Origin of the sequence: Georgenia phoenicis (assembly GCF_047302425.1) — a bacterium.
Classification (GTDB): Bacteria; Actinomycetota; Actinomycetes; order Actinomycetales; family Actinomycetaceae; genus Oceanitalea.
In genome coordinates this window covers 1-54891 of record NZ_CP154855.1, presented here as the reverse complement: position 1 = coordinate 54891, position 54891 = coordinate 1, and the positions used below count along the sequence as shown (strand labels likewise).

Sequence of the window (54891 nt, the reverse complement as noted above, 5' to 3'; positions counted from 1 at the left end):
TCTCCACGGCGCGGTAGCCGTTGGCGATCGAGCTCGCGAGCGAGGCCGCGTTGCCGAGCAGCACGGACTTCGCGGCGGCGTCGTCGGGACGGTTGCCGACGTCCTCCCACGAGGTGAAGAAGGTGTCGAGGCTCGAGGCGAGGCCGTTCTCGCCGGGTTCCTTGAGGGTGGTCTCGATGAGCTTCCAGCTGCCGGCGACCGCCTCGAGGCGGGAGCCGGACGCGGTCTGGGTGCGCAGCTGGTTCTCGAGGAAGATGTCACCGAGCCGGTCGATCGAGGTGACCCGGACGCCGGACGCGGGGGCGCTGTCGGTCGCGAACATCGTCAGGCGCGTCCCGGCGATGGCCTCCATGCCCACGCGCTGGCGGGTGTAGCCGAGCGTGTTGACGTTGGAGATGTTCTGGCCGGTCACCTCGAGCGCCATGCGCTGGGCGGTGAGGGCGGTGAAGGCGCCGTTGAGCGCGGAGAAGGAGCTCATGAGTGACCTCTCACAGGGACTTGTCGACGAGGTGGGCAGCGGCCATTCCGCGCGTGGTGCCACCGCGCTCGTTGTAGACGTCCACGCTCTCGTGCAGGGACATGAGGGTCTCCTGGGTCGCGTGGTGGGTGGCCATGAGGAAGTCGCGGTTGGTCTCGGTGACCGTGGCGATCTCGGTGGTGAGGGTGAGGAAGGCGCGTCGGTGCTCGTGGAGCATTCCGTCCCACGGCGCCGGGGCGGCGGTGGCGATGTCGAGCAGGCTCGCCCCGTCGTCGAGGCCGAGTGCCTCCGTGACAAGGGCGATCTCGGCCGCGCGGGCCAGCTCGGCGGTGCGGACGCGGCCCAGCACCTCGTCGACCTCGCGGACGGCGACGGGCAGGAGCTCGGTGCGCCCGGCGGAGAGCAGGAGGTGCTCGACCTCGAGCCGGTAGTGCAGCAGCTCGAGGAGGTCGCGCTCCCGCCACAGGAGGTCGGAGAGGGCACGGAGCATCGTCACTTCTCCGTTCGGGGCCATTGCGTTCACCATCACGGCTCAGTTCATCGGCAGCCCGCCCGGGACTATGAGGAGTGCACGTCGAGATCGTCCTTCGGTGCGCACCTCCTTCCTTCGGATGAGTCTTGAGCAAGCGTTGCCCGCACCACGCACGCGAGACCTCTGACCCACCCCTGCGTCGATGAAGCAGTTCACTAACGATTCAAGCAAGCCGATGTGAACCACATCACACATCGGACGCCTTGTACTTTCGGAGGAGGGCCCGCCATGCTGGCCGTGGTCGTCACCTGTCGGGGCAATCTCTCACCGAGATCGGCAGGGTCAACCACTTCAATCGATCACATCTGAGGGTGCTCTCGCGTTTGACGCGGGGTCCCCACCTGGGGGTACGACCATGGCGCTGGAGCGTCGCGAGCAGGACGAACTCATCGAGCAGCACCTCTCGCTCGTGGGTTACCACGTAAGTGAGATGATTCGCCGGGTGCCCACGCACGTGCAGCGGGATGAGCTCGCTGCCGCCGGGTCGCTGGCACTGGTGCAGGCCGCCCGAGGCTTCAACGCCGAGCTCGGGGTGCCCTTCGCGCGCTACGCCTCGACCCGCATCCGCGGCGCCATCCTCGACGAGCTGCGCGGCATGGACTGGGCCTCCCGCGGCATCCGGCAGCGCGCCCGCCGTCTGGCGGAGCTGACCGAGCGGCTGACCGCCGACCTCGGCCGCGCCCCGCGGCCCGACGAGCTCGCCCAGGCGATGGGCGTCGGCGTGGAGGAGCTGCGGTCCATCCGCGACGACGCGCAGCGCCGGGTCGTCTCCCTGGACGCGGACGCCACGGACGTCTCGGGTGCCATCAGCGACAAGGCTCCGACTCCCGAGGAGCGCATCGTCGTCGACGAGCGCCTCCGTTACCTTCTTGCGGGCGTCGACGAGCTGCCCGAGAACCTTCGCGTCGTCGTGCGCGCGATCTTCTTCGAGGAGCGCCCCGTCGTCGAGGTCGCCGCCGAGCTCGGTGTCACCCAGTCCCGCATCAGCCAGCTGCGCACGCAGGCGCTGGGGATGCTGCGGGACGCGATGAACTCCGCGCTGGAGCCCGAACTCGCACCGGTCGCCTCCGCCACCCCGGGCGTCGCGGAGAAGCGCCGCCAGGCGTACTACGCCGCCGTGGCCGAGCGGGCCAGCGCGACGACGCTGAAGACGGTCGTCGACGTCACCGCGCCGGCGGTCCGCGAAGCCGTCTGACGGCTCAGAACCACGCGGGCCTGGTCGATAGGTCGGGGGAGACCTCCACCCGACCCGAGGAGACCCGCGTGGCTCGCCTGCCCGAACCGACCATCTCCGCCGTCCTCATCGTCAAGGACGAGGAGGACTACCTCGCGCGCTGCCTCGAGTCGGTGCGGTGGGTGGACGAGATCGTCGTCTACGACACCGGCTCCACCGACCGGACCGTCGAGATTGCCCGCGAGTTCACCGACGCGGTCATCGAGGGCTACTGGAACGACGACTTCGGTGACGCCCGGAACCGGGCCATCGCCCACGCGACGAGTGACTGGGTGCTCATCGTCGACGCCGACGAGACCTTCGAGGCGAACGCGCAGACCGTCCGCCGCCACCTCCGTGAGGCGCAGGCCAACTTCCTCACCGTGACGGTCGCGGCGAGGGTCGTCGCGCCCGGCGCCGCCGACACGCCGGTCGCCTCGATCCGGGTGTTCCGCCGCGCCGACGGGGCGTACGCCGGTGCTCTCCACGAGCAGGTGGTCAACCGTCCGGGCCGTCCGATGGTGATCCGCCCCCTTCCCGGCGCGTCCATCCGGCACGCCGGCTACTCGGAGGGGCCAGAGGCGATGGCCGAGCGTGCCCATCGCAACCTCGAGCTCGCCGAGCAGGAGGTCGCTGCTGCGCGAGCGAGCCGTGACGAGAGTCCGGCCGAGTACGCGGTCAAGCAGGCCAACCTGGCGCGCTCGCTGAGTGCCGTCGGCCGGGCCGACGAGGCGCTCGAGCTCGCCGAGGAGATCTACGACGGCGGGGCGCTCGCCGACATCGCCATGGAGCTCCTCGCTGGGTCGATGGCCCTGACGGCGGCACGCAAGAGCGGCCGGCCCGAGCTCGCCCGGACCTGGGTCGACCGGCTCGCGGCCGTGACGGGCAACCGGGTGTGGGCCGACGTCGTCCTCGTGCAGGTCGCTGCGACCGAGGGGTCACCCGAGCGCACCCTCGACGCCCTCGAGTGCATCCCGGCCACGATGGTCGACGCGCTCGGCCGCCGGGTGCGACGGGCCGACTACGCCCAGTACGAGGTGTGGGCGCTGTGGAAGCTGGGCCGCACCGCGGAGGCCCGAAGCGCGGCGGAACGTGCCGTTCGGGCGGGGGTGCTGCCCGGCGGCCCGCAGGAGCTCCTCACGTGGCTCGGGGACGAGGGTGTGCGTACCGTCGTCGGCGCCCTGCCGGACGACCTGTGGCGGGTGCTCGCCGTCGTGTGCACGCAGGAGCCCGGCCGGGACGGGCGCGCCGTCCTCGACGTGATGGCCCAGGTGCGGCCCGCCGACCTGGCCACTCTGCTGTGTGGCAGCAGGCTGACCTTTCCGCACGACCTCGCCGGCCTGGAGGAGGCGGCGACGTGGTCCGCCCGCCTGCGCGGCGCCGGCCTGGAGGAGTACTGCCCGCTCGTCGTCGCCGCGACGAACGCGGACGCGCCGGCGACCCAGCGGGCGCGCGCAGCAGCCCTCGCGCTCTACGCCTACGACGACTCCCGCGCGCTCCCGGCACTGGAGGCGGCCCTCGCGGGGGTCACTCCGGAGGAGGAGGCCGAGCTCGCGGCCGAGCTCGATGTGCTCGCTCCCGGGCTCGTCTCCCACGCCTGAGAATTTCCTCCTCGAAACTTCTCATCACCACGACGGGGCGACCGATGAGCACGGGTGAACGCCCATGGAAGGGCGATCTGAACACCACACTTCAGGAAGAAGAGGAACACCATGGCACTCTCCGTGCAGAACAACGTCTCTGCGATGAACGCGTACCGCAACCTGTCGAACACGCAGAACGACCTCAGCTCCTCCCTCGAGAAGCTGAGCAGCGGCTTCCGCATCAACCGCGCGGCCGACGACGCCGCGGGCCTGGCGATCTCGGAGGGCCTGCGCTCCCAGATCGGTGGCCTCAACGTCGCCGTCCGCAACGCCCAGGACGGCATCTCCGTCGTCCAGACCGCTGAGGGTGCGCTCACCGAGACGCACGCCATCCTCCAGCGGATGCGTGACCTGTCCGTCCAGGCCTCCAACACCGGCGCGCTCAGCGACACCGCCAAGACCAACATCCAGGCGGAGATCACCGAGCTCGCCGCTGGTCTCGACGACATCGCCGCGCAGACCCAGTTCAACGGCCGCGCCCTGCTCGACGGCACCTACACCGGCCAGACCTTCCAGGTCGGCGCCAACGCCGGCGAGGTCATCACGGTCAACATCGGCACCGCGATGAGCTCCACGGGCCTGGGCGTCAACGCCCTCGACGTCGTGACCAACGCCAGCACCGCCATCACGACGCTCGACACCGCGATCGACACGGTCTCCAAGGTCCGTGCCGAGCTCGGTGCGAAGCAGAACCGCCTCGACCACACCATCAACAACCTGCAGGTCTCGGTCGAGAACCTCACCGCGTCGGAGTCCCGCATCCGCGACACCGACATGGCCAACGAGATGGTCAGCTACACCAGCGCGAACATCCTCCAGCAGGCCGGCACCTCCATGCTGGCCCAGGCCAACCAGATGCCGCAGTCGATCCTCTCGCTGCTGCGCTGACCGCCGCCGGGCCTCGCCCGGTAGCACTGCACCACCGACCGGCGGCCCGCTCACTCCTGGGCGGGCCGCCGGCCGCATGTCCACCACACACGTACGGGAGGTCGCCGGATGACGATCGGTATCGACGGCATGGTCAGCGGTCTGGACACGAAGGCCGTCGTCGACAGCCTCGTGCGGATCCAGGTGAACCAGCAGGTCCTGCTCAAGAACAAGTCGACGGTCGCGTCCGCACTCGTCTCGGCGCTCCAGGGGCTCAACAGCAGGGTCGCCTCCCTCGCCACCGCGGCCACGAAGGTCGCCGACCCGGCGTCCTGGTCGGTCACCAAGGCCTCGTCCTCCTCCGACACCGTCACCGTCGCGGGCTCCGCGTCGGCCAAGGCCGGCACCGTCTCGCTCGAGGTCACCCAGCTCGCCTCCGGGCAGGTCTCGCTCCTCGACCCCACGGCGCTCGCGGGCACCTTCACGCTGAGCACCGGCGGACAGACCTACGACCTCACGCCGTCGTCCGCCAACCCCGAGGACGTCGCCGCCGCCATCAACAAGCTGAGCGACGAGACCGGCGTCAGCGCCACGCGCGTGCGCACCGGCGGCACCGACGCCAGCCCCACCTACAGCCTCCAGCTCACCGGGAAGACCGGTGCCGCCAACGGCTTCACCGTGCACGCCGGTACCGACACGTCCGTGCCCGCCCTCGCCTCCGCCGACAACGCCATCGCGACGGCGAAGGACGCGACCATCTCGATGTGGCCCGGCTCGGCCGGCAGCTACGAGCTGAGCAGCGCGACCAACGCTTTCACCGACGTCATCGAGGGCGTCGACGTCACCGTCAGCAAGGTCTCCACGGACCCCGTGACCGTCACCGTCACCACTGACGCCGAGGCCCAGCGCAAGCTCGCCGACGAGCTCGTGGCCAACGTGTCCGTCGTGCTGTCAGAGATCGCCTCCCGCACGCGGACGACGACGGAGACCGACGACTCCGGCAACACCGTCGTCACCGGTGGCATGTTCTCCGGCGACTCCGCCATCCGCTTCCTCACGAGCGACATCCAGGCGGCGATGACCAACCCGGTGAACGGGCGCTCCCCGGCCGCGGTCGGCATCAGCATGGACCGCTACGGCGCGATCACCCTCGACAAGGCCGCCTTCGACAAGGCGATGGCCGAGGACCCCAAGGCAGCGATGGAGATGATCCAGACCGTCGCGACGCGGGTCGGCGAGGTCGCGGAGCGAGCATCGGACAAGAACGAGGGCTCCCTCACCGGGAAGATCACCTCGCAGGAGTCGCTCGTCCGGGACCTCGGCACCCAGATCGCCAAGTGGGACGAGCGGCTCAGCACCCGCCGCGCCCAGCTCGTCGCGCAGTTCAGCGCGATGGAGGTGCGGCTCTCGCAGTTGAACTCCACGCAGAGCTGGCTGACCAACCAGATCGCCGGCCTCAACGCCAGCAAGCAGTAGGAGACGTCGATGAACCAGGCTGCCCTCCTCGCCAAGTTCCGCCGCGAGTCGCTGGCGACCGCCTCCCCGGCGCAGCTGCTCACCATGCTCTACGACCGGCTGCTCCTCGACCTCGACCGGGCGGTCGCCGCCCTCGAGTCCGGTGACCGCGCCGCCGCCAACGAGCAGCTCGGGCACGCCCAGCAGATCATCCACGAGCTGCGGTGCAGCCTCGACGTCACGGCCTGGGACGGCGCGCCCAAGCTCCTCGAGCTGTACAACTACCTCTACACCGAGCTCGTCGGCGCCAACGTCAACCGGGACGCCGCCCGAGTCGCCGCGTGCCGCGAGCTCGTGGCCCCGCTGCGCGACGCCTGGCACCAGGCCGCCGCGATGCCCGGCACCGGCGTCACCTCGACCGCGGCCGTCGGCTGATGGGCACGCCTGACGCCTTTCACGCCCGCTGGGAGGCCGCGCTCACCGAGCTGGAGCTCGACGTCGCCGAGACCGAGGCGATGCTCGCCGGTGACCACGTCACCCCGGCGCAGAGCCCGTGGGCCCCGCCCGCCGACCTCGGGCCGCTGCCCGAGCCGCTGCTCGAGCGGGCCCAGCAGCTCGCCACCCGGCAGGCCGAGGTGGCGCAGCGACTCAGCGAGGCGCTGGTCCTCAGCCGCCGCCAGGCGCGGCTGACGGAGGTCCTCAAAGCCGGTGGGCCGCGCCGGCCCGTCTACCTCGACGCCGCCGGCTGAGCGGACGTCGCACAAGGCACACGCCGCACACGACTGATACCGCACAAGACACCGTGTGTCCTCGGGCTCCTCGCGGAGGTCAAGGGCACACGGTGTCTCGTGCTTCGATCAGAATCACCGGCGGCTGGGTCCCGGGGGCAGCGGGCGTGCCGGCTGCCGGTGTCTGGGGGTGCTCCTAGTTACTCAGACATTCGCGAAAGCCTCAATGGGGAGAACTCCCCATCAACCCCTCACACGTCGGCAACTGGTGCCGATGAGGACAGGGTGAGCATGGACAGCTCGCCACCAGGCCACGGATTCGGCCGCACGTACCGCAGTTCTCGTGAGGGGTTAGACCCAACGTGTTCGATTCAGTGACCTCCGTGGCGATGAAGAGCGCGCTCGACGCGCTCTCCCTGCGCCAGCGCGTCATCGCCGACAACATCGCCAACGTCAACACCCCCGGCTTCCTCGCCGGGCGGGTGCAGTTCGAGGACGCGCTCGCCAACGCCGTCCGCACGGGCCGCGCCGACGGCTTCGAGGCGACGGTCGAGCGCTCCCTCGAGCCGACCCGGGAGAACGGCAACAACGTCAACCTCGACACGGAGACGCTGTCCAACATCGACGCGAACCTGCGCTACCAGGTGGCGACCCGCTCCGTCGACGGCGCCTTCAGCGCCATCCGTACGGCGATCAGGAGCGCGTGATGGGCACCTTCGACGCCATCGGCATCGCCTCGACCGGCATGACCGTTCACCGCAAGTGGCTGGACGCCGTCAGCGACAACCTCGCGAACGTCAACAACGCGTCCTCGACCGACGGCGCCGCCTTCCAGGCGCGCTACGTCGTCGCCACCGCGATGAGCTACGGCGAGCCCGCCGGCGCGCAGGTGGCCGGCATCGAGCTCGGCGACGCCGAGGGGCGCATGGTCCACGAGCCGAACCACCCCCTCGCCGACGAGGACGGGTACGTGCGCTACCCCGACATCGACATGTCCAGCCAGATGACCCAGCTCATCATGGCCCAGCGCGGCTACCAGGCCAGCGCAGCGGTCGTGGACCGAGCCCGGGAGAGCTACCAGTCCGCACTCCAGATCGGGAGAAGCTGATGCCCGCGATCGACGCCATCACCAGCGTGGCACCCACCGGCTACCTCGACGGCCTCGAGGCCGTGGACCCGGCCGCGAGCGACGGCAGCGCCTTCGGCGCCGCGCTCGCCTCGGCCGTCGACGGCGTCGCCCAGAAGCAGGAGGTCTCCTCCGACCTCGCGCTCAAGGCCGTCACCGGCGACCTCGACGACGTCCACGACTACACGATCGCCGCCACCGAGGCGGCCGTCGCCCTGGAGCTCACCGTGGCCCTGCGCAACAAGGCGGTTGACGCCTTCAACGAGATCATGCGGATGCAGGCCTGATGCCCGCGGCCGTCACCGGCGCCTTCGCGCGCCTGAAGAACTGGGTCGGGGAGTTCAGCCTCCCGCAGAAGACCCTCGCCCTCATCGGCATCGCCGCGGTCGTCCTCGGCATCGTCCTCGCCGCGTCCTGGGCCAACCGGCCCACGATGAGCCCGCTGTTCAGCGGCCTGTCCGGCGAGGACGCCGCCGCCGTCGTCGACCAGCTCACGGCCGCCGGCGTCACCTACGAGCTCACCGACGGCGGCAGCACGGTCCTCGTGCCCGCCGAGTCGGTCTACGACCAGCGGATCGCGCTCGCCGCCGAGGGCCTGCCCACCGAGGAGGGCGGCTACAGCCTGCTCGACGACATGGGCATGACGAGCTCGGACTTCCAGCAGCAGGTCAGCTACCAGCGCGCCCTCGAGGGTGAGCTCGCCAAGACAGTGCGCGCCCTCGACGGCGTCTCGAACGCCACCGTGCACCTCGCGCTGCCCGAGGAGAGCGTCTTCGCGGAGACCGCCGCCGAGCCCACCGCCTCCGTCTTCGTCCAGGCCGAGACCGGCAAGACCCTCGACTCCGCTGGCGTTCAGGCGGTCGTCAACCTCGTCTCCTCGGCCGTCGCGGGCATGGACCCGGCCAACGTCTCCGTCGTCGACGCCGAGGGCGCGGTCCTCACGACCGAGCCCGGAAGCGGCCCCGACGGCGCCACCGAGTACGAGGAGCGCGTCGCCGGCCAGGTGCAGGCGATGCTCAACCGCGTCGTCGGTGCCGGCAACGCCGTCGTCTCGGTCAGCGCCGAGCTCGGCCGCGACGCCACCCAGCGCACCTCCGAGACCTTCACCCCCGCCGAGGGTGCCCCGCCGCTGAGCGAGACGCGCAGCACCGAGGAGTACCAGGGCGGCGGCCAGGCCGTCGGCGGCGTGCTCGGCCCGGACAACATCGCCGTGCCCAACGGTGGCGAGGCGGGCCACTACACCCGCGAGGACGCGACCTCGAACAACGCGGTCAACAAGGTCACCGAGCACACGACCGTCAACCCCGGCGGGGTCACCCGCCAGTCCGTGTCCGTCGTCGTCGACTCCGTCGCCGCGGCCGGTGTGACCGTCGAGGAGCTCGAGGACATCGTCGCGGTCGCGGCCGGTGTCGACCTCGAGCGCGGCGACCAGGTCGCCGTCGCCCAGATGGCCTTCGACACCTCCACGGCGGACGCCGCCCAGCAGGCGCTGGAGGCCCAGGCCGAGGCGGAGGCCGAGGCCGCCGCCGCGGCCCAGCGGGACGCCCTCATCCGCTGGGGTCTCGTCGCCGTCGTCCTCCTCGCCGTCGTCATCGCCCTCGTGCGCCGCGCCCGCCGCAACCGCGAGCGGGAGGACATCGACCTCGGCGAGCTCGAGGTCATGCAGCTGCCGGAGCCCGAGCCGCTCGAGCCTGACACGAGCATGCTCGAGCCCGTCCCCGAGGTCCGCGCGATCGAGCCGGACGCCACGGAGACCGCCCGCATGGGCGTCGTCGCCATGGTCGACGAGGACCCCGCCGCGGTCGCGGACCGCCTGCGCCAGTGGATGGCGGTCAAGCAGTGAAGCTCACCAGCCCCCAGAAGGCCGCCGTCGTGCTCCTGCAGCTCGGCCACGAGCGCGCCACCCGCGTCATGTCCCTGCTCGACGAGCACGAGGTCGAGGAGATCTCCGCGGAGATCGCCCGCATGGAGACGGTCCCCTCCGACATCGCCGACCGGGTCCTCATCGAGTTCTACGACGAGGCCAACGGCGGCGCGCCGCCTGCCGGCCACGGCGGGCTCGACTACGCCCAGCGCCTCCTCGAGGACTCCCTCGGGGCCGAGCGGGCCGCCCTCGTCATGGGCCGGCTCACCACGCTGCTGGCCGGCCAGCCCTTCGACTTCCTCCAGCAGGCCGAGGCCCGGCAGGTGCTCTCGCTCATCAACGGCGAGCACCCGCAGACCATGGCCGTCGTCCTGGCCCACCTGCGCCCCGAGCGTGCCTCGGCGATCATGGCCGGCCTCCCGCCGGCCGAGCGCGCCGACGTCGCCATGCGCATCGCGACGATGGAGCAGGCCAGCCCCGAGGCCGTGATCATCATCGCCGAGGCCCTCCAGCGGCGAGCCGGCACCGTCCTCACCTCCGGTGAGACGACGACGGCGGTCGGTGGCGTCCAGCCCCTCGTCGAGATCCTCAACCGCGCCGACCCGAGCACCGAGAAGCAGATCCTCGAGGAGCTGGGCCAGCGCGACGAGGCCCTCGCCGAGCAGGTCCGCAGCCTCATGTTCACCTTTGAGGACGTCGTCCACCTCGACGACCGTGCCGTGCAGCTGGTCCTGCGCCAGACCGACACGGCCGCCCTCGCCCTCGCCCTCAAGGGTGCGACGGCGGACCTCACGGAGAAGATCAAGGCCAACCTCTCCGAGCGTGCCCGCGAGAACCTCCTCGAGGAGATGGACGTCGCCGGCGCGGTGCGCCTGTCCGAGGTCCACGACGCCCGCGGCGCGATCGTCAAGACGATCCGCACGCTCGAGGAGTCCGGCCAGATCGTCGTGCGCCGCGACGGGGAGGACGAGTATGTCTCGTGAGCCCAGCCCCGCAGGGCCCGTCTTCACCCCGCTCACCACGGTCCGCCCGGAGGCGGCGTCGGTCGCGGCCGGCTACTCCAGCGGTTACACCGCCGGCTGGTCGGCCGGCACCCGGGCCGCCGCCCAGGAGGCCGAGGCGCAGCGCCGCCTGGCCGCCGAGCAGCTCGCCGCCCGCGCCCAGCGTGCCGCGACCGCGGCCCAGGAGGCGCTCAACACCCTCGCCCGTGCCGCGGAGGCCGCCCGGCACCGCGCCGCGCCGGTCCTCGACGAGGCGGAGAGCGCGCTGACCCGCGCCGCTGTCGACCTCGCGGAGACCGTGCTCGGTACCGAGCTGCGCGACGGGGACGCCTCGGCCCACGCCGCCCTGCGCCGCGCGCTGTCGGTGCGCGACGAGGGCCTGGTCCGCATCCGGCTCCACCCGGCGGACCTCGTCCACCTCACCGAGACCCTCTCCGCGCTCCCGGCCGAGCTCCGTGTCCCCGAGGGCGTCGAGCTCGTCGCGGACCCGGAGCTGGGCCCCGGCGACGCCGTGAGCGAGCTGGAGGAGGGCTACCTCGACGCACGCATCGGCGCGGCAGTCGCGCGCGTCCGCGACGCCCTCGGGGTCGAGCAGTGACGGTCACGCTCGCGCCGCAGGCGCCCGTGCGGTCGACCGGCCGCTGGCAGAACGCACTCACCGTCGCCCAGCCGCAGCGCGTGGGCGTCGTGCGCTCCGTCGTCGGCCTGACGGTCGAGGTCACGGGCCTGCCCGTGGCCGTCGGCGACCTCGTCGACATCGACGCCGGCGGCTGGACCGTGGGCGCGGAGGTCGTCGGCCTGGGCCGCGACTCGAGCCGCTGCATGCCGCTCGGCCCCGTCGACGGCCTGCGCATCGGCGCCCCCGCGCGCTCCACCGGCCACCCGCTGACCATCGGTGTCGGCCAGGGGCTGCTCGGCCGCGTGGTCGACGGCCTCGGCCGGCCGATCGACGGCAAGGGCCCGCTCCTCGTCGACGACGCCGTCCCCGTGACCGCCCAGGCTCCCTCCGCCCTCGAGCGCGCGCGGGTCGACCAGCCGCTGTCGCTCGGCGTGCGTGTCCTCGACACGCTCGTCACCGTGGGCCGCGGCCAGCGCATGGGCCTGTTCGCCGGCTCGGGCGTGGGCAAGTCCTCGCTGCTGTCGATGGTCGCTCGCGGCACCGACGCGGCCGTCAACGTCATCGGACTCGTGGGGGAGCGTGGCCGCGAGGTGCGCGAGTTCCTCGAGGACGACCTCGGCCCCGAGGGGCTGGCGCGCTCCGTCGTCGTCGTCGCGACGTCCGATGAGCCGCCCGTGGTCCGCCTGCGCGCGGCCTTCACCGCCACCCGCATCGCCGAGTACTTCCGCGACCAGGGCACCGACGTCGTCCTCATGATGGACTCCCTCACCCGCGCGGCCATGGCCCAGCGTGAGATCGGCCTGTCCGTCGGCGAGCCGCCCGCCACCCGCGGCTACCCGCCCTCGACCTTCTCGATGCTCGCCCAGCTCCTCGAGCGGGCCGGCACCGGATCCACCGGTTCCGTCACGGGCATCTACACGGTCCTCGTCGACGGCGACGACCACAACGAGCCGATCGCCGACGCCGCCCGCTCGATCCTCGACGGCCACGTCGTCCTCGACCGCAAGCTCGCCGTCACCGGCCACTTCCCCAGCGTGGACGCCATCGCCTCCATCTCCCGTGTCGCCTCCCGGGTGACGACGGCGGAGCAGCGTGCGGCGGCTACCACCCTGCGCTCCGTGCTGGCCGCCCGCCGGCAGGCGCAGGACCTCATCGACGTCGGCGCCTACGTCGCCGGCTCCAACCCCAAGGTCGACGCGGCCGTCACGCACGCCGACGCCATCGACGCCTTCCTGCGCCAGGACGTCGCCGAGACGGTCGACACCGAGCAGTCCTGGGCCCACCTCAACGCGCTCGTCGCGGGAATGGGAGTGACGTCATGAAGCCGTTCCGGCTGCAGAACGTGGCGCGCCTGCGCCAGATGGAGGAGGACCGTGCCGCGGCCGCGCTCCTCCAGCGCCGCCAGTTCCGGCGCAACGCCGACAGCCGCACCGCGCAGGCCCTCGCCGCGCTCGACAGCTCCACGCTGCCCACCCAGACCGACGTGCTCAGCTGGCAGGCCGCCGTCGCGGCCCGCGCCGCGGCCAGCGCCGCGGCGGCCGAGGCCGCCACCATCGCCGAGCTCGCGCGCGCCGACGAGCAGGCCGCGCAGGGCGAGTGGTCCGCCGCCCGCCGCCGCACGACGACGATCGCCAAGCTCGCCGAGCGGCACCTCGTCGCCCAGCGCGCCGAGGAGAACCACGCCGAGCAGGTCGCGCTCGACGAGGTCGCCTCCCAGCGCGCCCGCTCGCAGGAGGCCGCCCGATGAGCATCGCCGCCGTCCAGGCCCGGATGGTCGAGCTGCAGAGCGCGATCACCGCCGTCAGCCAGCCCCCCACGCCCGCGCCCGCGAGCACTGCCACGTCCGCCACCGACTTCAGCGGTGTGCTGGCCACCGCGCTCGCCGGCGAGGCCACCACCGGCACCTCCTCCATCGCCTCCTCCGTCGCCGCTGCCCTCGGCGGGACGACGCCGGCGACGGCGACCCCGGCGGTGACTGCGGACACGCAGGGCACGGCGACCCCGGGTACCGGGGCCGCGCTCGTGGAGTCGGCCACGAAGTACCTCGGCGTGCCGTACGTCTGGGGCGGGGAGAGCCTGTCCGAGGGCGGCCTGGACTGCTCCGGGCTCGTCCAGCTCGCGATGAAGGACATCGGCGTGGACGTCCCGCGCGTGGCCCGTGACCAGATGAAGATCGGCACCGAGGTGCCCTCCCTCGACCAGGCCCAGCCCGGCGACCTCATCGTCACCCGCGGCGGCGGGCACATCGGCATCTACGCCGGTGGCAACAAGTGGATCCACGCCCCGTACCCCGGTGAGCAGGTCAAGCTCGCCGAGATGACGACGCCGCCCACGACCATCCGCCGCGTCCTTCCGACGGGAGCCTGATGAGCATCGTCATCCCCACCGCGCCCACGCCGGCCCCGGCGGCGACCTCGCGTCTCGCGGGCGGCCGCAGCGGCAGCGGGGACGCCTTCGCCGCCAGTCTCGCGGCTGCCACGGAGCCCGCGGAGGCCACCACGGACCCCGCGGCCGAGGGCACCGGCGAGAGCGCCGGCGAGAACGCCACCGAGACGGCTCCCGAGTCGGCCCTCGAGGCGCCCGCGCTGCCCGGCTGGCTGGTCGGTGCCGACCAGGACGCCCAGGCCACCGCGCAGCCTGCCGCCACCACCACGCCGCTGCCGGGAGCCGTCCCGGCACAGGGCGAGGCCGCTCCGGCCCTCACTGCCGCTGTTCCCGCTGCCGCCCCGGCGGCCGCGCCGGCGCCCGCCGCCGTGGCGCCCGGCGCCTCCGCTCCGGTCGCGCCGGCGGCCCCGCTGGGGACCACCCCGGCGGAGCTGCCGGTGGCCGGCACCTCCACGACGCCCATGGTTCCCACGGGGACCGGCGCGGGTGTGGAGACCACGGGTACCCCCGCCGGGGACGGCGCACCCGCGGGGACGGCTGTCCCCGCGGCCGCCGCCCCGTTGCCGACGAGGACCGCCGGTGTCCCGGCGGTGCCGGACGCCGGGCGGGTCCCGGCCGCGGGAACGGCACCGGCCGCCGTCCCCGAGGGCGCCACCCCGCCGAGCGCGGCACCTGCCGTGCCGGCCGCCCCGCCCGTCGACGCCGTCCGCCCCGCGCCCGAGAGCCCGACGCTCGCCGTCGAGGCGGCCGTCCGCGTGGACACCGCCCGCACGGAGAGCACCGGCCGCACCGAGCAGCCCGCTGCCCCGGCCCCCGCCGCACCCCAGCAGCCCCAGCCGCTCGGTACCCAGCTGGCCACCGCGCTGTCCCGACTGAAGACCGCGCCCGAGGGCCACCACGTGCTGCACGTGCGGGTGGACCCCGAGGACCTCGGCCCCGTCCGCGTGTCGGCGCACATCGGCACCGACGGCGTGCGCATCGAGCTCCACGGCATGACCGACGCCTCCCGGGACGCCCTCCGCGGCGCCTTGCAGGAGCTGCGCCGCGAGCTGGCCGCCACCGGGCTGCAGGCCGACCTCGACCTCGCGTCCGAGGGCCGGCGCGAGGGCAGGGCCGAGCGGCCGGTCCCCGTCCACAACGTCGAGCCGCGGGCGGCCGCCGCCCCGGCCACCCCCGAGACCACCCCGACCGCCTCCGTCCACCCCGGTGGACTCGACCTCCTCGCCTAGGGAGCCCGCATGCCCATCGATCCCGTCTCCGCGGGCTACGCCGCCGCCTCACCCCTCAGCCCCGCGCCCTCCGCGCCGCCGGCCGGCGGGCTGAAGAAGGACGACTTCCTCCAGCTGCTCGTCACCTCCCTGCGCTACCAGGACCCCTCCGAGCCCCTCTCGACGAGCGAGCTCATGGCGCAGACCACCCAGCTGTCGACGATGGAGCAGCTGACCGAGCTCACCACACTCACCCAGGAGGCCTTCCACCTCCAGATGCGTACCTCCGCGACCGAGCTCGTCGGCAAGGAGGTCAGCTACCTCGACGGTGACGGCGTGCGCCACAGCGGTGTCGTCACGGCCGTCGACTTCTCCGTGACACCTCCGGGCGCCGTCGTCGGCAACGCCGTCGTCCCGATGAACCTGCTCTCCACGGTCGGTGCGCTGCCGTCCGCGACCGATCCCAAGCCGGCCCCGGCCGACCCGACCACCCCCGCCGCCTGACCGAAGGACACAGACATGCTCCGCTCCCTCTTCTCCGGCATCTCGAGCCTGCGCTCCCACCAGACGATGCTCGACGTCACCGGCAACAACATCGCCAACGCCAACACGACCGGCTTCAAGGCGTCCCAGACCCGCTTCGAGGACACCCTGTCGCAGATGCTCATGGCGCCCGGCGCCCCCCAGGGGCAGGCCGGCGGTACCAACCCGGCACAGGTCGGCCTCGGCGTCCGGGTCGCCGGCATCAGCACGAACTTCACCCCCGGTGCGGCGCAGCAGACCGGTCGCAGCCTCGACATGATGATCGACGGCGACGGCTTCTTCGTCGTCAACGTCGCCGGTGAGCAGCTCTACACCCGCGCCGGCGCCTTCACCCTCGACGCGCTGGGCCGCCTCGTCACCTCCTCCGGCGCCCAGGTCATGGGCTGGGCCGCGGACGAGAACGGCGTGGTCAACCCGAACGGGCCGCTGACCAACCTCTCCGTCCCGGTGACCACGACGATGGGGGCCCGCGCCACCGGCAACGTCACCTTCACCGGGAACCTCCCCTCCGACGGCAAGGTCGCCAACCCGACGGCGACGCCGCCCGTGGAGGCCACCACCCTCCTGCGCAGCATCGACGTCTTCTCCGCCAACGGCACCGCCACGTCCCTCGACGTGCGCTTCACCCTCGCCTCCAACACGCCGGGCGCGACCTGGGACGTGGAGATCTCCGACGGCGCCACCGTGCTCGGCACGGGGAGCGTCGCCTTCACCGCCACCGGGGCCCTGCAGAACGCCACCCTGCCGAACATCACCGTCGAGGGCGCGCCGATCACGCTCGACATGGACGGGCTCACCGGCTACGCCGCGCTCACCACCGTCGAGGCCGCCAGCCAGGACGGTCAGGGCGCGGGCGTCCTGCAGACCTTCTCGATGAACTCCGACGGCACGCTCATGGGCTCCTTCTCCAACGGCCTCAAGCGCGCCATCGGCATGGTCGCCGTGGGCAACTTCGCCAACGCCGAGGGCCTGGAGAAGGTCGGCGGCTCGATGCTCCGGGCCACCGTCAACTCCGGCGACGCGCAGATCGGTGCGGCCGGCGACGGCGGCCGTGGCGGCCTGACGGGCGGGGCCCTGGAGATGTCGAACGTCGACCTCTCCCAGGAGTTCACCAACCTCATCATCGCCCAGCGCGGCTTCCAGGCCGGCTCCCGCATCATCACCACCTCCGACGAGCTCCTCCAGGAGCTCGTCAACCTCAAGCGCTGACGCCTCGCGGCTGCCGGGTTCGCCCGGCAGCCCGGGTGAGCTCGTCCGGCCCGGACCCCTCACAGATGTGGCCCACCGGCCGATAGAACGAGTGCAGGGCTCATGGAAGGGCCCGACGCAACCAGGATGGAACCGACCGTGATTACCGTGACCCGTCTGACCGGACAACCGTTCGCGATCAACCCTGATCTGATCGAACGGATCGAGTGCACGCCCGACACGATTCTCGTGCTCATGGACGGCACCCGCTACCTCGTGAGCGAGACGATGCCCGAGGTCGTCGCCATGGTCCAGGACTACCGGGCAGGAGTCATCTCCCGGGCGCTGCAGGCACCCGACCCGGTGGAGACCCGGCCGGAGCTGCGGTCCGTCGTTCCCCTGCCGACTCGTCCCCAGGGAGAATGATGGATCCCGCAACGCTCGTCGGTCTCGCCGTCGCCTTCGGTGGCGTGTTCGTCCTCATGAACGCCGAGGGTGTCCACCTCTCGGCCATCCTGCTGCCCGGTCCGCTCGCGATCGTCTTCATCGGCAGCCTCGGCGCGGGTATCGCGGGCGGTACGCTGCGCGACGCGATCCACGCCTTCAAGACGCTGCCGAGCGCCTTCACGGCCAAGGCGCCCAAGCGGGGCGCCTCGATCGCGACGATCGTCAGCCTCTCCGACCGGGCGCGCCGCGAGGGCCTGCTGGCTCTCGAGGACGCCTCCGGCGACGTCGAGGACGAGTTCCTCCGCGACGGCCTCATGGCCGCGATCGACGGCGCCGACCCCGAGGACCTGCGCACGATGCTCGAGGACCGCATCGACACCAAGCGCGCCCAGGACCGTGTCGCCTCAGGCTTCTTCAACTCCCTCGGCGGCTACGCCCCGACGATCGGCATCATCGGCACGGTCATCTCCCTGGTCCACGTACTGGAGAACCTCTCCGACCCGAGCACCCTGGGCCCGATGATCGCCGCCGCGTTCGTCGCGACCCTGTGGGGCATCCTCTCCGCCAACCTCATCTTCCTGCCGATCGGCAGCCGCCTCAAGCGGATCTCCGACCTCCAGTGCGCGCAGATGGAGATCAGCCTCGAGGGCCTGCTCGCCCTCCAGGCCGGGGCCAGCCCCCGCACGGTCGGGGAGCGCCTGCGCAGCATGGTCCCCGCCGGTGAGCTGGTCGAGGACGCCGACGACGCCGCCGGGCGGGCCGCATGAGCTCGCGCCGACGCCGTGGCGGGCACGAGGAGGAGGAAGAGGAGAACGCCGAGCGCTGGACCGTGAGCTACATGGACATGGTCACGGTCATGATGTGCCTGTTCATCGTCCTCTTCGCGATCAGCCAGGTGGACCAGGCCAAGTTCTCCGAGCTGCGCCAGTCCCTCGCCGCCGGCTTCGGGGACGCCGCCCCGTCCGTCACCGTCGTCGACGGTTCGGACGGTGTGCTCGACGGCGGCAACGCCCAGCCGGCCGACATCGCACCCGTCGAGGGTGCCGAGGACCTCGACTCCCTGCCGGGCAACCGCCAGGCCGCGGTCGAGGAGGCCGAGTCGCTCATCGAGGTCCGGGAGAGCATCCGCTCCGACCTCGCCGAGGCCGGACTGCAGGACGCCGTGCGCTTCAGCATCACCGAGCGCGGGCTCGTCGTCGGCCTCGTCAGCGAGCACACCTTCTTCTCCCCGGCGAGCGCGCAGATGCCGCCGGCCTCCCTCGCGGTCGTCGACACGATCGCCACGACGCTGCGCCCCCTGGACAACGACATCCTCCTCGAGGGCCACGCCAACCCCCTGCCCCACACCGATCCCTACGAGACGAACTGGGAGCTCTCCGCCGACCGCGCCACCAAGGTGCTGCGGCGCATGGTCGAGCACGGCGACATCCCCCCGACCCGCGTCCGCGCGATCGGGTACGGCGACGCCTACCCGGCGGCCGAGGGGCCCGACGCCCTCGACCTCAACCGACGTGTCGACGTCGTCGTCATGAGCAACGAGCCCGAGGCGGTCCGCACCCTGCTGCCCGAGATCGCCAACGAGCTGGAAGGAGTCTGAGATGGCCGAGAAACGAGTGATCGGCGCACAGGGCCGCAAGATCGGCGGCGGGAACGCCGCCGCGGCCGCGCCCGTGCCCGCCCCGGCTGCCCCCGCCCCGCGCAAGCGCCGCGGCCCGCTCCTCATCATCGTGGCGGCCTTGCTCGCCGTCGTTGCCGCTGGTGCCTTCGTGTTCCTGCGCCCCACCGAGCCTGAGGAGCCGCCGGCTCCCGAGCCCGGCGTGACCGTGACGATCGAGCCGCGCAACATCAACCTCGCCGACGGGCACTACCTGCGGCTCGGCTTCGCCGTCGAGCTCGTCGCCGAGGTCGAGGAGATCGCGACGGCGGAGGCCACCGACATCGCGATCGCCCTGTTCTCCGGGCGCACCGTCGCCGAGGTCAACGACCCGGTGCGGCGCGACGAGCTCAAGGGCCTGCTCGCCGACCAGCTCGTCGACGCCTACGACGGGCAGGTGCTCGAGGTCTACTTCACCGACTTCGTCACCCAGTGACGCCCGGCGCCTGACAAGTCGGGCGCACCTCGACGTCTCAACATCGGCACCTGTCGGCCGATGGGTGCCTGTGTGACGGTTTCCCACGGTTCCCCCGGTGCTGACGGCACGGTCGTCTACGACTTCCGTCGGCCGATGACCCTGGCGCGCGAGCACGCGCGCACCCTCGAGGTCGCACTGGGCACGTTCTCGCGCCAGTGGTCCAACCAGCTGCTGGCGCGCCTGGGCGTGCCCACGCAGGTGACCTTCGAGCGCGTGTCGATGGGCACGTACGACGAGTACATCAGCACGCTGCCCTCGCCCACGACGATGATCCTGTGCACCGTCGGAGCCAACCGGCGCCCGGCGATCGTCCAGCTCCCGCTCGAGGCCGCGCTCAGCTGGGTCGACCAGATGCTCGGCGGCCCCGGCACGCCCGGCGCGGTGCCCGACCGGGAGCTGACGGAGATCGAGCAGCAGCTCGTCGGCGACCTCATGTCCCGCGTGCTCGCCGACCTCAACTACGCCTTCGCCGGCATCATCGCCGTCGACGCCGAGCTGCGGCGCATCCAGCACTCCCCGCAGGTCGTCCAGGCGATGAACGCCACGACCTCGGTGATCTCGGCGACCTTCGCCATCACCTCCGGCGACCACAGCGTCACCGCCTCCCTCATGCTGCCCGCCGAGGGCCTCATGACGGCGATGCGCGAGAGCCACGCCGGTGACCGCAAGACCGCCGCCGAGGAGGCCGCCGAGCACGAGCAGCGCGAGCTCCTCGACCAGGCCGTCCAGCGCGCACCCGTCGAGGTCGCCGTCCGGCTCAACCCCGTCCCCATCCACCCACGCGAGGTCGTGCGCCTCGCCGTCGGCGACGTCCTTCCGCTTCGCCACCCCAGCTCCCAGCCCATGGACGTCGTGGTCGGTGACCGCGTCCTCGCCCAGGCAGTCGCCGGGACCAACGGGTCCCGTCTCGCCGGGCTGGTCGTCAACGTCAAGGAGAACTCATGAGCACGACCACCGTCGACACCCACGCCGTCGCCGAGGAGATGGCGCGGTTGCTGCCCTCCTCGCAGCCCCTCGTCGCCCGCCCGGCAGCGCCGGGTGAGCGCCCCGACCCGGCGGCCGTCGCCGTCGTTGCGAGCTTCGTCGGCCAGGGGAGCGCCGAGCTCGTCGTCGTCGCGGAGGAGGCCGTCGCCGAGGCGATGGCCGGTGCCGCGTCGCTGACGCTCGCCGAGGCCCTGCGCCCCGCCCTCGAGGCCGCCTCCCAGCGCCTCGGCACCGGCGTGCTCGGTGCCGCCGAGGAGCGCACCGCCGGTGACGCACTCTCGGGCCAGGACGTCGACCTGTACGCGCTGGCCTCCGACGAGGGCGTGCGCGCCTGGTTCGGCATCCGCACCGTGGCACCCGCCGTGCCGGTGAGCAGCGCACCGCTCGCCCCCGGCAGCATGCGGGTGCTGTACGACGTCGAGCTCACCCTCACCACCGAGATCGGCCGCACCCGGATGCCGCTGCGCGACGTCCTCGCGCTCACCCCGGGCACCGTCCTCGAGCTCGACCGTGCCGCCGGCAGTCCTGCCGACGTCATGGTCAACGGCCGGCTCGTCGCCCGCGGCGACATCGTCGTCGTCGACGAGGACTACGCCGTGCGCATCACCGAGATCGTGTCGGAGAACGCAGGCCAGTGAGCGACACGCTCGAGCTCGCGCTGCGGGTCGCCCTCTCCCTGGGCCTCGTCCTCGCGCTGCTGTGGTTCCTCGCCCGCCGGCTCGGTGCCGGCAACGGTACCACCCGGCGGCTGCCGATCACGGTCCTCGGCCGCCAGGGCCTGGGCCGCCGCACCGGCATCACCGTCGTCGACGTCGCGGGACGGACCCTCGTCCTCGGCGTCAGCGACACCGAGGTCCGCCTCCTCACCGAGCTCGAGTCCGCTCCCTTCGTCCTCCCCGAGGAGGGCGAGGTCACCGCCGAGCCGGAGTCGGTCGTCCCCGCACCGGTCCCGCCGGCCTCCCCGCTCGGCGGCTCCGTCCTGTCCCCGACGACGTGGCGCACGTCGTGGGAGGTCCTGCGGAACCGGGTGCGCCGATGACCGCGGCCCACGGCCGCGCCGCGTGGCTGCCCCGCGTTCTCGCCGTTCTCCTGCTCACCGCCGCCGTCCTCACCCTGGGCGCGACGCTCGCCCACGGCGCCCCGATGCCCCCGGACGAGCCGACCCCGCCCACGGAGCCGACAGAGCCCGGTCTGGGCATCGACCTCGACGTCGCCGGTGACTCGCCCTCCACGTCGATCATCGCGCTGCTCGCGCTCACCCTCCTGGGAGTGGCGCCCTCGCTGCTCCTCATGATGACGAGCTTCACCAAGATCTTCGTCGTCCTCGCCCTCACGCGGAACGCGCTGGGCCTCCAGGGCGTGCCGCCCAACCAGGTGCTCGCCGGCCTCGCGCTCTTCCTCTCGATCTTCATCATGGCCCCGGTCCTCGGGGACGTGAACGGGGCGGCCGTCCAGCCCTACCTCGACGGGCAGATGGACTTCGCCGCCGCCCTCGAGGCGGCCCAGGTACCGCTGCGGGAGTGGATGGTCGGGCTCACCCGGGAGGAGGACCTCGCGCTCCTCACGCGCGCCGCCGGGATGCCCAACCCCGAGAGCCCGGAGAGCGTCCCGATGCAGACCCTCATCCCGGCGTTCATGCTCTCCGAGCTGCGCGCGGCCTTCATCATCGGCTTCGTCGTCTTCGTGCCGTTCCTCGTCATCGACCTCGTCGTCGCCTCGGCCCTCATGGCCATGGGCATGATGATGCTGCCGCCGTCGATGATCTCGCTGCCCTTCAAGATCCTGCTCTTCGTCCTCGTCGACGGCTGGGGCCTCATCATCACCCAGCTGGTGGGGAGCTACTGATGGACACCGCCAACGTCATCGACATCGCCACGCTGGCGCTGGGGCTGGCCGGCAAGCTCGCTGCCCCCCTGCTCATCACCGCGCTCGTCGTCGGGTTCGCCGTCTCGCTGCTCCAGTCGGTCACGCAGATCCAGGAGATCACCCTGAGCTTCGTGCCCAAGGCCCTCGGGGTCGCCGTCGCGATCGTCCTGTGCGGCAACTGGATGATCTCCGAGCTGGTCGTCACGACGCACGAGCTCTTCGACCGGATCCCCGGTCTCCTGGGCGGCTGACATGGACCTCACCACGGCCGTGCTGCCGGTCGTGCTCGCCGCCGTGCGCGTGACCGTCTTCCTCGTCGTCGCCCCGCCCTTCAACCACCGGGCGATCCCGGGCACCGTCAAGGCGATGCTCGGCGTCGGGCTGGCGCTGGCGCTGTCGGCCACCCTCACGGTGCCGGCCGACCTCAGCGCTGCGGAGCTCATCGGGATGGCGCTGTCGGAGGCCGTCGTCGGCGGCGGCCTCGGCGCCCTCGTCGCGCTCATCTTCTCCGCGGTGCAGTCGGCCGGGCGCCTCATCGACATGCTCGGCGGCTTCGAGCTCGGCCAGGCGCTGGACCCGATGACGATGACCAGCAGCGGTCCCTTCGGCCGCTTCTACCAGCTCATCGCCGTCGTCCTCCTCTTCGTCTCCGACGGCTACCAGCTCGTCGTCGGCGGCCTCGCCCGCAGCTTCGAGGCGCTCCCGCTCGGCGCGGTCCTCGACCTGGGCGCCCTCGCCGGGCAGCTCGCCGAGGGCGTCAGCCAGCTCTTCCTCGCCGCCATCCAGGTCGCCGGCCCGCTCATCGCCGTCCTCTTCCTCGCCGACGTCGGGCTGGGCCTGCTCACCCGCGTCGCCCCCGCCCTCAACGCCTTCGCCCTCGGCTTCCCACTCAAGATCCTCATCACTCTCACCCTCGGCTCCATCACCGTCGCGGCCCTGCCCGGGGTCGTCGACTGGCTCGCGGACGAGGCCCTCAGCGGCATCGGTGAGGTCGTCCGATGAGCCAGAGCGCCGGTGAGAAGAGCGAGAAGGCCACCCCGGAACGGATGAAGAAGGCCCGCCGTGACGGGAGCCTGGGCAGGTCCCAGGACCTCACGGCGTGGGTGGTCGTCGGTGCCGGCGCGGTCACGCTGCCGATGGTCCTCGACCGCGGCTCGGACGCGGCGTCCACCCACGTCCTGGGTGTGCGGGAGGTCATCGCCTCCCCGGAGCCCGCCCTGGCCCTCCAGGCCCTGGGCGACGGGCTGCTCAGCGCGGCCGTCGCCGTCGCCCCGCTCCTCGCGGTCGCCGCTCTCGCGGCGATCGTCGCCGGGGTGTCCCAGGGCGGAGTCCACATCTCCACGAAGAAGCTCAAGCCGCGCTTCGAGCAGTTCAACCTCGCCAAGGGCGCCAAGCGTCTCTTCGGGCCGCAGGCCTGGTGGCAGGGGGCCAAGGCCTTCCTCAAGACCGCCGTGGTCGGTGCCGTCCTGTACTCGACGATCGCGGGGCTCGTCCCGCTCATCATGCAGTCCGGGGCGCTGTCGGTCATGCAGATCCTCGGGGAGGTCGGCTCACGGATCCAGACCCTCCTCACCTGGGGTGTGGTCGCCGGGCTGGTCCTCGCCGCCGCCGACGTCCTCGTCGTCATGCGCCGCAACCGCAAGACGACGCGCATGTCGAAGCAGGAGATCAAGGACGAGCACAAGCGCTCCGAGGGCGACCCGATGATCAAGGGCCAGCGCCTGGCCCGGGCCCGCGCGATGAGCCGCAACCGCATGCTCGCCGCCGTCGCGGACGCCGACGTCGTCATCGTCAACCCCACCCACGTGGCCGTCGCGCTCCGCTACCAGCCCGGCAAGGGCGCCCCCCGCGTCGTCGCCAAGGGCCAGGGCCACGTGGCGAAGCGGATCCGTGAGCGGGCCACCGAGCACCGCGTCGCCGTCGTCCAGGACATCACCCTGGCCCGCACCATCCACGCCATGTGCGAGGTGGGCCACGAGGTCCCCGACTACCTCTACGAGGCCGTCGCGCGCGTCCTCGCCTTCGTCATGTCCCTGCGCCGCCGCGGCGCCGCAGCCGGGACCCACCGCATGCCCCAGCCCAGGAAGGACAGCCGATGAAGAACGGCAAGGTCACCCAGTTCGTCGCCCCGGCCGCCGTCGTCGGGATCATCCTGCTGCTCGTCATCCCGCTGCCCGCGCCGCTGCTCGACGTGCTCATCGCCGTCAACATCGTCGGCGCCATGCTCGTCCTGCTGACGACGATGTACATGAAGAAGCCGCTCGACTTCTCGATCTTCCCGGCGCTCGTGCTCGTCATGACGCTGTTCCGGCTCGGGCTCAACGTCGCCTCCACCCGCCTGGTGCTGCGCGACGGCTACGCCGGTGAGGTCATCAACGCCTTCGGGCACTTCATCGTCGGCGGCTCGATCGTCATCGGCCTCGTCATCTTCCTCATCCTCGTCGTCATCCAGTTCGTCGTCATCACCAACGGTGCGGGCCGCGCCGCCGAGGTCGGGGCGCGCTTCACCCTCGACGCGATGCCCGGCAAGCAGATGGCCATCGACGCCGACCTCAACGCCGGGGCCATCGACGACGCCGAGGCCCGCCGCCGACGCGCGGAGGTCGCCGCGGAGGCGGACTTCTACGGTGCGATGGACGGCTCGGCGAAGTTCGTCAAGGGCGACGCGATCGCCGGCATCATCACGACTGTCGTCAACCTCATCGGCGGCTTCGTCATCGGCATGATGCAGCTGGGCATGAGCGCGGGCGAGGCCATCGAGACCTACTCGCTGCTCACCGTCGGTGACGGCCTGGTCACGCAGATCCCCGCGCTCCTCATGTCCGTGGCCACCGGTCTCGTCGTCACGCGCGCGACGGCGGACGCCGACATGGGCACCCAGGCCAGCTCCCAGCTCACGCAGTCCCGTACGGCGATGATGATCGCCGGCGCGGCTGCCATCGTCCTGGCAATCGTGCCCGGGATTCCCAAGCTCCCCTTCATCCTCGTCGGCGCGGTCCTGCTCGGGTTCGCGCAGCGGCTCAAGGTCAAGGAGGCGGAGGCCGCCGTGGCGGAGGCCGCCAACGAGGTCGCGACGACGCTCCAGCCGGCGGCCGACACCCCGGAGATGCTCATCGAGCAGATGCGCGTGCACGCCCTCGAGGTGCTGCTCGCCCCCGACCTCGTCGACATGGTCGGCGGGTCGGCGGACCTCGACCTGCTCGGGCGTGTCAAGGCGCTGCGCCGCAAGACGGCGCTCGAGATGGGCTACGTCCTGCCGCCCGTCCGCACCCGGGACTCGGTGGACCTGCCCGCCGGCACCTACGCCATCCGCCTCTCGGGGGTGGAGGTCGCCCGCGGCAGTGCGCCGCGCGGCCGGGTGCTCGCGCTCGGCGAGGGGCTGGATGCGCTCGCGGGCGCCACGGTCGTGGAGCCGGTCTTCGGCCTGCCCGGCAAGTGGATCCCCGTCGAGCTGCGGCACAGTGCGGAGATGGCCGGCGCCACCGTCGTCGACCGCGTCTCCGTGCTCATCACCCACCTGTCCTCGGTGGCTTCCTCCCACGCCGACCGGCTGCTCGGCCGTGAGGACGTCCGCGTGCTCGTCGAGGGGCTCAAGCAGACCAACCCCTCGGTCGTCGAGGAGCTGGTGCCGGCCGTGCTCAGCCTCGGCGAGGTGCAGCGGGTGCTTCAGGGGCTGCTTGCCGAGCAGGTCCCGATCCTCGACCTCGGGCGGATCCTCGAGGCCCTCACCCTCCGTGCCAAGGTCTCCACCGACCCGGAGGGACTCATCGAGGCGGCTCGCCAGGCCGTGGCCGACGTCATCGTCGACCGCCACCGGGAGGACGGGGTCCTGCGGGTGCTCACCCTCGAGCCGGCCACCGAGCAGCTGCTCCTCGAGTCGCTGCGGCCGGGGGAGCAGGGCACCCAGATCTCCCTGCCGCCCGAGCGCGTGGAGGGCCTGCTCGCCTCCCTGCGCACCCAGCTGGAGAACCTCGAGGCGACCGGCCGCCAGGCGGTGCTCGTGTGCTCCCCGGCGATCCGCCCGGCCCTGCGGCGCGTCGCAGGACTGGCGGTGCCCCGCCTGCCCGTAGTGTCCTACACGGAGGTGACGGGCACGTCCCTGACCATCGAGACTGTGGGAGCCGTGGGTGTCGGACAGGCGATTACTGCTTGACGGGCCGGACCTGCCCGAGCTCCTCGCCCGTGCGGAGGAGCTCGGCGGGACGGTCGTGCGTGCCCAGCGGCTACGCAAGGGGATCCTCTCGAGGCAGTGGTACGAGGTCACCGTGGCGGTGCCCGACCCGAGCCCCGCACCGGTGCCCGTGACGCGGCTCCAGACCCGTCCGCCCGGCGCGCCCGCGCAGCCGCAGCCCCGTCCCGCGGGCATCAGCGCGCTGCTCGGCGCCGCCGAGGCGGCCGAGCGGATGGAGTCCGAGGCCACCCGGGCCGCGCGCGCGGCGAACGCCAAATCGGCCAAGAGGCAGGGCGGACGGTAGGCTCGGGCCCGTGTTGGTACTGAGCCGCAAGGTCGGGGAGCAGATCGTCATCGGGGAGGACATCGTCCTCACCGTGGTCGATGTGCGCGGCGACACCGTCCGGCTCGGCATCGCCGCGCCCCGGCACGTCACGGTCAACCGTGCCGAGGTGCTCCGCGCCGTCGAGGAGGCCAACCGCGACGCCGCCCGCGCCGACGACGCCGACCTCGACGCGCTGCGGGCGCTGCGCCCGCCCGCCCAGGAGTCGTAACCCAGCCGAGTCGGATCCGCCGACAGGTCCGGCCGACATGCTTCGCTCCGAGCCGCCGTGCACGTGGAGTGACGGGCGCCTCAGGTGGTACGAACCACTCAGCGCGCGCGCGCGGCGGCCGATAGACGGGGTGTGCGCAGGACGCGCACGGCTGGACCCGCGCACCGTGGCGAGCTGCCCGGCGAGCGCGGACCCCGTGCCGCCGGAGGCAGCTTCGTGCCGGGCACGCCACCGACCCACGAGGAAGAAACGATGTCGGCACAAGCCCCTGTTCCCGCCACCTCCCGTCGCTCCCTGCGCGACCTCTCCGTCCGCGTGAAGATCGCCGCTGCTGTCGGCGTGGTCGCGATCGTCGCGGCGGTCATCGGCATCCTCGGCATCTCGCAGGTGCGTGCTCTGGCCGCCGGGCAGAGCGAGATGTACGCGCAGCGGGTCGAACCGCTCAATGATCTCGCCGACGCCCGCGCAACCTTCCAGGGCACGCGCGTGCGCGCCAATGCGCTGCCTCTTCGGGAGGCAGCGGAGCTCGAGGAGCAGCTCGCGGAGATCGCCGATCGCGAGGCCGAAGCGATCGGTATGCTCGAGGAGTACGCGCAGTTCGACGACGACCGCACCGAGCTGGACGCGATGATCGCGGGAGTGCAGTCCTTCCACGACGAGATCAGTGGGCCGTGGGCCGAGGTTGTGCGTTCGGGCGACCAGGACGCTATGAACGCCTACTACAACGAGACGCTCGCACCTGTCGGTGCCGAGGCCGCCGACCTCATGGGCAGCATCACCGGCGTCGAGGTGGAGCGCGCCAACGCTGACAACGAGGCCGCCGCCGACAAGGCAGCGAGCACCGAGGTGCTGCTCATCGTCGTGCTGCTCGTCGGACTCGCCGTCGGCGTCGCGGTGGCGGTCTTCGTCATCCGCCAGATCATGCGTACGGTCGAGACCGTGCGGGTCGCGGTCGAGGCGCTCGGAAACGGTGACCTCACCGCGGAGCCCGAGGTCCAGACCCGGGACGAGCTCGGTCAGATGGCCGAGCACCTGGGCCGCTCGATGCGACAGCTGCGCGGCACCGTCGGCGCGGTCAACGAGGCCGCCGTGACCATCGCCTCCGGTGCGGAGGAGCTGGCGGCGTCGACCACGCAGGTGGTCGCAGCGTCCGAGGAGACCTCCGCCCAGTCCGGCGTCGTCGCGTCCGCGGCCGAGCAGGTCAGCCAGAACGTCCACACGGTGGCAGCCGGTGCGGAGCAGATGGGTGCCTCCATCCGGGAGATCGCGCAGAGCTCGAGCGAGGCCGCCGCGGTAGCGGCCCGGGCCACGACCCAGGCCGCCGTGACGAACGAGACGGTGCAGAAGCTCGGCACCTCGTCCGTCGAGATCGGCAACGTCATCAAGGTCATCACGACGATCGCCGAGCAGACCAACCTGCTCGCGCTCAACGCGACCATCGAGGCCGCGCGCGCCGGGGAGGCGGGCAAGGGCTTCGCCGTCGTCGCCTCGGAGGTCAAGGACCTGGCCCAGGAGACCGCCAAGGCCACCGACGACATCGCCCGCCGGATCGAGGCGATCCAGCACGACACCGAGGGCGCCGTGGGTGCGATCGGGGAGATCACCGAGATCATCGGTCAGATCAACGACTACCAGATGACGATCGCCTCGGCCGTCGAGGAGCAGACAGCGACGACCAACGAGATGTCCCGCAGCGTCACCGAGGCCGCGACCGGATCCACCGAGATCGCCGGCAACATCACCGGCATCGCCTCCGCCGCCGCGGACAACAGCGCCACGATGACGCAGATGAGCACCGCTGTCGCGGAGCTCGCGACCATCTCGGAGGGACTGCGCGCCCAGGTGGCACAGTTCCGCGTCTGACCACCTCTCCACGCACGGCGGGCCCGCGACTGCGGGCCCGCCGTGCGTTGTTCCTACCGACACCTCAAAACTCGCGAGAAGTCGCCGATGAAGAGGGAGTGCGCAGGAAGCGCACAGACCGATACGGATTCATGGAGGTCCGCCGGTGGATGGCATGGATGAGATCGTCCACGAGTTCCTCGTCGAGAGCTACGAGAACCTCGACCAGCTCGACCAGGACCTGGTCGCGCTGGAAGGCGCGCCGACCTCACGGGAGCTGCTGAGCAGCATCTTCCGCACGGTCCACACGATCAAGGGCACGAGCGGGTTCCTCGGGTACACCAACCTCGAGAGGGTCTCGCACACGGGTGAGAGCCTGCTCGCCGAGCTCCGCGACGGCGCGCGCCAGATGGACCAGGCGACCACCGACGTCCTCCTCGCCCTCGTCGACACGCTCCGCGCCATCCTCACCTCCATCGAGGATGGACGGGGCGACGACCTCGACGTCGAGCCCACGATCGCCCGGATCGTCGCCGTCCAGGAGGGCACCGCCACACCGGAGCCCGCCGCCGCGCCCGAGGCGCCCGCGCAGGAGGCAGAGGTGGCAGGGCCGGAGGCAGCCACGCCCGCGGCGGAGGCTCCCGAGCCCGAGCCCGTCGCGCCCCCGGCCGCACCGGTCAGGAAGGTCATCGGCAAGCGCCGCACGGGCGAGCAGCCGGCCGCCCCCGCGTCGGTCCCCGCCGCGGCGGAGGTCACCGAGGGCGGGCGCGAGCCCGAGCACCACCGCAACGCCGCCGAGAGCTCCATCCGCGTGGACATCGAGCTCCTCGACTCCCTCATGCGCCAGGTCGGCGAGCTCGTGCTCGTGCGCAACCAGTTCGACCGGCTCTCTGACCGCGGTGAGGACGTCGAGCTGGCCCGCTCGGCGCAGCGGCTCAGCCTCATCGCCACCGAGCTGCAGGAGGGCGTCATGAAGACGCGCATGCAGCCCATCGAGCACGTGTGGAACAAGATGCCGCGCGTCGTGCGCGACCTCGCCGCCATGCTCGGCCGCAAGGTGTCCCTCTCCATGCTCGGCGGCGAGACCGAGCTCGACCGCTCCCTCCTCGAGGCCGTCAAGGACCCGCTGACGCACCTCGTGCGCAACGCCGTCGACCACGGCATCGAGGCCCCCGAGGAGCGTGTCGCGTCCGGCAAGCCCGAGCAGGGCCACGTCACGCTGCGCGCTTACCACGCCGGCGGCCAGGTCATCGTCGAGATCGCCGACGACGGCCACGGCATCGACCCCGACGCCGTCGCCGCCAGCGCCGTCTCCAAGGGCCTGCGCACCGAGGAGCAGGTGCGGATGATGTCCGCGCAGGAGATCTACGAGCTCCTCTTCCTCCCCGGCTTCTCCACCGCCAAGACGGTGACCAACGTGTCCGGCCGCGGTGTCGGCATGGACGTGGTCCGCACGAAGATCGAGGCCATCGGTGGCTCGGTGGACGTCGAGTCCCAGCCCGGTGAGGGCACCACGTGGCGCCTGCGCATCCCGCTGACCCTGGCGATCATGCCGGCGCTCACCGTCCAGTGCGGCGTGCGCACCTACGCGATCGCCCAGACAAACCTCCTCGAGCTCGTGGCCGTCGAGTCCACCCAGCTCGAGTACGTCGGCACCGCGCCGGTCTACCGGCTGCGTGGCGCGCTGCTGCCGCTGGTCTCCCTCGCCGAGGTCCTCGGCCTGGAGCCGGAGGAGCGGGCCTCGTGCACCATCGCCGTCCTCCAGGCGGACGAGCAGCGCTTCGGCCTCATCGTCGACCGGGTCCTCAACAACGAGGAGATCGTCGTCAAGGCCATCTCCTCGCGGATCAAGCAGATCGGCCTCTACTCCGGCGCCACGGTGCTCGGGGACGGGGACGTCGCGCTCATCCTCGACGTCCAGGCCATCGCCCGGCGCGCCCTCGTCGGGGAGCTGGGCCAGCTCACGCGCTCCAGCGCGGGCCGCGAGACGCGGGCGAGCAGCACCGAGCAGCAGCTGCTCGTCGTCGCGATCGGCGAGGGCCGCCGCGTGGCGATCCCGCTCGCCGACGTCACCCGCCTCGAGCGCATGCCCGCCGACCGCCTCGAGCGGGTCGGCAGCCGCGAGGTCGTCCAGTACCGCGGCGACCTCCTGCCCGTCGCCCGCCTCGACCGGGTGCTCGGTGCGATGAGCTACGAGGAGCCCGAGGAGCTCCTTGTCATCGTCCTCACCTCCGGTGGCGTGACGGTCGCCGTCGTCGTCGGCGAGATCGTCGACATCGTCACCGACGACCCGGGCAACCGCAGCGGGCTCGAGGACACCGGCCTGACCGGCTCCACCGTCATCAAGGAGCGCGTCACCGAGCTCCTCGACGTCAGCGAGCTGCTCCACGCCGTCGGCATCGCCCCCTTCGACACCTCCGCTCTCGACGAGGACCTGGTGAGGATCTGATGAGCACCCAGTACGTCACCTTCACCCTTGGTGAGAACCTCTACGGCATCGGCGTCGGCCAGGTGCAGGAGGTGCTGCCCTTCCGCGCGACGGCCGGTGTGCCGCTCGCACCGGCCGAGGTGGCTGGCCTCGTCAACCTCCGCGGCCAGGTCGTCCTCGCGCTCGACCTGCGGACCCGTCTCGGCCTGCCCATCCGTGAGGCGAGCGAGCCGATGATGGTCGTCGTCAAGCTCGGCGGCGAGCCCGTCTCGCTCCTCGTCGACGCCATCGGTGACGTCGCGGAGGTCGACGACGAGCAGTTCGAGACCCCGCCGCAGACGCTGAGCCCCGAGCTGCGCGAGGTGATCCGTGGCGCCTACAAGCTCGACGGCCGCCTCCTCCTCGCCCTCGACGTCGACGCCGTCACCGCGGCCTGACGGCGCACTACAGAGATCGAAGGAACCATGGCTACTACGCTCGCCCCTCCCGCACCAGCGACCGCTCGCCCAGCGACCGACCTCTCAGCACCGACGCCGGCTTCTCCCAGGAAGCAGCGCGCCGGCTCCCTCAAGGGACTGTCCCTCGCCGGCAAGCTCGGCGGCCTGGTGGCGGTGCTCGCCGTCATCATCCTGGGCACGAACTCCTTCGCGATCACGACCATGCGCGACCTGCAGAGCGGCTCGGCCGAGCTCGCCGGCATCAACGAGCTGAGCGACGTGCGCGGACAGATCGTCGAGGGTGCCGTGCGGGCGCAGCTGCTCTTCGAGCAGATCCGCGGAACGCAGGACCCCGCGGCCCAGCAGGCGCTGCTGGACCAGCAGGCGACGAACGACGCGGCCACGGCAGAGCTGATCGACGCCTACACGGACAGCCCCGCCGGGGTCTCGCCCCACTGGCACGCGTTTGTGGAGAGTTACGACGAGGCCTTTCGTCTGCGTGACGAGCTGCTGTCGTCCATCCTCTCCGGCGACGGTGCAGGCATCGACCCGGCTCTCGTCGTCGAGATCAGGTCGCGGATCGCCGAGTATGAGGCCGCGCTCCAGCAGGCGGATGCGGAAGAGCTCGAGATCAGAACGGCAGCGACGGAGCAGCTGGACGCGCAGGCAGCCCAGAACATCACCGTGATGTCCGTTCTCGGTATTGCCGGCCTGGCGTTCGGCGCCTTCATCGCCGTCATCATCGTGCGCTCCGTGCGCCGCTCGGTCAACGAGATCCGGCGTGCGACCGAGGCGATGGCCCAGGGCGACCTCACCGCCGAGCCGGTGGTGACCTCCCGGGACGAGATCGGTCAGGTGGCCGAGTCCCTGGCCACCGCCCAGACGCGCCTGCGGGCGCTCATCGCGGAGGTGGCGGCGACGTCGCAGCAGGTCGCCTCCTCGGCCGGCGAGGTCTCCGCCGACAGCGGCCGGCTCGCTGCTGCGTCTGAGGACACGGCGGCACAGTCCGGCGTGGTCGCCGCCGCCGCGGAGCAGGTGTCCAACAACATCCAGGCCGTAGCGAGCGGCGCAGAGCAGATGGGCGCTTCCATCCGGGAGATCGCCCACAGCGCCAACGAGGCCGCCAACGTCGCCGCCCGGGCCACCGAAGTCGCAGCGGCGACCAACGCCACGGTGACCAAGCTGGGGACCTCCTCCCAGGAGATCGGTGAGGTTGTCAAGGTGATCACCACGATCGCCGAGCAGACCAACCTGCTGGCACTCAACGCGACGATCGAGGCTGCCCGGGCCGGCGAGGCGGGTAAGGGCTTCGCCGTCGTCGCCGGGGAGGTCAAGGAGCTGGCACAGGAGACGGCCAAGGCGACCGAGGACATCGCCCGCCGGGTCGAGACCATCCAGGTCGACGCCACCGGCGCGGTCGACGCGATCGGGGAGATCTCCCGAATCATTGAGTCGATCAACGACCTGCAGCTGACCATTGCTTCGGCGGTGGAGGAGCAGACGGCCACGACCAACGAGATGTCGCGCTCCGTCGGCGAGGCCGCGACCGGCTCCGGCGAGATCGCCGGGAGCATCACCGCTGTGGCCGACTCCAGCGCCGAGGCCAAGGACACCCTGACCCAGCTCACCGAGTCGGCTGACGGCCTGGCCGGCATGTCCGCCGACCTCCGCACCCGCGTCGAGCAGTTCCGTTACTGAGAAGGCGACTGATGACCACCATGCTCGCAGCGGCGCCCCAGGCGCGGGCACCGCTGACCGCGACGGCTCCCGTTCGCCCCGGTACTGCCGGCGGGAGCACCCGACGCGCTCGCCGCATCGGCGTCGGCCGCCGGCTGTACCTGACCTTCGGCGTCGTCGCGCTGTTTGCCGTCGTTGCGGCTGGTATCGGTGTCGCCGGCAACGTCGAGCAGCGTGAGCTGAGCGAGGAGCTGCGCCGCGCCCAGGGCGTCGCCCAGCTCGCCGAGGAGGCGCGCTTCCAGATCGCCGACGCCACCGGGTGGCAGGCGCTCTACCTCTCCGACGTCGCCATCCTCGGCACCGAGGCAGGCCTGGCTCCCGACTCCTACAACATGCAGGGCATGGCCGACTCGCGTGAAGCCATCGAGACGTGGCTCGACGAGCTCGACGCCGTCGAGCTGGACCCCGCCGAGGCCGCCATCTTCGACCGGCTGCGGCCGGCCTGGGAGGACTTCTTCAGCTGGGACGCCCAGGTGGTCGAGTGGCTCGCCCTCGACACCCCCGAGGGGCGGCAGACGGCCCTCGAGTCCATCAACGACGGGGAGGCCGGCGCCGCCTACTCCACCGTCCTCGCGATCGTCGACGAGGCGCAGACGCTCGCCGCCGAGGAGCTCGCCAGGATCCAGGCGGCCCAGGCCGACTCCCAGCAGTCCACCATCGTCGGGCTGACGGCCACCGGTGTCATGGGACTCGCCCTCGCGCTGCTCTTCGCCTCCCGTACCACGCGGCTCCTCCTGCGCCGGATCGCCCGCCTGCACCACGTCGCCCAGCGCCTGCGCGCCGGTGACCTCACCGCCCGCTCCGAGCTCAGCGTCACCGATGAGCTCGGTGACGTGGGCGCCGCCCTCGACGACGGCGTGGGCTCGGTCCGCGAGCTCGTCGGCGCCGTCGGTGAGTCCGCGCAGCGCGTGTCGGGCGCCTCGCAGAGCCTGGAGTCCCGCACTAGTCGCGTCGCCCAGGAGGTCGCCCAGACCTCCGTGCAGAGCTCTGCCGCCGCAGCCGCTGCCGAGCAGGTCTCCGCCAGTGTCCAGACCGTCGCGGCCGGCGCCGAGGAGATGGGTGCCTCCATCCGCGAGATCGCCCGCACCGCCGGCGAGGCCGCGGCCGTGGCGACCCGTGCGACGACCGTCGCGGAGTCGACGAACGTCACGGTCGCCCAGCTCGGGACCTCCTCCCAGGAGATCGGTGACGTCATCAAGGTCATCACGACCATCGCCGAGCAGACCAACCTCCTCGCCCTCAACGCGACCATCGAGGCCGCCCGCGCCGGCGAGTCCGGCAAGGGCTTCGCCGTCGTCGCCGGTGAGGTCAAGGAGCTGGCCCAGGAGACCGCCCGGGCCACCGAGGACATTGCCCGACGGATCGAGTCGATCCAGGGTGACGCAGGCGCCGCCGTGAAGGCGATCGACGAGATCTCCCGCATCGTCGGCTCGATCAACGACCTGCAGATGACCATCGCCTCGGCGGTGGAGGAGCAGACGGCCACGACCAACGAGATGAGCCGCGGGCTGTCCGAGGCCGCCGCGGGCTCCGGTGAGATCGCCCAGAACGTCACCGTGCTCGCCACTGCTGCCAGCACCCTCGACTCGGTCCTCGCAGAGATGAGCACCGAGGGCACCGAGCTGTCCGACCTGTCCACAGAGCTGCGTGACCGCGTCGCGCGATTCGCCTTCTGAGACGCCCGAGGACTGACGATGACCACCACGTACGCGCCGCCGCGCCCGCAACCGTCCACCGCGCCCGCAGCGCCTGCGCAGCACCCGCACACCTCCGTGCTCGGCCGCATGAGCCTCGCGCGCAAGTTCCTCCTCGTCGGCGGTGTCTACGGGCTTGCGCTCGTCGTCATCAACTCGATCGCCTACAGCGGCATGGGCGTCATCGCGGCGGAGGTCACCGAGGTCGTGGCGCTCGCCGCGCAGGACGGTGTCGACCTCAGCGGCGTCGCGGAGCAGGCGAGCGCGACGGCCGGGCGGTACTCCACCCTCATCACCGTGCTCGGCCTGATCGCGCTCGCCGCCGGCACCACCCTGCTGCGGCTCACCGGCCGCAGCATCCGGTCCACCATCCGGGGCGTGCACCACTCCCTCGAGGCCCTGGCCCAGGGCGACCTCACCGTGACGGCCCCCGTGACGAGCCGCGACGAGATCGGCCAGATGGCCCAGGCGCTGGGCACCGCGCAGGGCAGCCTGCGCACGCTCCTCGCCGAGGTAGGCGGGGCCACCCGCACCGTCGCCGCGGCCGCCGAGCAGCTCGCCGCCGGCAGCGAGCAGATGAACGCCGGCCTCTCCCACACCGCCAGCCTCAGCGGCACGGTGGCCGCCGCGGCCGAGCAGGTCTCGACGAACGTCCGCACCGCCGCCGCGGGCTCCGAGCAGATGGGCTCCTCCATCCGCGAGATCGCCCAGAACGCCGAGGAGGCCGCGCGGGTCGCCGCCCGCGCCGCCGAGGTGGCCGAGGGCACGACCACCGCCGTCGTCCGTCTCGGTGGCTCCTCCCAGGAGATCGGCGAGGTCGTCAAGGTCATCACCTCGATCGCCGACCAGACCGACCTGCTCGCCCTCAACGCGACCATCGAGGCCGCGCGCGCCGGTGAGGCCGGCAAGGGCTTCGCCGTCGTCGCCGGTGAGGTCAAGGAGCTCGCGCAGCAGACCGCGCGGGCGACCGAGGACATCGCCCGCCGGGTCGAGGCCATCCAGGGCGACACCGGCAGCGCGGCCGACGCGATGCGGGAGATCGCCGACATCGTCGGCGCCATCAACCAGCGCCAGCTCACCATCGCCTCGGCCGTGGAGGAGCAGACCGCCACCACCCAGGAGATCACCCGGTCCATCTCGGAGGCCGCGGCCGGCACCGGCGAGATCGCCGTCAACATCACCGCCGTCGCCGGCGACGCCCGCGAGGCCGTCGGCACCGTGAGCGAGATCGGCCAGTCCGTCACCGAGCTCGCGCGGATGTCCGCCGAGCTGCAGCGCCGCGTCGACCAGTTCCGCTACTGACGAGCGTCACCACCACCACCAACACCACCGCCGCCCGCCGGGCGGCAGAGCACCTCGAGAGGAGGAGCCTGTCATGAGCGTTCGCGTGCTCGTCGTCGACGACTCCGTCGTCATCCGCCGACTCGTCACCCAGGCACTGGCGGCCGACCCCGGCATCGAGGTCGTGGGTGTCGCGGCCAACGGGCGCCTCGCCCTCGGCAAGGTCGAGCAGCTCGCCCCCGACCTCGTGACCATGGACATCGAGATGCCCGAGCTCGACGGCATCTCCACCGTCCGCGCGCTGCGGACCTCCGGTCACCGCATGCCGATCATCATGTTCTCCACGCTCACCGAGCGCGGTGCGGCAGCCACCCTCGAGGCGCTGTCCGCGGGCGCCACCGACTATGTGGCCAAGCCCTCCGGGGTCGGCAGCCTCCAGGACGGGCTGCGCCGGGTGGTCGAGGAGCTGGTCCCCAAGATCCACGCGCTCGTCCCCGGCCGCCGGTCCGCCGCGCCGCGAGGCGCCGGCACCGTGCCCGCCGCTGCGTCGGGCCCCACCCCCAGCGCCCGCGGCCCCGTCCGCGTGCGTCCCACGACCGCCCGCACCACGCCCGTCCGCGCCGTCGTTCTGGGCTCCTCCACCGGCGGCCCGGCCGCCCTCGCCGAGGTTGTCGGCGGGCTCACGGAGGCGCCGCCGGTCCCGGTCGCCGTGGTCCAGCACATGCCCGCCGTCTTCACCCGTCAGCTCGCCGAGCGCCTCGACCGCCTCGGCCCGACCACCGTGGTCGAGGCCACCGACGGCGTCGCCCTCCTGCCCGGGCACGTCTACGTCGCCCCGGGCGGTCGGCACCTCACGATGGTGAGCGATCGAGGCGCCCTGCGTGGCCGCCTCACCGACACCCCGCCCGTCAACTACAGCCGCCCGTCGGTCGACGTGCTCTTCCGCTCCGCCGTCACCGCTCTCGGTGGCGAGCTGCTCGCCGTCGTCCTCACCGGGATGGGCGCCGACGGCGCCGCCGGTGCGGGGCAGGTCGCCGACGCCGGAGGGACCGTCCTCGTCCAGGACGAGGCCACGTCCGTCGTGTGGGGCATGCCGGGCGCGACAGCGGCCGCCGGCCACGCCCACGCCCTCCTTCCCCTACCGGAGATCGCCAGCGCAATGAAACGAGTCATGGCGGAGGCGCGCCGATGAGCGTGTCCCCGGAGACCTTCGGCTACGTCGCCGAGCTGGTGCGCACCCACAGCGCCATCCAGCTCGCGCCGGGCAAGGAGTACCTCGTCGAGAGCCGCCTCATGCCCCTCGCCCGGGAGCGCGGCCTCACCGGTCCGACGGCGGTCGACAGCTACGTGCGCGACGTGCGCCGCAGCCCCGACCGTAGCGAGGTCACCCGCGTCGTCGAGGCACTGACGACGAACGAGACCTCGTGGTTCCGCGACAACTCACCCTTCACGGTGCTGCGCCAGCACATCCTGCCCGCGGCTCGGGCGCAGAACCCGGGCACGCTGCGAGTGTGGTCGGCGGCCTGCTCCACGGGGCAGGAGCCCTACAGCATCGCCATGACGCTGCTGGAGACGGGGGAGCGGCGCTTCTCCGTCCTCGCCACCGACCTCTCGACGGCGGTCCTCGCCCAGGCGCGAAGCGGCCAGTACAGCCAGCTCGAGATGAACCGCGGGCTGCCCGCGGCCATGCTCGTGCGCTACTTCGACCGCTCCGGTGCCGGCTGGGGCGTCAAGGAGGAGCTGCGGCGCCAGATCACCTTCGCCCAGCACAACCTCCTGCACCCTGCGCCGGCGGGTGGGCCCTTCGACATCGTCTTCCTGCGCAACGTGCTCATCTACTTCGACGCCGCCACGAAGCGCGACATCCTCGCCCGTACCCGCCGTGCCATGCGACCGGGCGGCTTCCTCGTGCTCGGGGCCGCCGAGTCCATGGTGGGTATCGACGACGCGTGGGAGCGCGTCCCGACGACCCACGGTTCCGTCTACCGAGTGCCTGGAGGCATCTCATGAGAGCTCTCGTCATCGACGACTCGCGCGCGATGCGCCGGATCGTCTCGCGCCTGCTGCAGGACCTCGGCTACACGACCGAGGAGGCCGGCGACGGCGCCGCAGCCCTCGCCGTCCTCGAGGCCGACAGCAGCTTCGACCTCGCGTGCGTCGACTGGAACATGCCGGTCATGGACGGGCTGTCCTTCGTCTACGCCGTCCGCGCCCGCCGGGAGTGGCGCGGCATCACGCTCATGATGGTGACGACCGAGTCCGAGCACGACCAGATCGTGCGTGCGCTCGCGGCCGGCGCCCACGAGTACCTCATCAAGCCGTTCACGCCGGACGCACTCAAGGGCAAGCTGGAGATGCTCGGGCTCGTCCCCACCGAGGAGATCGCATGACCGCCACCATGGCCGACCACGTCGTCACCATCGCGCAAGACATGTTCACTGCGATGATCGACGGCGAACCGGGGCTGCTCACCGACACCGCGGGCGAGGCCGTCGTCATCGCCGAGCCCGTCCGCGCCTGGGTCGAGATCCAGGGGGAGCACCCCGTGCGTACCGTCGTGGCCACCAGCCGCGGCACCGCCGACCGGATCGCCCGCGCCCTGCTCGCCATGGACCCCGCCGATCCGGTGGATACTGAAGACCTGCGCGATGCGCTCGGCGAGATCGCCAACGTCATCGGTGGCAACATCAAGGGCCTCATGGCCGACCGCAGCACCCTCAGCCTTCCCGTCGTCGCACTCGACGGCACCCAGCCCACCGGCGACCTCCTGTGGGAGACCTCGCTCCAGTGGCACCAGGACCACCTCGTCATCTCCATGTGGGAGCTGGACACCAACCCCGACGCAAAGGAGGACACGCAGTGAGCCTGCGAGTCATCGTCGCCGACGACAGCAAGGTCATGCGACAGATCGTCATCCGGACCCTGCGCCAGGCGGGTTACGGCGACTGGGAGGTCATCGAGGCCACCAACGGCGCGGAGGCTCTCGAGCTCGCGCTCGCCCAGCAGCCCGACCTCGTGCTCTCGGACTGGAACATGCCCGAGATGACGGGCATCGACCTGCTGCGTGGTCTCAACGCCTCCGGGGCGGACATCCCGCTGGGCTTCATCACCTCCGAGGGCTCCCCGCAGATGCGGGAGCTCGCCGAGAGCGAGGGGGCGCTGTTCCTCATCGCCAAGCCCTTCACCCCGGACTCGTTCCGCTCGACCATCGACCCCTTCCTCGCATGAGCGCCACGACCCCGATCCCGCCGCTCAAGGAGCTGCGCGACCTGTTCACCATGCTCGTCGGCCGCGACTGCGAGATCGCGCTGGCCGAGGAGTCCGTCACCCCCGCGACCGAGCCCGGCGTCGTCGTCGGCGTGTACGTCACCCAGTTTCTCAAGGGCGAGGCCCTCGTGGCCGTCGACACCCACCTCGCCGCGGCGCTCGGCGGCGCGATCGCGCTCATCCCCGCCCGCGCCGCGCGCGCGTCCCTCGGCCCGCTGGACGAGACGCTGCTCGAGAACGTCACCGAGGTCCTCAACGTCACCTCGGCCCTGTTCAACGTCGGCGACGCGCCGCACCTGCGCCTCGAGTCCGTCCACGACTCCGGGGCCGGGCCGCTGCCCGCGGACATCGCCACCTGGCTGCGCAGCTACGGCCCGCGCCTGGACGCGACCGTCGACGTGCACGGCTACGGCAGCGGCCTGCTCTCGGTGGTGCTCAAGTAGTCAGGTGGTCTCGACGGTGACCGGCTCCGGGTACTTCGCCCGGCGCAGGTCACCGGAGGACTGCCGGCGCAGGCGCCGCTGCACCCACGGCAGCGCGTAAGCCCGCGCCCACCGGGCGTTGCCGCGCCAGCGCTCGGCGCGTGCCTCCGGCGGCAGGGGAGCGAGCGGGTCGTCCCAGGCCTCGTGGTCCGGGACGAGCCCGAGCCCGACGAGGGCGGCCTGCGCCACCCGCTCGTGCCCCGCCGTCGACAGGTGGATGCGGTCCTCCGCCCACATCCGCCAGTCGCGCAGCGAGCGCATGCCCCACAGGTCGAGGACGTGGGCGCCGTGGCGGTGGGCGATCGACCACAGCCCGCTGTTGAAGACGGCGACCTTCGACCGGGTGAGCCGGATGACCGGCGCGCCCGCGGGGTCGGTGCCGGTGACGAGCAGGACGTCGCTGCCCGTGGCCCGCACGCCGGCGACAGCCTCCTCGAGCTCGCGGAGCAGTGCGTCGACGTCCGCCCCGGGGCGCAGGATGTCGTTGCCGCCTCCGGTGACCGAGACGAGATCCGGGCGCAGGTCGCGTGCGGTCGGCAGCTGCTCGCTGAGGATCTGGCCGAGGAGCCGCCCACGGACCGCGAGGTTGGCGTACTCCAGGGGCGGGTGGCCGGCCGCGACACGGCGGCGCGAGAGCGCGGCGGCGAGCAGGTCGGCCCAGCCGCGGTGGTGCTCCGGGTCCTGCGGGTCGGGGTCGACCATGCCCTCGGTGAGGGAGTCCCCGATGGCGACGTAGCGGCCCCAGGGCGGGGCGGCGGACAGGTGCGTGGACACCCGCCGATCCTGCCACCGCGTCAGGGCAGGGCCCACCGGACCGGCCGTCCGCCCTGCTCGGCGAGCAGCGCGTTGGCCCGGGAGAACGGGCGGGAGCCGAAGAACCCGCGGGACGCGGACAACGGGCTCGGGTGCGCGGACGCGACGACCGGGACGTCCCCGAGCAGCGGCCGCAGCGTCTGCGCCTGGTTGCCCCACAGGACCGCGACGAGCGGGGTGCCCCGCTCGACGAGCGCCCGGATCGCGTGCTCGGTCACCTCCTCCCAGCCCCTCCCGCGGTGCGAGGCGGGCTTACCCGGCTGGACGGTGAGGACCCGGTTGAGCAGGAGTACGCCGTCGTCCGCCCACGGCGAGAGGTCACCCGTCGACGGCGGGTGGGTACCGACGTCGTCGACGAGCTCGCGGAAGACGTTGACGAGGCTGCGCGGGACGGGCCGCACGTCCGGCTGCACCGAGAAGGACAGTCCCATCGGGTGGCCGGGGGTGGGGTAAGGGTCCTGCCCGACGACGATGACGCGGACGTCGGCGAAGGGCCGGGTGAAGGCCCGCAGCACGTCCGGACCGGCGGGCAGGTAGCCGCGCCCGGCGGCGACCTCCTCCCGCAGGAAGTCCCCCATCGCGTGGATGCGGTCCTCCACCGGGGCCAGCGCCCGGGCCCAGCCGGGGTCGAGGAGCTCACCGAGGGGTCGCACGCCGGGAAGTGTAGCCAGGCGTAGGTGAAGTGGTTGACGGGGCTGCGGCGGCGATGGGCGCCGGGTAATGACATCGCTGTCATTCCCCTCTAGCATGGGGTGGTCGCGGCGCCGACTCGACGCGCCGGGCAGGAGGAGGAGACATGGACACCGCTTACGCGCTGGGTCCGCAGGCCGCGCTCGGTGACACCGAGCGCGAGATCCTCGCCTTCGAGCGGCAGTGGTGGAAGTACGGCGGCGCCAAGGAGACGGCGATCCGCGACCTCTTCGACATGAGCGCCACCCGGTACTACCAGGTGCTCAACTCCCTCATCGACACCGAGGCCGCACTCGCGGCCGACCCCATGCTTGTCAAGCGCCTGCGGCGGATGCGCGACGCCCGCCAGCGCGAGCGCTCTGGCCGCCGGCTGAGCCCCTCCCACTGACACCGTCCGCGTCGTGGCGCCACGAACGGCTAGCCTGCTCGCGTGAGTGAGTATCCCGAGGACGAGTTCGACGTCGCCGGCCGCGACCGCGGCCCCCAGGGCGTGCACCGCGAGCCGCGGTCACTCCTGCGCGCCCTCGCCCCCTTCCTCGCCGTCATCGTCCTCGTCCCCCTCCTCGCGTGGGGCGCGGTGAGCCTCCTCGCCGGCGGCGACGGCGAGGACACCCAGGCCGAGCCTGCGCCCGCGCCGGTCGAGAGCGCGACCGGCCCGGCCGAGAGCCCCACCGGGGGCGAGCCCACGGGCGAGGCGCCCACCACTCCCGCACCGGAGGAGACGACCCCAGAGGAGACGACGGAGCCCGAGGAGGAGGTCGTCCTCACCGCCTCCGTGTCGGTCCTCAACGGTGCGGGCATCAACGGCCTCGCCGGCCGGCTCGCCGGGGAGCTCGCCGCCGCCGGCTTCACCACGGTGGGCGCGGCGGACTACACCGCGGGGTCCCCGGCCGAGACGACGCTCTACTACCGCAACGCCGAGCTCGCGGCGACGGCCCGGGAGATCGGGGAGATCCTCGGCATCGACAACCGCGTCGAGGCGCCCTCCGCCACCCAGAACGTCGAGATCGCCGTCGTCCTGCGCGGGGACTACGCCGGGCGCTGACCGAGGGCATTGACCGTGAGCGGGCTCACACCTAGGGTGGGCCGCGTCCTTCACAGCGACGTGGAGAACCCCCATGCGGCGAGAGCTGGATTCCTCCCCGGGAGGAATCCAGCTCTCGGCGTGTGAGGCGGTGGTCGGCGCCTTGCACTCTCGCCATGAGAGTGCCAAGATCGGGGTTAGCACTCTCGTGCTGAGAGTGACAACAGACTCGGATCGACCCAGTGAGGTCCGCGAGCCGGCGGGACGTGACCGCCCGGCGTGCGGGCCGTCCGTCGCGGGCACTGGCCGACCCAGCCACGCTACAAGCGGAGGATCTACCCCATGGCAAAGATGATTGCCTTTGACGAGGAGGCCCGTCGCGGTATGGAGCGCGGGCTCAACCAGCTCGCCGACACCGTGAAGGTCACGCTCGGCCCCAAGGGCCGCAACGTCGTCCTGGAGAAGAAGTGGGGCGCCCCCACGATCACCAACGACGGCGTGTCCATCGCCAAGGAGATCGAGCTCGAGGACGCCTACGAGAAGATCGGCGCCGAGCTGGTCAAGGAGGTCGCGAAGAAGACCGACGACGTCGCCGGTGACGGCACGACGACGGCGACCGTCCTCGCCCAGGCGCTCGTCCGCGAGGGCCTGCGCAACGTGGCCGCCGGTGCGAACCCCATCGCGCTGCGCCGCGGCATCGACAAGGCCGTCAAGGCCGTCATCGAGCAGCTCTTCGCCCAGGCGAAGCCGGTCGAGACCAAGGACCAGATCGCCGCCACCGCCGCGATCTCCGCCGGCGACCAGGCCATCGGGGAGCTCATCGCCGAGGCCATCGACAAGGTGGGCGCCGAGGGCGTCATCACCGTCGAGGAGTCCCAGACCTTCGGCCTCGAGCTCGAGCTCACCGAGGGAATGCGCTTCGACAAGGGCTACATCTCGCCCTACTTCGTCACCGACGCCGAGCGCCAGGAGGCCGTCCTCGAGGACGCCTACGTCCTGCTCGTCGAGTCGAAGATCTCCAACGTCAAGGACCTGCTGCCCCTCCTCGAGAAGGTCATCCAGTCCGGCAAGCCGCTGGCGATCATCGCCGAGGACGTCGAGGGCGAGGCCCTGGCCACGCTCGTCGTCAACAAGATCCGCGGCACCTTCAAGTCCGTCGCCGTCAAGGCCCCGGGCTTCGGCGACCGCCGCAAGGCGATGCTGCAGGACATGGCCATCCTCACCGGCGGCCAGGTCATCTCCGAGACCGTCGGCCTCAAGCTCGAGACCGCCGACCTCGACCTGCTGGGCCAGGCCCGCAAGGTCGTCGTCACCAAGGACGAGACCACCATCGTCGAGGGCGCCGGCAACCCCGAGCAGATCGAGGGCCGGGTCGCGCAGATCCGCGCCGAGATCGAGAACTCCGACTCGGACTACGACCGCGAGAAGCTCCAGGAGCGCCTCGCCAAGCTCGCCGGCGGCGTTGCCGTCCTCAAGGCGGGCGCGGCCACCGAGGTCGAGCTCAAGGAGCGCAAGCACCGCATCGAAGACGCCGTCCGCAACGCCAAGGCCGCCCAGGAGGAGGGCATCGTCGCCGGTGGTGGCGTCGCCCTCATCCAGGCCGCCAAGGACGCCTTCGACACCGACCTCGGTCTCGAGGGTGACGAGGCGACCGGCGCGAACATCGTCAAGGTCGCGGCCGACGCCCCGCTCAAGCAGATCGCGATCAACGCCGGCCTCGAGGGCGGCGTCGTGGCGGAGAAGGTCCGCAACCTCCCCGCGGGCCAGGGCCTCAACGCCGCCACCGACGAGTACGAGGACCTGCTGGCCGCCGGCATCGCCGACCCGGTCAAGGTGACGCGCTCCGCCCTGGAGAACGCGGCCTCGATCGCCGGCCTGTTCCTCACCACCGAGGCCATCGTGGCCGACAAGCCGGAGAAGGCAGCTGCCGCCCCGGCCGGTGGCGACGACATGGGCGGTATGGGCGGGTTCTGATCCCACCCATCCCCTGGATGCAGTGACAGCCGGGCTCCTCGCCAGAGGGGCCCGGCTGTCGCCGTCTCGGCGTGAAGCGGGCGTGCGGGCATGGACAATGGGGGCCTGCGCCGGCAGCGGCGGGAGACGGAGGCGGAGCGTGGCGGTCCTGGTCGACACCCCGCGCTGGCCCGCGCACGGCACCCTGTGGGCGCACCTCGTCTCCGACTCCAGCCTCGCCGAGCTGCACGACTTCGCCGCCCGGAACGACCTGCCGCGCCGGTCCTTCGACCTCGACCACTACGACGTCCCCGCCGAGCGGCACGCCGAGCTCGTCGCCGCCGGCGCGGAGCACGTCGACGGCCACGAGCTGATCCGCCGCCTGCGCGCCAGCCGGCTGCGCGTGCGCGCCGCCGACCGTCCCGCCCGCACCGAGCTGACCCGCCGCTGGGCCCTCCTCGTGCCCGGGCACCCCGAGATCGGGGAGGAGCTCGCCTCCCGCTGGGCCGAGCCGCACCGCGTCTACCACGGTGTGGACCACCTGCGGGAGGTCCTCGACCGCCTCGCCCTCCTCGCCGACGGCGGCGAGCCGGTCGATCGGGCCGTCCGGCTCGCGGCGTGGTGCCACGACGCCGTGCACGACGGCGCCACCCCCGCCGACGAGCAGGCCTCCGCCGCCCTCGCCACGGCACTGCTCGGACCGGTCCTCGGCCACGCCGAGGCCGCCGAGGTGTCCCGGCTCGTCCTCCTCACCGCCGGACACGACACCTCGCCCGACGACGTGCCCGGGCAGGTGCTGTGCGACGCCGACCTCGGGGTGCTCGGCGGCACACCCGAGGCCTACCGCACCTACGCCGAGCGGGTCCGCGCCGAGTACGGCCACGTGCCCGAGCCGGACTTCCGACGCGGGCGCGCGGCGGTCCTGGAGCGGCTCCTCGACCGCCCCCGCCTCTTCGCCACGAACACCGGGGCCCGGCTGTGGGAGGCCGCCGCCCGCCGCAACGTCACCGCCGAGCTCACCCACCTCCGCGCGGGCTGAACCAGACCTCCCCTCCGGAGCATCCAGCTGTCGGCGCCGGGAGACGGGCCGGGCCCGGACGTCCGGGCCCGAAGCCTCCCCGGGAAGCGCCCGGCTGCCGTGGGGGTCGGGCCGGGCGACCTCCCGGGGAGGGGGCTGGCGCGGCGCTCCGCGGCTCAGCGGGCGAAGAGCCCGTGGGCGCTGGTCTCGGCGTCCGCGTAGGTGCGCGCGGCCAGGTCCAAGGCCTCGGTGATCTGCGCGAGCGAGTGCTCGACCACCTGCTGGGTGGCACGCCACTCCTGCGCCACCGCCGCGAAGCTCTCGGCGGCGGCGCCGCTCCACGTGCTCTGCAGGTCGAGGAGCTGGGTCATCATCCCGGCCACCTCGGTGTGGATCGTCCCGGCGCTGTGCCGGGCCCGTGAGGCGGCTGCCTCGACCTCGGCACTGTCGACCTCGAAGCGGGTCATGGTCGTCTCCTCCCGTCGGCCGCACCCCCGTGGTCCGGCACCTGGGGACGACGCTAGGAGCGCGGCAGCCGGGGCGGGGGTCGGAAGAGCGCGCTTGGGGACGGCTCGGCCTCGTCCCGGAGCTGTGCGGCAGCCCGCCGCTTGCGCCGGATGCGGCGGCGCAGCTCGAAGTCCGGGTCGCGCTCGATCCCCGACAGCGCCGACTCGTCGTCGTCGCCCGCCTCGTCCGGGGTCACGGCACCACGAGGCTCGGGGGCGCGCACCGGCGGGGGCGGGGCAGGCGCGTCCTCCTCGGCCGGCCGCGGCGCGGCCAAGGCCACGGGGGGCGGCACCGCGGGCGGAGGAGCCGCGGCCGGCCCGCGGCTGGGCCAGCTCGTCGCGCTCCCGCACCCGTGCGCGGCCTCCTCCACCTCGGGCTCGGTGCCGCCGAGCTCGGCCAGCCGTGCCTTGAGGTGGCTGAGCTCGGCCGTGAGGTTCTCCCGGGCCGGCTCCTCCCACGAGAGGCTGAAGGGGCTGACGAAGAGTCGTCGCCGCTGCAGCAGCCGGCTGAGGATCGTCAGGCGCGAGGCCACGTAGTCGACCTCGGGGATGTGCGCGTACTCCTGGCGGATCGCGCGCTTGTAGGCGGAGTAGCGCTGCGGCTCGACCGCGAGCGTGCCGAGGTCGGCGTCGCACAGGGCGAGGGCGTCGACATCGTGCTCGTCGGCGTCGTGCCCGGCGAGGGTGGTGATGAGCTCGTGGACCCGCCGCGTCACGTCCTCGGGGACGCCGAGTGCGGCGAGCTGCTCACGCGCGAGCTCGGCGCTGGCCACCTCGTCCTCCCCGCCGCGGCGCGCGTAGGCCACCTGCGCGGAGCTGTTGAAGACGGCGCCGTGGTACCAGGCCGCCAGGCGGACGACGTCGGGGACGTGCGTCTCCTCGGCGAGCTCGTCGACCCGGGCGAGGACGTCGATGAGGTGACGGAGGTTGTGGAAGCTGCGCTCGGGCTCCTGCCAGCGCTCCACGAGCTCGCGCGCGGTGCGCTGGATCTGCTCGCGCGGTGCGGTCGCGCCAACGGCGACGGCACTACGCACGAACGCGGAGACGAGCCACTGTGGCGCGTCGGCGAGGCTCACACCCGGCCCTCCCCTCATCGACTGGCCATCGTAGACCCGTCCGCGGGGCGCGTCAGCCGGGACCTCGGTACGGGTGCTGACGGGTGGGGATCACGTAGCCTGGCTCAATGCTCGACAACGTGCCCGCGACGGTCCTCACCGTGTCCACCCGGTGCAGCCGAGGTGAGCGCGAGGACCTGTCGGGCCCCCTCGCCGTGCGGCTGCTCGCCGAGCTCGGCTGCGCCGTGGGGCCGGTCCGGGTGGTCCCGGACGGCGAGGAACCGGTCCGCGAGGCGCTGCGCACCGCCCTGGCCGACGGCGCTCGCGTCGTCCTCACCACGGGCGGCACCGGCGTCAGCCCCACCGACCGCACCCCGGAAGCCACCGGCCCGCTCCTCGAGCGCGAGCTCGCCGGCGTCGCCGAGGCGGTGCGCCGGCACGGCACCGCACCGGCCGCCGTGCTCAGCCGCGGGCTCGTCGGCACCGTGGGGAGCGCCGTCGTCGTCAACGCGCCCGGCAGCCCGGGTGGGGTGAGCGACACGGTCGCCGTCGTCGGCCCGCTGCTCGGCCACATCCTCGACCAGCTCGACGGGGGAGACCACTGATGGGGGACGTCACGCTCACCGCGATGAGCGAGGAGCCGCTCGACCTGGCGGCCCACCTCGCCGCCGTGTCCACGTCCGCGACGGGGGCCGTCGCCACCTTCACCGGGCAGGTCCGCGACCACAGCCCCGACGCCGACGGGCCGGTCGTGCAGCTCGAGTACAGCGCCCACCCCGACGCCGCCCGCACCCTCGCCGAGATCGCCGCCGAGGTCGTCGCCGAGCACGACGACGTGCGCGTGGCCGTCAGCCACCGCGTCGGTGTCCTCGGCATCGGTGACGTCGCCATCCTCGCCTGCGCCGCCAGCTCCCACCGCGACCTCGCCTTCACCGTGTGCCGGGAGCTCGTCGAGCAGGTCAAGGCCCGGCTGCCGGTGTGGAAGAAGCAGGTCCTCGACGACGGCAGCCACACGTGGGTGGGATCGGCATGAGCGTCGCCGTCTCCCCCGAGCTCCGCCGGCCGATGGTCGACCGCTTCGGCCGCGTCCACACCGACCTGCGCATCTCGCTCACCGACAAGTGCTCCCTGCGCTGCACCTACTGCATGCCGGCCGAGGGCGTGCCGTGGCTGCACCGCGACTCCATCCTCACGACCGACGAGCTCGTCCGGGTGGCCGAGGTCGGGGCGGCGCTGGGCATCGCCACGGTCCGGCTCACCGGTGGCGAGCCGCTGCTGCGCAAGGACGTCGTCGACGTCGTCGCGCGGATGGCGACGATCGAGGGGCCGGAGGGGCCGCTCGAGCTGTCGATGACGACGAACGGGCTGCTGCTGCCCAAGCTCGCCCAGGACCTCGCCGACGCCGGCCTGCAGCGCGTCAACATCAGCCTCGACACCCTGCGGGCCGACCGCTTCCACGAGCTCACCCGCCGCAACCGCTTCACCGACGTCCTCGACGGCATCGAGGCGGCCCGCGCCGCTGGTCTCGCGCCGGTCAAGATCAACACCGTGGCCATGCGCGACGTCAACGACGACGAGATCGTCGACCTCGTCCGCTTCGCCACCGAGCGGGCCCTGGAGGTCCGCTTCATCGAGCAGATGCCGCTCGACGCCGGCCACGTGTGGTCGCGGGTGAAGATGGTGCGCGGGGAGGAGATCCTCGACCAGCTCGCCACGGAGTTCACGCTGACGCCGCTGCCCGGCCGCTCGTCCGCGCCTGCCGAGCGATTCCTCGTCGACGACGGCCCCACGACCGTGGGCGTCATCCGCTCGGTGACCAAGCCCTTCTGCGGCACCTGCGACCGCGTGCGGATCACCGCCGACGGCCAGCTGCGCAACTGCCTGTTCTCGCGCGAGGAGTCCGACCTCCTCACCCCGCTGCGCGGCGGCGGCACCGACGACGACCTCGCGCGGGTGCTGCACCGCTGCATCGCCGGCAAGCTGCCCGGGCACGGGATCAACGACCCCGGCTTCCTCCAGCCCGACCGCCCCATGAGCGCCATCGGCGGCTGACGAGGACCGTTCGGCCGCGACCGCAGGTGGAATGGACGAGCGCGGGCGTCGTGATGCCCGCGCTCGTCACAGTCGCGTGCGCTCGCGCCGGACAGAGGGTGGCGCGAGCGCGGGCGCGAGCTCAGCCGCCGGCGAAGGGTGGGAGGACGTCCACCACGTCGCCCTCGGCCACAGGGGCGTCGTCCTCGCTGCGCACGCCGTTGACGAGCACCGAGCAGCGCTCGAGCACCCGCGCGAGGCGCTCGCCGTGCCGCTCGGCCAGCACGCCGCGCAGCTCACCGACGCTGCCGGGCTCGACCGGCTCCTGCTCGCGACCCGCCGCCTCGGCGGCCGCCGCGAAGTACCTCACCGTGCTCATCGCGCCTCCTCCGTACGGCGCCACTCGCCCGAGCGGCCACCGGACTTCGCCACGAGCTGGACGTCGGTGATCGTCACCGAGCGGTCCAGCCCCTTGACCATGTCGACGACGTTGAGCGCCGCGACGCTCACCGCCGTCAGCGCCTCCATCTCCACCCCGGTGCGGTCGGCCGTGCGGACGGTGGCGGTGATCGCCACGCCGTCGTCCTCGACCTCGACATCCACCGTCACGCCGTGCACCCCGATGACGTGGGCGAGGGGCAGCAGCTCGGGGGTGCGCTTGGCGGCCGCGATGCCCGCGACCCGCGCGACGGCGAGGACGTCGCCCTTGGGGACGGTGCCCTCGCGCAGCGTGCGGACCAGCTCGGGGGAGCAGCGCACCCGTCCGGTGGCCGTCGCGGCGCGGACCGTCGGGGACTTCTCGGTGACGTCGACCATCCGCGCGTGCCCGCTCGGGTCGAGGTGGGTGAAGGTCATGGGCCCAGCGTCTCACCGATCCGCGGGCCGGGGCACGGGACGTTCGACGTGCCCCGCGCCCGCGACGGCCTCCTACAGTGGGGCTTATGCCCCTTCCGCCGCTCGTCCCGCCGGGCCCGCCCCTGGAGCGCGAGCAGGTGCTGCGCTACTCCCGCCACCTGCTCCTCGAGCAGCTCGGTGAGCTCGGGCAGCGCCGGCTGCGGGCGGCGCGGGTGCTCGTCATGGGCGCCGGCGGGCTCGGCTCGCCGATCCTCCACTACCTCGCCGCCGCCGGGGTGGGCCACGTCGGGATCGTCGACGACGACGTCGTCGAGGCCACCAACCTCCAGCGTCAGGTGCTCCACACGACGGCGGACGTCGGGCGCCCCAAGGTGGACTCCGCCGCGGAGCACGTGCGCGCGCTCAACGACGACGTCGAGGTCACCCGCCACCACCTGCGCCTGGACGCGAGCAACGCTCGCGAGGTCATCGGCGGCTACGACCTCGTGCTCGACGGCACCGACAACTTCCCCACCCGCTACCTCGTCGCCGACGTGTGCGCCGACCTCGGCCTGCCGCTCGTGTGGGGCTCGATCCTGCGCTTCGACGCACAGGTCGCCGTCTTCTGGTCCCGCCCGCCGCAGGAGGCCGGCTACCCGGGCGTGACGCTGCGCGACCTCTTCCCCGCCCCGCCGCCGCCCGGGGCCACCCCCTCGTGCGGGCAGGCGGGCGTCCTCGGCGCGATGTGCGGGCAGGTCGGCTCCCTCATGGCGGCCGAGGCGGTCAAGCTCGTCACCGGGGTGGGGGAGCCGCTGCTGGGCCGGGTGGCCGTGCTCGACGTCCTCGCCGCCCGGTGGAGCGAGCTCCCGCTGCGCCCCCGGCCCTGCCCGGTGCCACCGGCCTCCCGCGCCGAGCTCGGCTACGACCCCCTCGGCCTGCCCGTCACCACCCACGCCGCCGCGGTCCTCGCCGCCGAGCCCGAGCCGGACGGCGACGACGACGCCGGTCCCACCCTCACCGCCCGCGAGCTGGCCGAGCGGCTCGCCGCCCGTGAACGCGGTGGGGGCCGCTTCGTCCTGCTCGACGTCCGCGAGCCGACCGAGCGGGCCATCGTCCAGATCCCCGGTGCGCTCAACGTGCCGCTCGAACGCCTCGTCGCCGACCCGCTCGCCGCGGCGAGCGTCGGGGTCGAGCCGGGGGACGCCGTCGTCGTCCACTGCCTGTCGGGTGGGCGCTCCGCCCAGGCCCAGCGCGTCCTGCGCGAGGCTGGGTACACCGACGTCACCAATCTCGACGGCGGCGTGCGCGCCTGGGTGGCCGACGTCGACCCGAGCCTGCCGGTCTACTGAGGGGACTGCCCGTGATCAGCGTCGAGGAGTACCAGGAGCGGGTGCTCGGCCGGGTCGAGCCGCTTGCCCCGCGGCCCGTGCCCGTCGCCGAGGCCCACGGGCTGCGGCTAGCGCAGGACGTCGTCGCCTTGCTCGCCGTGCCGCCCTTCGACAACTCCGCGATGGACGGCTTCGCCGTGCGCGCCGCGGACCTCGCCGGCGCGGGGGAGGACACCCCGGTCGCGCTGCCCGTGGACGGCGACGTCCCCGCGGGCACGACCGACCCCACCCCGGTCGGCCCGGGCCGGGCCGTGCGGATCATGACCGGCGCCCCGCTGCCCCCGGGCGCGGACGCCGTCGTCCCCGTCGAGCTGAGCGACCAGCCGCCGGGCGCCACCGCGCTCCCCACGCGCGTGCTGCTGCGCCGCGCCCCCGCCGAGGGCGCTCACGTGCGCCGCCGCGGGGAGGACGTGCGCCCCGGCGACGTCGTCGTCACCGCGGGCACCGTCCTGGCCGCCACCCACCTGTCCGCCGCGGTCTCGGCCGGCTACGGCGAGCTCCTCGTCCACCCGCGCCCGCGCGTGGGCGTGCTCGCCACCGGGGACGAGCTGTGCGCCCCCGGCACGGCCCCCGGCCCCGGCCGCATCCCCGACTCCAACAGCCTCCTCGTCGCCGGCCTCGTGCGGGAGGCGGGCGCCCAGCCCGTGCCGCTCGGCTCCGTCGGTGACGACCCGGACGCGCTGCGGGCGGTCGTCGAGGCGGCCCTGCCCGGCCTCGACGCCCTCGTCACCTCCGGCGGCGTCAGCGTGGGCACCAAGGACGTCGTCAAGGCGGCCCTGTCCGGCGAGCTCGACTTCACCACCGTGGCGATGCAGCCGGGAAAGCCGCAGGGCTTTGGCCACCTCGCCGGCCGGGTGCCGGTCTTCGCGCTGCCGGGCAACCCGGTGAGCGTCATGGTGTCCTTCCACGTCCACGTCGCACCTGCGCTGCGGCGCCTGCTCGGGCAGCCCGCGCGCGTGCCGCTCGCCACCGCGCGCGCCGCCGTCGGCTGGCGCTGCCCACCCGGCCGGCGTCAGTACCTGCCCGTCACGGTCGACGACGGCCCCGTCCCCTCCGTCCACCCCGCCTCCGCCGGCGGCTCGGGCTCCCACCTCGTCGCCTCGCTCGCCGCGGCGCAGGCGCTCGCGGTCGTCGGGGAGGACGTCGACGCCGTCGCCCCCGGGGACCAGGTCGGGCTGCTGCGGTGGTCCTAGCCCACGACGCCGTCGTGCTGGCCGGGGGGACCGGCCGGCGGCTCGGTGGGGTGCTCAAGCCGCAGGTCGAGGTCGGGGGCCGGCGCCTGCTCGACCACGTCCTCGACGCGACGGCGGGGGCGAGTCGCGTCGTCGTCGTCGCCCCCGAGGCGGTGCCCGTGCCCGACGGCGTCGTCCGCTCCCTCGAGGACCCGCCCCACGGCGGGCCGGTCGCCGGCATCGCCGCCGGTCTGCACGCGCTGGGCGAGGGGGAGGCACTCGTCCTCGTGCTCGCCTGCGACCTGCCCGGCGCCGCCGCTGCCGTGCCCCGGCTGCTCGCCGAGGCGCAGGGGCCCCTCGCCACTGGGGCGGACGGGGTGGTGCTCAGCGACGACGACGGCCGTGACCAGTGGCTGCTCGGGCTCTACTCGCGGGCGGCGCTCGAGGGCGCCGTCGCCGACCTCGACGTGGCCGGCGGGCTCCGCGGCGCGCCGGTGCGGGCGCTCGTCCGTCCCCTGCGGCTCGCCGCGGTCGCCGCGCGGCGGGGTGAGGTGCGCGACATCGACACGTGGGCCGACCACGCCGACTACCGCCGGGAGAATACCGGGAGAAATAGCGTCCGCAACTCAGGAGGGTGAACCTTAAAGTCACGCGTCCATTGCATAACCGCAATGGTTCGAATGGGGGAGAGCAAACCTCGAAGAACCCGTGCATAATCGCCACCGAGGCGGGTCGGACGGCCCGCCGGGAGGGTGCCCCTATCTCCTTTGTCAAGCGGCTAGGGGTGTCGGGGCGTCGTAGAGGGAGCCGTCTCGGAGCATGGCGTAGAGGACGTCGCAGCGTCTGCGTGCTAGTGCGATGAGTGCCTGGTTGTGCTTCTTGCCCTCGGCGCGTTTGCGGTCGTAGTAGCGGCGGGAGACCGGGTCGCTGAGGGAGGCGAAGGCAGCGAGGAACAGTGCGCGTTTGAGGACCTTGTTGCCAGCCCGGTTGGGATGCTCGCCGCGGATGGAGGTGCCAGAGCGGCGTGTGACGGGGGCCAGGCCGGCGTAGGAGGCCATGTGTGCGGCGGAGGTGAAGTTCTTCCCGGCGAGCTCGGTCAGGAGCCGTGCGGTGGTCCTGATGCCATTGCCCGGCATAGACATCAGGACCGGGTGAAGAGGGTGGTCGCGCACCAGTTCTTCGACCGTTGCCGCGATGTCGTCGCGCTGGGCGCGTAGCTCGGCGAGCTGGGCGGCCAGGCGCGGCAGCACGACCCCGGCGGCGCTGGTGCCGGCGACGACCACGGTCTGCTCGGCCAACGCGGCGGTGATCTCCTCGGCGAGTCGCCTCCCCATGCGCGGGGCTCGCTTGGTCAGCCGGGTGGCGATGCGCTTGGTGCCGGCCGTCTTGAGGTCTGCCGGGGTCGGCCAGGCCTGGATCAGGTCGAGCACGGCCGGGTGGTCCAGATGCTTACCCAGGACCCGCTCGAGTGCGGGATGGATCTGGGTCAGCAGCCCTCGCAGCCGGTTAGACGTGGCGGTGATCTGCCCGCGCAGGTCGTCATCGAAGCCGCAGAGCATCGCCAGCTCGGCGATCTGCTCATCGGCCATCTCTATCGACCGCAGCGTGTGAGGCATGGTCCGTGCGGCCTCGGCGATGATGAGCGCATCGCGGGCGTCAGTCTTGGCGTTGCCCGGGTGTAGGTCGGCGATCCGGCGCATTGACAGCCCCGGCAAGTACCCGACCGTGGCGCCGGCGTCGCGGGCGACAGCCAGCGGCAGCGCGCCGATCGTGGCGGGCTGGTCCACGACCATCAAGACCGGCCCGTGAGTGGCGAGCTTCGCCAGAATCGCGCGCAGTTTCCCCTCGTCGTTGGGCAGCGGCTTATCGAACAGGACCTTCCCGGTCCGGTCCAAGGCAACCGCGTGGTGCTCGCTCTTACCGACGTCGAGACCGACGAAGACCTCGATGTGGTGGTGTTCCTGGATCATGCCTGACCTCCGTAACTCACCGCCCTGGACCAATGACGCTGGACTGTCCGCGGTGGCTGACGTCGGCATCCACGTTACGAAGGCGACTCCGCACCCCCGGGTGAGGGTGTCTGGCCCGGCCCCTATCAGCGATCACCAGCCACCTATCGGCCTCGGCGGCAACACCCCCCGGATCATCAACGACTGGGGGCAAAGAGCCATACCGAGCCCGACAGGCCAGCACCCCCGAAACATCACTCCCCGAGGGATAGCTAGAAGGTAACGG

General features: G+C 72.5%; 63 protein-coding genes (1 of these 63 only partly in view). 54 read left to right on the top strand and 9 right to left on the bottom strand.

Annotated features, from left to right (window positions below; all coding sequences use genetic code 11):
* Together flgK and flgN are read right to left on the bottom strand one after the other, a co-directional pair.
* A protein-coding gene (flgK, locus tag AA0005_RS00315) for a flagellar hook-associated protein FlgK (RefSeq protein WP_413451451.1) crosses the window boundary here: on the bottom strand, positions 1-478 show its 5' portion. 944 nt of this gene lie to the left of the window's left edge; 478 of the gene's 1422 nt are visible here — the first part of the coding sequence; its start codon is at positions 476-478; the stop codon falls past the left edge of the window.
* A 10-nt stretch (positions 479-488) separates the two neighbouring features.
* Positions 489-968: a flagellar export chaperone FlgN gene (gene flgN / locus AA0005_RS00310; RefSeq protein WP_413451450.1), complete on the bottom strand. Its 480-nt coding sequence runs from the start codon at positions 966-968 to the stop codon at positions 489-491.
* 397 nt (positions 969-1365) lie between these two features.
* On the opposite strand from flgN, the gene AA0005_RS00305 reads away from it, so the two are divergent.
* The 44 genes from AA0005_RS00305 to AA0005_RS00090 all read left to right on the top strand — a co-directional run bounded on the left by AA0005_RS00305 (position 1366) and on the right by AA0005_RS00090 (position 40133).
* Complete coding sequence (locus AA0005_RS00305) at positions 1366-2205, top strand: sigma-70 family RNA polymerase sigma factor (RefSeq protein ID WP_413451449.1); 840 nt, start codon at positions 1366-1368, stop codon at positions 2203-2205.
* A gap of 68 nt (positions 2206-2273) precedes the next feature.
* Positions 2274-3824: a glycosyltransferase family 2 protein gene (locus AA0005_RS00300; RefSeq protein ID WP_413451448.1), complete on the top strand. Its 1551-nt coding sequence runs from the start codon at positions 2274-2276 to the stop codon at positions 3822-3824.
* Positions 3825-3935: 111 nt separating this feature from the next.
* Complete coding sequence (locus tag AA0005_RS00295; protein ID WP_413451447.1) at positions 3936-4754, top strand: flagellin; 819 nt, start codon at positions 3936-3938, stop codon at positions 4752-4754.
* 108 nt (positions 4755-4862) lie between these two features.
* Positions 4863-6209, top strand: a complete 1347-nt coding sequence (fliD, locus tag AA0005_RS00290; RefSeq protein ID WP_413451446.1) for a flagellar filament capping protein FliD — start codon at positions 4863-4865, stop codon at positions 6207-6209.
* A gap of 9 nt (positions 6210-6218) precedes the next feature.
* Positions 6219-6623 (top strand): flagellar export chaperone FliS, encoded by a 405-nt coding sequence (gene fliS / locus AA0005_RS00285; RefSeq protein WP_413451445.1) that lies wholly within the window; start codon positions 6219-6221, stop codon positions 6621-6623.
* Entirely contained in the window at positions 6623-6937 is a 315-nt protein-coding gene (locus AA0005_RS00280; RefSeq protein ID WP_413451444.1) for a hypothetical protein, read from the top strand. Before fliS ends, AA0005_RS00280 begins: the two co-directional genes overlap by 1 nt.
* A gap of 341 nt (positions 6938-7278) precedes the next feature.
* Positions 7279-7623 (top strand): flagellar basal body rod protein FlgB, encoded by a 345-nt coding sequence (gene flgB / locus AA0005_RS00275; protein WP_413451443.1) that lies wholly within the window; start codon positions 7279-7281, stop codon positions 7621-7623.
* The gene (locus AA0005_RS00270) at positions 7623-8024 is read left to right on the top strand and encodes a flagellar basal body rod protein FlgC (RefSeq protein ID WP_413451442.1); all 402 of its coding nucleotides are present in this window, start codon (positions 7623-7625) and stop codon (positions 8022-8024) included. Before flgB ends, AA0005_RS00270 begins: the two co-directional genes overlap by 1 nt.
* Positions 8024-8329, top strand: a complete 306-nt coding sequence (fliE, locus tag AA0005_RS00265; protein ID WP_413451441.1) for a flagellar hook-basal body complex protein FliE — start codon at positions 8024-8026, stop codon at positions 8327-8329. Before AA0005_RS00270 ends, fliE begins: the two co-directional genes overlap by 1 nt.
* Positions 8329-9885: a flagellar basal-body MS-ring/collar protein FliF gene (gene fliF, locus AA0005_RS00260; RefSeq protein WP_413451440.1), complete on the top strand. Its 1557-nt coding sequence runs from the start codon at positions 8329-8331 to the stop codon at positions 9883-9885. The genes fliE and fliF overlap by 1 nt, the downstream gene beginning before the upstream one ends.
* A complete protein-coding gene (fliG, locus tag AA0005_RS00255; RefSeq protein WP_413451439.1) occupies positions 9882-10889 on the top strand; it encodes a flagellar motor switch protein FliG in 1008 nt (335 codons plus the stop codon). Before fliF ends, fliG begins: the two co-directional genes overlap by 4 nt.
* The gene (locus tag AA0005_RS00250; RefSeq protein ID WP_413451438.1) at positions 10879-11505 is read left to right on the top strand and encodes a FliH/SctL family protein; all 627 of its coding nucleotides are present in this window, start codon (positions 10879-10881) and stop codon (positions 11503-11505) included. Before fliG ends, AA0005_RS00250 begins: the two co-directional genes overlap by 11 nt.
* Entirely contained in the window at positions 11502-12848 is a 1347-nt protein-coding gene (locus AA0005_RS00245) for a FliI/YscN family ATPase (protein ID WP_413451437.1), read from the top strand. The genes AA0005_RS00250 and AA0005_RS00245 overlap by 4 nt, the downstream gene beginning before the upstream one ends.
* A complete protein-coding gene (locus AA0005_RS00240; protein ID WP_413451436.1) occupies positions 12845-13273 on the top strand; it encodes a flagellar FliJ family protein in 429 nt (142 codons plus the stop codon). The genes AA0005_RS00245 and AA0005_RS00240 overlap by 4 nt, the downstream gene beginning before the upstream one ends.
* Positions 13270-13893 (top strand): C40 family peptidase, encoded by a 624-nt coding sequence (locus AA0005_RS00235; protein ID WP_413451435.1) that lies wholly within the window; start codon positions 13270-13272, stop codon positions 13891-13893. The genes AA0005_RS00240 and AA0005_RS00235 overlap by 4 nt, the downstream gene beginning before the upstream one ends.
* Entirely contained in the window at positions 13893-15140 is a 1248-nt protein-coding gene (locus tag AA0005_RS00230; protein WP_413451434.1) for a flagellar hook-length control protein FliK, read from the top strand. The genes AA0005_RS00235 and AA0005_RS00230 overlap by 1 nt, the downstream gene beginning before the upstream one ends.
* 9 nt (positions 15141-15149) lie before the next feature.
* Positions 15150-15623: a flagellar hook capping FlgD N-terminal domain-containing protein gene (locus tag AA0005_RS00225; protein WP_413451433.1), complete on the top strand. Its 474-nt coding sequence runs from the start codon at positions 15150-15152 to the stop codon at positions 15621-15623.
* Between the two features lie 15 nt (positions 15624-15638).
* Positions 15639-16871 carry a flagellar hook protein FlgE gene (locus tag AA0005_RS00220; protein ID WP_413451432.1) on the top strand — a complete coding sequence of 411 codons (1233 nt, stop codon included), beginning with the start codon at positions 15639-15641 and terminating at the stop codon, positions 16869-16871.
* 147 nt (positions 16872-17018) lie between these two features.
* Positions 17019-17276, top strand: coding sequence for a flagellar FlbD family protein (locus AA0005_RS00215; protein ID WP_413451431.1), 258 nt, complete (start codon positions 17019-17021; stop codon positions 17274-17276).
* Positions 17276-18064 carry a motility protein A gene (locus AA0005_RS00210; RefSeq protein ID WP_413451430.1) on the top strand — a complete coding sequence of 263 codons (789 nt, stop codon included), beginning with the start codon at positions 17276-17278 and terminating at the stop codon, positions 18062-18064. Before AA0005_RS00215 ends, AA0005_RS00210 begins: the two co-directional genes overlap by 1 nt.
* Positions 18061-18894 carry a flagellar motor protein MotB gene (locus AA0005_RS00205; protein WP_413451429.1) on the top strand — a complete coding sequence of 278 codons (834 nt, stop codon included), beginning with the start codon at positions 18061-18063 and terminating at the stop codon, positions 18892-18894. Before AA0005_RS00210 ends, AA0005_RS00205 begins: the two co-directional genes overlap by 4 nt.
* A 1-nt stretch (position 18895) precedes the next feature.
* A complete protein-coding gene (fliL, locus tag AA0005_RS00200) occupies positions 18896-19387 on the top strand; it encodes a flagellar basal body-associated protein FliL (protein ID WP_413451428.1) in 492 nt (163 codons plus the stop codon).
* Positions 19388-19459: 72 nt separating this feature from the next.
* Entirely contained in the window at positions 19460-20374 is a 915-nt protein-coding gene (locus AA0005_RS00195; RefSeq protein ID WP_413451427.1) for a flagellar motor switch protein FliM, read from the top strand.
* Entirely contained in the window at positions 20371-21051 is a 681-nt protein-coding gene (fliN, locus tag AA0005_RS00190) for a flagellar motor switch protein FliN (protein WP_413451426.1), read from the top strand. The genes AA0005_RS00195 and fliN overlap by 4 nt, the downstream gene beginning before the upstream one ends.
* Positions 21048-21452 (top strand): flagellar biosynthetic protein FliO, encoded by a 405-nt coding sequence (locus tag AA0005_RS00185; protein ID WP_413451425.1) that lies wholly within the window; start codon positions 21048-21050, stop codon positions 21450-21452. The genes fliN and AA0005_RS00185 overlap by 4 nt, the downstream gene beginning before the upstream one ends.
* Positions 21449-22258: a flagellar type III secretion system pore protein FliP gene (gene fliP, locus AA0005_RS00180; protein ID WP_413451424.1), complete on the top strand. Its 810-nt coding sequence runs from the start codon at positions 21449-21451 to the stop codon at positions 22256-22258. Before AA0005_RS00185 ends, fliP begins: the two co-directional genes overlap by 4 nt.
* A complete protein-coding gene (locus AA0005_RS00175; protein ID WP_413451423.1) occupies positions 22258-22530 on the top strand; it encodes a flagellar biosynthetic protein FliQ in 273 nt (90 codons plus the stop codon). The genes fliP and AA0005_RS00175 overlap by 1 nt, the downstream gene beginning before the upstream one ends.
* Position 22531: 1 nt before the next feature.
* Complete coding sequence (locus AA0005_RS00170; protein WP_413451422.1) at positions 22532-23281, top strand: flagellar biosynthetic protein FliR; 750 nt, start codon at positions 22532-22534, stop codon at positions 23279-23281.
* Positions 23278-24378 (top strand): flagellar biosynthesis protein FlhB, encoded by a 1101-nt coding sequence (locus AA0005_RS00165; RefSeq protein WP_413451421.1) that lies wholly within the window; start codon positions 23278-23280, stop codon positions 24376-24378. The genes AA0005_RS00170 and AA0005_RS00165 overlap by 4 nt, the downstream gene beginning before the upstream one ends.
* Positions 24375-26432 (top strand): flagellar biosynthesis protein FlhA, encoded by a 2058-nt coding sequence (locus AA0005_RS00160; protein WP_413451420.1) that lies wholly within the window; start codon positions 24375-24377, stop codon positions 26430-26432. The genes AA0005_RS00165 and AA0005_RS00160 overlap by 4 nt, the downstream gene beginning before the upstream one ends.
* A complete protein-coding gene (locus AA0005_RS00155) occupies positions 26407-26754 on the top strand; it encodes a hypothetical protein (RefSeq protein WP_413451419.1) in 348 nt (115 codons plus the stop codon). Before AA0005_RS00160 ends, AA0005_RS00155 begins: the two co-directional genes overlap by 26 nt.
* A gap of 10 nt (positions 26755-26764) precedes the next feature.
* Positions 26765-27004 carry a carbon storage regulator CsrA gene (gene csrA, locus AA0005_RS00150; RefSeq protein ID WP_413451418.1) on the top strand — a complete coding sequence of 80 codons (240 nt, stop codon included), beginning with the start codon at positions 26765-26767 and terminating at the stop codon, positions 27002-27004.
* Between the two features lie 252 nt (positions 27005-27256).
* Positions 27257-28867 (top strand): methyl-accepting chemotaxis protein, encoded by a 1611-nt coding sequence (locus tag AA0005_RS00145; RefSeq protein ID WP_413451417.1) that lies wholly within the window; start codon positions 27257-27259, stop codon positions 28865-28867.
* Between the two features lie 154 nt (positions 28868-29021).
* A complete protein-coding gene (locus tag AA0005_RS00140; protein ID WP_413451416.1) occupies positions 29022-31295 on the top strand; it encodes a chemotaxis protein CheA in 2274 nt (757 codons plus the stop codon).
* Entirely contained in the window at positions 31295-31711 is a 417-nt protein-coding gene (locus AA0005_RS00135; protein ID WP_413451415.1) for a chemotaxis protein CheW, read from the top strand. Before AA0005_RS00140 ends, AA0005_RS00135 begins: the two co-directional genes overlap by 1 nt.
* Positions 31712-31738: 27 nt before the next feature.
* Complete coding sequence (locus AA0005_RS00130) at positions 31739-33409, top strand: methyl-accepting chemotaxis protein (RefSeq protein WP_413451414.1); 1671 nt, start codon at positions 31739-31741, stop codon at positions 33407-33409.
* Positions 33410-33420: 11 nt separating this feature from the next.
* Positions 33421-35124 carry a methyl-accepting chemotaxis protein gene (locus tag AA0005_RS00125; RefSeq protein WP_413451413.1) on the top strand — a complete coding sequence of 568 codons (1704 nt, stop codon included), beginning with the start codon at positions 33421-33423 and terminating at the stop codon, positions 35122-35124.
* A gap of 18 nt (positions 35125-35142) precedes the next feature.
* Positions 35143-36444 (top strand): methyl-accepting chemotaxis protein, encoded by a 1302-nt coding sequence (locus AA0005_RS00120; protein ID WP_413451412.1) that lies wholly within the window; start codon positions 35143-35145, stop codon positions 36442-36444.
* A gap of 73 nt (positions 36445-36517) precedes the next feature.
* Positions 36518-37615 (top strand): chemotaxis-specific protein-glutamate methyltransferase CheB, encoded by a 1098-nt coding sequence (cheB, locus tag AA0005_RS00115; protein WP_413451411.1) that lies wholly within the window; start codon positions 36518-36520, stop codon positions 37613-37615.
* Positions 37612-38433, top strand: a complete 822-nt coding sequence (locus tag AA0005_RS00110; protein ID WP_413451410.1) for a CheR family methyltransferase — start codon at positions 37612-37614, stop codon at positions 38431-38433. Before cheB ends, AA0005_RS00110 begins: the two co-directional genes overlap by 4 nt.
* The gene (locus tag AA0005_RS00105) at positions 38430-38813 is read left to right on the top strand and encodes a response regulator (protein WP_413451409.1); all 384 of its coding nucleotides are present in this window, start codon (positions 38430-38432) and stop codon (positions 38811-38813) included. The genes AA0005_RS00110 and AA0005_RS00105 overlap by 4 nt, the downstream gene beginning before the upstream one ends.
* Positions 38810-39286: a chemotaxis protein CheX gene (locus AA0005_RS00100; RefSeq protein WP_413451408.1), complete on the top strand. Its 477-nt coding sequence runs from the start codon at positions 38810-38812 to the stop codon at positions 39284-39286. Before AA0005_RS00105 ends, AA0005_RS00100 begins: the two co-directional genes overlap by 4 nt.
* Entirely contained in the window at positions 39283-39651 is a 369-nt protein-coding gene (locus AA0005_RS00095; RefSeq protein WP_413451407.1) for a response regulator, read from the top strand. Before AA0005_RS00100 ends, AA0005_RS00095 begins: the two co-directional genes overlap by 4 nt.
* Positions 39648-40133, top strand: coding sequence for a hypothetical protein (locus AA0005_RS00090; RefSeq protein ID WP_413451406.1), 486 nt, complete (start codon positions 39648-39650; stop codon positions 40131-40133). Before AA0005_RS00095 ends, AA0005_RS00090 begins: the two co-directional genes overlap by 4 nt.
* Here the strand turns inward: AA0005_RS00090 and AA0005_RS00085 are convergent, their stop codons facing one another.
* Together AA0005_RS00085 and AA0005_RS00080 are read right to left on the bottom strand one after the other, a co-directional pair.
* A complete protein-coding gene (locus AA0005_RS00085) occupies positions 40134-40946 on the bottom strand; it encodes an SGNH/GDSL hydrolase family protein (RefSeq protein WP_413451405.1) in 813 nt (270 codons plus the stop codon).
* A gap of 20 nt (positions 40947-40966) precedes the next feature.
* Positions 40967-41638 (bottom strand): uracil-DNA glycosylase, encoded by a 672-nt coding sequence (locus AA0005_RS00080; RefSeq protein ID WP_413451404.1) that lies wholly within the window; start codon positions 41636-41638, stop codon positions 40967-40969.
* Positions 41639-41781: 143 nt separating this feature from the next.
* On the opposite strand from AA0005_RS00080, the gene AA0005_RS00075 reads away from it, so the two are divergent.
* The 4 genes from AA0005_RS00075 (at position 41782) to AA0005_RS00060 (ending at position 45691) form a co-directional block, all read left to right on the top strand.
* Complete coding sequence (locus AA0005_RS00075; protein WP_413451403.1) at positions 41782-42063, top strand: DUF3263 domain-containing protein; 282 nt, start codon at positions 41782-41784, stop codon at positions 42061-42063.
* Positions 42064-42105: 42 nt separating this feature from the next.
* Positions 42106-42720 carry a LytR C-terminal domain-containing protein gene (locus AA0005_RS00070; RefSeq protein ID WP_413451402.1) on the top strand — a complete coding sequence of 205 codons (615 nt, stop codon included), beginning with the start codon at positions 42106-42108 and terminating at the stop codon, positions 42718-42720.
* A 321-nt stretch (positions 42721-43041) separates the two neighbouring features.
* Positions 43042-44673 (top strand): chaperonin GroEL, encoded by a 1632-nt coding sequence (groL, locus tag AA0005_RS00065; protein WP_413451401.1) that lies wholly within the window; start codon positions 43042-43044, stop codon positions 44671-44673.
* Positions 44674-44812: 139 nt separating this feature from the next.
* Complete coding sequence (locus tag AA0005_RS00060) at positions 44813-45691, top strand: DUF4031 domain-containing protein (RefSeq protein WP_413451400.1); 879 nt, start codon at positions 44813-44815, stop codon at positions 45689-45691.
* Positions 45692-45846: 155 nt separating this feature from the next.
* Here the strand turns inward: AA0005_RS00060 and AA0005_RS00055 are convergent, their stop codons facing one another.
* Positions 45847-46137, bottom strand: a complete 291-nt coding sequence (locus tag AA0005_RS00055; protein ID WP_413451399.1) for a WXG100 family type VII secretion target — start codon at positions 46135-46137, stop codon at positions 45847-45849.
* A gap of 53 nt (positions 46138-46190) precedes the next feature.
* Positions 46191-47252 carry a hypothetical protein gene (locus AA0005_RS00050; protein ID WP_413451398.1) on the bottom strand — a complete coding sequence of 354 codons (1062 nt, stop codon included), beginning with the start codon at positions 47250-47252 and terminating at the stop codon, positions 46191-46193.
* A gap of 107 nt (positions 47253-47359) precedes the next feature.
* Here AA0005_RS00050 and AA0005_RS00045 point away from each other — a divergent pair, with 107 nt between their 5' ends.
* The 3 genes from AA0005_RS00045 to moaA are packed head-to-tail and all read left to right on the top strand — an operon-like array spanning position 47360 to position 49283.
* Positions 47360-47836 carry a MogA/MoaB family molybdenum cofactor biosynthesis protein gene (locus tag AA0005_RS00045; protein WP_413451397.1) on the top strand — a complete coding sequence of 159 codons (477 nt, stop codon included), beginning with the start codon at positions 47360-47362 and terminating at the stop codon, positions 47834-47836.
* Positions 47836-48264, top strand: a complete 429-nt coding sequence (locus AA0005_RS00040; RefSeq protein ID WP_413451396.1) for a molybdenum cofactor biosynthesis protein MoaE — start codon at positions 47836-47838, stop codon at positions 48262-48264. The genes AA0005_RS00045 and AA0005_RS00040 overlap by 1 nt, the downstream gene beginning before the upstream one ends.
* Positions 48261-49283 carry a GTP 3',8-cyclase MoaA gene (gene moaA, locus AA0005_RS00035; protein ID WP_413451395.1) on the top strand — a complete coding sequence of 341 codons (1023 nt, stop codon included), beginning with the start codon at positions 48261-48263 and terminating at the stop codon, positions 49281-49283. The genes AA0005_RS00040 and moaA overlap by 4 nt, the downstream gene beginning before the upstream one ends.
* 121 nt (positions 49284-49404) lie before the next feature.
* On the opposite strand, the gene AA0005_RS00030 is transcribed toward moaA, so the two are convergent.
* Together AA0005_RS00030 and moaC are read right to left on the bottom strand one after the other, a co-directional pair.
* Positions 49405-49641 carry a MoaD/ThiS family protein gene (locus AA0005_RS00030; protein WP_413451394.1) on the bottom strand — a complete coding sequence of 79 codons (237 nt, stop codon included), beginning with the start codon at positions 49639-49641 and terminating at the stop codon, positions 49405-49407.
* Positions 49638-50117 (bottom strand): cyclic pyranopterin monophosphate synthase MoaC, encoded by a 480-nt coding sequence (moaC, locus tag AA0005_RS00025; protein ID WP_413451393.1) that lies wholly within the window; start codon positions 50115-50117, stop codon positions 49638-49640. The genes AA0005_RS00030 and moaC overlap by 4 nt, the downstream gene beginning before the upstream one ends.
* Before the next feature lie 86 nt (positions 50118-50203).
* Here moaC and AA0005_RS00020 point away from each other — a divergent pair, with 86 nt between their 5' ends.
* From AA0005_RS00020 to AA0005_RS00010, 3 genes are read left to right on the top strand one after another with little or no spacing between them, the layout of a single operon-like run.
* A complete protein-coding gene (locus AA0005_RS00020) occupies positions 50204-51445 on the top strand; it encodes a ThiF family adenylyltransferase (protein ID WP_413451392.1) in 1242 nt (413 codons plus the stop codon).
* A gap of 11 nt (positions 51446-51456) precedes the next feature.
* Entirely contained in the window at positions 51457-52677 is a 1221-nt protein-coding gene (gene glp, locus AA0005_RS00015) for a gephyrin-like molybdotransferase Glp (protein WP_413451391.1), read from the top strand.
* Complete coding sequence (locus AA0005_RS00010; RefSeq protein ID WP_413451390.1) at positions 52668-53294, top strand: molybdenum cofactor guanylyltransferase; 627 nt, start codon at positions 52668-52670, stop codon at positions 53292-53294. The genes glp and AA0005_RS00010 overlap by 10 nt, the downstream gene beginning before the upstream one ends.
* A 132-nt stretch (positions 53295-53426) precedes the next feature.
* On the opposite strand, the gene AA0005_RS00005 is transcribed toward AA0005_RS00010, so the two are convergent.
* Entirely contained in the window at positions 53427-54626 is a 1200-nt protein-coding gene (locus AA0005_RS00005) for an IS110 family transposase (RefSeq protein ID WP_413450582.1), read from the bottom strand.
* Positions 54627-54891: the final 265 nt, after the last annotated feature.

Bases quoted from the DNA above. Each gene is read 5' to 3' on its own strand.
- flgN (WP_413451450.1), bottom strand. From the start codon at position 968: ATGCTCCGTGCCCTCTCCGACCTCCTGTGGCGGGAGCGCGACCTCCTC.
- AA0005_RS00305 (WP_413451449.1), top strand. From the start codon at position 1,366: ATGGCGCTGGAGCGTCGCGAGCAGGACGAACTCATCGAGCAGCACCTC.
- AA0005_RS00295 (WP_413451447.1), top strand. From the start codon at position 3,936: ATGGCACTCTCCGTGCAGAACAACGTCTCTGCGATGAACGCGTACCGC.
- fliD (WP_413451446.1), top strand. From the start codon at position 4,863: ATGACGATCGGTATCGACGGCATGGTCAGCGGTCTGGACACGAAGGCC.
- fliS (WP_413451445.1), top strand. From the start codon at position 6,219: ATGAACCAGGCTGCCCTCCTCGCCAAGTTCCGCCGCGAGTCGCTGGCG.
- AA0005_RS00280 (WP_413451444.1), top strand. From the start codon at position 6,623: ATGGGCACGCCTGACGCCTTTCACGCCCGCTGGGAGGCCGCGCTCACC.
- AA0005_RS00270 (WP_413451442.1), top strand. From the start codon at position 7,623: ATGGGCACCTTCGACGCCATCGGCATCGCCTCGACCGGCATGACCGTT.
- fliE (WP_413451441.1), top strand. From the start codon at position 8,024: ATGCCCGCGATCGACGCCATCACCAGCGTGGCACCCACCGGCTACCTC.
- fliF (WP_413451440.1), top strand. From the start codon at position 8,329: ATGCCCGCGGCCGTCACCGGCGCCTTCGCGCGCCTGAAGAACTGGGTC.
- AA0005_RS00250 (WP_413451438.1), top strand. From the start codon at position 10,879: ATGTCTCGTGAGCCCAGCCCCGCAGGGCCCGTCTTCACCCCGCTCACC.
- AA0005_RS00240 (WP_413451436.1), top strand. From the start codon at position 12,845: ATGAAGCCGTTCCGGCTGCAGAACGTGGCGCGCCTGCGCCAGATGGAG.
- AA0005_RS00235 (WP_413451435.1), top strand. From the start codon at position 13,270: ATGAGCATCGCCGCCGTCCAGGCCCGGATGGTCGAGCTGCAGAGCGCG.
- AA0005_RS00230 (WP_413451434.1), top strand. From the start codon at position 13,893: ATGAGCATCGTCATCCCCACCGCGCCCACGCCGGCCCCGGCGGCGACC.
- AA0005_RS00225 (WP_413451433.1), top strand. From the start codon at position 15,150: ATGCCCATCGATCCCGTCTCCGCGGGCTACGCCGCCGCCTCACCCCTC.
- AA0005_RS00220 (WP_413451432.1), top strand. From the start codon at position 15,639: ATGCTCCGCTCCCTCTTCTCCGGCATCTCGAGCCTGCGCTCCCACCAG.
- AA0005_RS00210 (WP_413451430.1), top strand. From the start codon at position 17,276: ATGGATCCCGCAACGCTCGTCGGTCTCGCCGTCGCCTTCGGTGGCGTG.
- AA0005_RS00205 (WP_413451429.1), top strand. From the start codon at position 18,061: ATGAGCTCGCGCCGACGCCGTGGCGGGCACGAGGAGGAGGAAGAGGAG.
- fliL (WP_413451428.1), top strand. From the start codon at position 18,896: ATGGCCGAGAAACGAGTGATCGGCGCACAGGGCCGCAAGATCGGCGGC.
- fliN (WP_413451426.1), top strand. From the start codon at position 20,371: ATGAGCACGACCACCGTCGACACCCACGCCGTCGCCGAGGAGATGGCG.
- fliP (WP_413451424.1), top strand. From the start codon at position 21,449: ATGACCGCGGCCCACGGCCGCGCCGCGTGGCTGCCCCGCGTTCTCGCC.
- AA0005_RS00175 (WP_413451423.1), top strand. From the start codon at position 22,258: ATGGACACCGCCAACGTCATCGACATCGCCACGCTGGCGCTGGGGCTG.
- AA0005_RS00170 (WP_413451422.1), top strand. From the start codon at position 22,532: ATGGACCTCACCACGGCCGTGCTGCCGGTCGTGCTCGCCGCCGTGCGC.
- AA0005_RS00165 (WP_413451421.1), top strand. From the start codon at position 23,278: ATGAGCCAGAGCGCCGGTGAGAAGAGCGAGAAGGCCACCCCGGAACGG.
- AA0005_RS00160 (WP_413451420.1), top strand. From the start codon at position 24,375: ATGAAGAACGGCAAGGTCACCCAGTTCGTCGCCCCGGCCGCCGTCGTC.
- AA0005_RS00145 (WP_413451417.1), top strand. From the start codon at position 27,257: ATGTCGGCACAAGCCCCTGTTCCCGCCACCTCCCGTCGCTCCCTGCGC.
- AA0005_RS00140 (WP_413451416.1), top strand. From the start codon at position 29,022: ATGGATGAGATCGTCCACGAGTTCCTCGTCGAGAGCTACGAGAACCTC.
- AA0005_RS00135 (WP_413451415.1), top strand. From the start codon at position 31,295: ATGAGCACCCAGTACGTCACCTTCACCCTTGGTGAGAACCTCTACGGC.
- AA0005_RS00130 (WP_413451414.1), top strand. From the start codon at position 31,739: ATGGCTACTACGCTCGCCCCTCCCGCACCAGCGACCGCTCGCCCAGCG.
- AA0005_RS00125 (WP_413451413.1), top strand. From the start codon at position 33,421: ATGACCACCATGCTCGCAGCGGCGCCCCAGGCGCGGGCACCGCTGACC.
- AA0005_RS00120 (WP_413451412.1), top strand. From the start codon at position 35,143: ATGACCACCACGTACGCGCCGCCGCGCCCGCAACCGTCCACCGCGCCC.
- cheB (WP_413451411.1), top strand. From the start codon at position 36,518: ATGAGCGTTCGCGTGCTCGTCGTCGACGACTCCGTCGTCATCCGCCGA.
- AA0005_RS00110 (WP_413451410.1), top strand. From the start codon at position 37,612: ATGAGCGTGTCCCCGGAGACCTTCGGCTACGTCGCCGAGCTGGTGCGC.
- AA0005_RS00105 (WP_413451409.1), top strand. From the start codon at position 38,430: ATGAGAGCTCTCGTCATCGACGACTCGCGCGCGATGCGCCGGATCGTC.
- AA0005_RS00100 (WP_413451408.1), top strand. From the start codon at position 38,810: ATGACCGCCACCATGGCCGACCACGTCGTCACCATCGCGCAAGACATG.
- AA0005_RS00090 (WP_413451406.1), top strand. From the start codon at position 39,648: ATGAGCGCCACGACCCCGATCCCGCCGCTCAAGGAGCTGCGCGACCTG.
- AA0005_RS00075 (WP_413451403.1), top strand. From the start codon at position 41,782: ATGGACACCGCTTACGCGCTGGGTCCGCAGGCCGCGCTCGGTGACACC.
- groL (WP_413451401.1), top strand. From the start codon at position 43,042: ATGGCAAAGATGATTGCCTTTGACGAGGAGGCCCGTCGCGGTATGGAG.
- AA0005_RS00055 (WP_413451399.1), bottom strand. From the start codon at position 46,137: ATGACCCGCTTCGAGGTCGACAGTGCCGAGGTCGAGGCAGCCGCCTCA.
- AA0005_RS00045 (WP_413451397.1), top strand. From the start codon at position 47,360: ATGCTCGACAACGTGCCCGCGACGGTCCTCACCGTGTCCACCCGGTGC.
- AA0005_RS00040 (WP_413451396.1), top strand. From the start codon at position 47,836: ATGGGGGACGTCACGCTCACCGCGATGAGCGAGGAGCCGCTCGACCTG.
- moaA (WP_413451395.1), top strand. From the start codon at position 48,261: ATGAGCGTCGCCGTCTCCCCCGAGCTCCGCCGGCCGATGGTCGACCGC.
- AA0005_RS00030 (WP_413451394.1), bottom strand. From the start codon at position 49,641: ATGAGCACGGTGAGGTACTTCGCGGCGGCCGCCGAGGCGGCGGGTCGC.
- moaC (WP_413451393.1), bottom strand. From the start codon at position 50,117: ATGACCTTCACCCACCTCGACCCGAGCGGGCACGCGCGGATGGTCGAC.
- AA0005_RS00020 (WP_413451392.1), top strand. From the start codon at position 50,204: ATGCCCCTTCCGCCGCTCGTCCCGCCGGGCCCGCCCCTGGAGCGCGAG.
- AA0005_RS00005 (WP_413450582.1), bottom strand. From the start codon at position 54,626: ATGATCCAGGAACACCACCACATCGAGGTCTTCGTCGGTCTCGACGTC.